The 57,671-nt window shown below is 42.4% G+C and carries 55 protein-coding genes and 2 pseudogenes (2 of these 57 running past the window's edge); 33 read left to right on the forward strand and 24 right to left on the reverse strand.

From position 1 onward, the window contains the following. Positions 1 to 544: the 3' portion of a phosphatase PAP2 family protein gene (locus ACZ41C_RS17505; RefSeq protein WP_464563312.1), read on the forward strand. It extends 185 nt beyond the left edge of the window; only the last 544 of its 729 coding nucleotides appear in the window; its start codon lies off the left edge, out of view; the stop codon is at positions 542 to 544. A gap of 44 nt (positions 545 to 588) precedes the next feature. Then, on the forward strand, positions 589 to 1,731 hold the full coding sequence (locus ACZ41C_RS17510) for an amidohydrolase (RefSeq protein ID WP_464563314.1): 1,143 nt from the start codon (positions 589 to 591) through the stop codon (positions 1,729 to 1,731). Positions 1,732 to 1,733: 2 nt separating this feature from the next. On the opposite strand, the gene ACZ41C_RS17515 is transcribed toward ACZ41C_RS17510, so the two are convergent. The 5 genes from ACZ41C_RS17515 to ACZ41C_RS17535 form a co-directional block, all read right to left on the reverse strand. Further along, entirely contained in the window at positions 1,734 to 2,972 is a 1,239-nt protein-coding gene (locus tag ACZ41C_RS17515) for a glycosyltransferase (RefSeq protein WP_464563316.1), read from the reverse strand. A 24-nt stretch (positions 2,973 to 2,996) separates the two neighbouring features. Further along, positions 2,997 to 5,198, reverse strand: coding sequence for a hypothetical protein (locus ACZ41C_RS17520; protein ID WP_464563318.1), 2,202 nt, complete (start codon positions 5,196 to 5,198; stop codon positions 2,997 to 2,999). A gap of 233 nt (positions 5,199 to 5,431) precedes the next feature. Further along, positions 5,432 to 6,943 carry a DEAD/DEAH box helicase gene (locus ACZ41C_RS17525; RefSeq protein WP_464563320.1) on the reverse strand — a complete coding sequence of 504 codons (1,512 nt, stop codon included), beginning with the start codon at positions 6,941 to 6,943 and terminating at the stop codon, positions 5,432 to 5,434. 125 nt (positions 6,944 to 7,068) lie between these two features. Then, entirely contained in the window at positions 7,069 to 7,998 is a 930-nt protein-coding gene (locus tag ACZ41C_RS17530) for a 2-hydroxyacid dehydrogenase (protein WP_464563322.1), read from the reverse strand. A gap of 11 nt (positions 7,999 to 8,009) precedes the next feature. Further along, a complete protein-coding gene (locus tag ACZ41C_RS17535; protein WP_464563324.1) occupies positions 8,010 to 8,519 on the reverse strand; it encodes a DUF6155 family protein in 510 nt (169 codons plus the stop codon). A 174-nt stretch (positions 8,520 to 8,693) separates the two neighbouring features. On the opposite strand from ACZ41C_RS17535, the gene ACZ41C_RS17540 reads away from it, so the two are divergent. Further along, entirely contained in the window at positions 8,694 to 9,557 is an 864-nt protein-coding gene (locus tag ACZ41C_RS17540) for a sigma-70 family RNA polymerase sigma factor (RefSeq protein WP_138258859.1), read from the forward strand. Between the two features lie 524 nt (positions 9,558 to 10,081). On the opposite strand, the gene ACZ41C_RS17545 is transcribed toward ACZ41C_RS17540, so the two are convergent. The 6 genes from ACZ41C_RS17545 to ACZ41C_RS17570 are packed head-to-tail and all read right to left on the reverse strand — an operon-like array spanning position 10,082 to position 19,809. Continuing rightward, the gene (locus ACZ41C_RS17545; protein WP_464563326.1) at positions 10,082 to 11,299 is read right to left on the reverse strand and encodes a YaiO family outer membrane beta-barrel protein; all 1,218 of its coding nucleotides are present in this window, start codon (positions 11,297 to 11,299) and stop codon (positions 10,082 to 10,084) included. Next, positions 11,296 to 13,680 carry a sulfatase-like hydrolase/transferase gene (locus ACZ41C_RS17550; protein WP_464563328.1) on the reverse strand — a complete coding sequence of 795 codons (2,385 nt, stop codon included), beginning with the start codon at positions 13,678 to 13,680 and terminating at the stop codon, positions 11,296 to 11,298. The genes ACZ41C_RS17545 and ACZ41C_RS17550 overlap by 4 nt, the downstream gene beginning before the upstream one ends. A 2-nt stretch (positions 13,681 to 13,682) precedes the next feature. Beyond that, positions 13,683 to 15,113 carry a glycosyltransferase family 2 protein gene (locus ACZ41C_RS17555; RefSeq protein ID WP_138258862.1) on the reverse strand — a complete coding sequence of 477 codons (1,431 nt, stop codon included), beginning with the start codon at positions 15,111 to 15,113 and terminating at the stop codon, positions 13,683 to 13,685. Then, positions 15,106 to 17,631, reverse strand: a complete 2,526-nt coding sequence (locus ACZ41C_RS17560; protein ID WP_464563331.1) for a HEAT repeat domain-containing protein — start codon at positions 17,629 to 17,631, stop codon at positions 15,106 to 15,108. The genes ACZ41C_RS17555 and ACZ41C_RS17560 overlap by 8 nt, the downstream gene beginning before the upstream one ends. Positions 17,632 to 17,671: 40 nt before the next feature. Then, positions 17,672 to 18,034 (reverse strand): response regulator transcription factor, encoded by a 363-nt coding sequence (locus ACZ41C_RS17565; RefSeq protein WP_138258864.1) that lies wholly within the window; start codon positions 18,032 to 18,034, stop codon positions 17,672 to 17,674. A 2-nt stretch (positions 18,035 to 18,036) separates the two neighbouring features. After that, a complete protein-coding gene (locus ACZ41C_RS17570) occupies positions 18,037 to 19,809 on the reverse strand; it encodes a hybrid sensor histidine kinase/response regulator (RefSeq protein WP_464563333.1) in 1,773 nt (590 codons plus the stop codon). A gap of 141 nt (positions 19,810 to 19,950) precedes the next feature. Here ACZ41C_RS17570 and ACZ41C_RS17575 point away from each other — a divergent pair, with 141 nt between their 5' ends. Then, positions 19,951 to 21,234, forward strand: a complete 1,284-nt coding sequence (locus ACZ41C_RS17575; RefSeq protein WP_464563335.1) for a dipeptidase — start codon at positions 19,951 to 19,953, stop codon at positions 21,232 to 21,234. A 6-nt stretch (positions 21,235 to 21,240) separates the two neighbouring features. On the opposite strand, the gene ACZ41C_RS17580 is transcribed toward ACZ41C_RS17575, so the two are convergent. Next, on the reverse strand, positions 21,241 to 21,642 hold the full coding sequence (locus ACZ41C_RS17580) for an acyl-CoA thioesterase (RefSeq protein ID WP_464563337.1): 402 nt from the start codon (positions 21,640 to 21,642) through the stop codon (positions 21,241 to 21,243). Between the two features lie 348 nt (positions 21,643 to 21,990). Here ACZ41C_RS17580 and ACZ41C_RS17585 point away from each other — a divergent pair, with 348 nt between their 5' ends. After that, positions 21,991 to 22,398: a glyoxalase gene (locus ACZ41C_RS17585; protein ID WP_464563339.1), complete on the forward strand. Its 408-nt coding sequence runs from the start codon at positions 21,991 to 21,993 to the stop codon at positions 22,396 to 22,398. Here ACZ41C_RS17585 and ACZ41C_RS17590 read toward each other — a convergent pair. After that, on the reverse strand, positions 22,390 to 23,070 hold the full coding sequence (locus tag ACZ41C_RS17590; RefSeq protein ID WP_464563341.1) for a DUF2461 domain-containing protein: 681 nt from the start codon (positions 23,068 to 23,070) through the stop codon (positions 22,390 to 22,392). The genes ACZ41C_RS17585 and ACZ41C_RS17590 overlap by 9 nt on opposite strands. 93 nt (positions 23,071 to 23,163) lie before the next feature. On the opposite strand from ACZ41C_RS17590, the gene epsC reads away from it, so the two are divergent. Both epsC and cysM read left to right on the forward strand, forming a co-directional pair. Beyond that, positions 23,164 to 23,955 (forward strand): serine O-acetyltransferase EpsC, encoded by a 792-nt coding sequence (gene epsC / locus ACZ41C_RS17595; RefSeq protein WP_138258870.1) that lies wholly within the window; start codon positions 23,164 to 23,166, stop codon positions 23,953 to 23,955. Further along, positions 23,948 to 24,832, forward strand: a complete 885-nt coding sequence (gene cysM / locus ACZ41C_RS17600; RefSeq protein WP_138258871.1) for a cysteine synthase CysM — start codon at positions 23,948 to 23,950, stop codon at positions 24,830 to 24,832. The genes epsC and cysM overlap by 8 nt, the downstream gene beginning before the upstream one ends. 12 nt (positions 24,833 to 24,844) lie before the next feature. Here the strand turns inward: cysM and corA are convergent, their stop codons facing one another. After that, on the reverse strand, positions 24,845 to 25,936 hold the full coding sequence (gene corA, locus ACZ41C_RS17605; RefSeq protein ID WP_138258872.1) for a magnesium/cobalt transporter CorA: 1,092 nt from the start codon (positions 25,934 to 25,936) through the stop codon (positions 24,845 to 24,847). A 42-nt stretch (positions 25,937 to 25,978) separates the two neighbouring features. Further along, positions 25,979 to 26,764 carry a tRNA pseudouridine synthase A gene (locus ACZ41C_RS17610; protein WP_138258873.1) on the reverse strand — a complete coding sequence of 262 codons (786 nt, stop codon included), beginning with the start codon at positions 26,762 to 26,764 and terminating at the stop codon, positions 25,979 to 25,981. A gap of 88 nt (positions 26,765 to 26,852) precedes the next feature. Between ACZ41C_RS17610 and ACZ41C_RS17615 the strand changes: the two genes are divergently transcribed. Further along, the gene (locus tag ACZ41C_RS17615) at positions 26,853 to 27,290 is read left to right on the forward strand and encodes a hypothetical protein (protein ID WP_138258874.1); all 438 of its coding nucleotides are present in this window, start codon (positions 26,853 to 26,855) and stop codon (positions 27,288 to 27,290) included. Positions 27,291 to 27,427: 137 nt separating this feature from the next. Beyond that, complete coding sequence (locus ACZ41C_RS17620; RefSeq protein WP_138258875.1) at positions 27,428 to 27,916, forward strand: hypothetical protein; 489 nt, start codon at positions 27,428 to 27,430, stop codon at positions 27,914 to 27,916. Positions 27,917 to 27,972: 56 nt separating this feature from the next. Here the strand turns inward: ACZ41C_RS17620 and ACZ41C_RS17625 are convergent, their stop codons facing one another. Then, positions 27,973 to 29,442: a MoxR family ATPase gene (locus ACZ41C_RS17625; RefSeq protein ID WP_138258876.1), complete on the reverse strand. Its 1,470-nt coding sequence runs from the start codon at positions 29,440 to 29,442 to the stop codon at positions 27,973 to 27,975. 341 nt (positions 29,443 to 29,783) lie between these two features. After that, positions 29,784 to 30,950, reverse strand: a complete 1,167-nt coding sequence (locus ACZ41C_RS17630) for a vWA domain-containing protein (RefSeq protein ID WP_464563345.1) — start codon at positions 30,948 to 30,950, stop codon at positions 29,784 to 29,786. Positions 30,951 to 31,252: 302 nt separating this feature from the next. Here ACZ41C_RS17630 and ACZ41C_RS17635 point away from each other — a divergent pair, with 302 nt between their 5' ends. The 4 genes from ACZ41C_RS17635 (at position 31,253) to ACZ41C_RS17650 (ending at position 33,297) form a co-directional block, all read left to right on the forward strand. Beyond that, positions 31,253 to 32,068, forward strand: a complete 816-nt coding sequence (locus ACZ41C_RS17635; protein ID WP_464563347.1) for a DUF1853 family protein — start codon at positions 31,253 to 31,255, stop codon at positions 32,066 to 32,068. 155 nt (positions 32,069 to 32,223) lie between these two features. Beyond that, a complete protein-coding gene (locus ACZ41C_RS17640) occupies positions 32,224 to 32,496 on the forward strand; it encodes a hypothetical protein (RefSeq protein WP_464563349.1) in 273 nt (90 codons plus the stop codon). A 17-nt stretch (positions 32,497 to 32,513) separates the two neighbouring features. Beyond that, entirely contained in the window at positions 32,514 to 32,660 is a 147-nt protein-coding gene (locus tag ACZ41C_RS17645) for a hypothetical protein (RefSeq protein WP_464563351.1), read from the forward strand. Between the two features lie 274 nt (positions 32,661 to 32,934). Continuing rightward, positions 32,935 to 33,297, forward strand: coding sequence for a hypothetical protein (locus tag ACZ41C_RS17650; protein ID WP_464563353.1), 363 nt, complete (start codon positions 32,935 to 32,937; stop codon positions 33,295 to 33,297). 52 nt (positions 33,298 to 33,349) lie between these two features. Here the strand turns inward: ACZ41C_RS17650 and ACZ41C_RS17655 are convergent. After that, positions 33,350 to 34,312 (reverse strand): annotated as a pseudogene (locus ACZ41C_RS17655) (IS110 family RNA-guided transposase). 448 nt (positions 34,313 to 34,760) lie between these two features. On the opposite strand from ACZ41C_RS17655, the gene ACZ41C_RS17660 reads away from it, so the two are divergent. From ACZ41C_RS17660 to ACZ41C_RS17670, 3 genes are all read left to right on the forward strand, one after another. Next, positions 34,761 to 34,919 carry a hypothetical protein gene (locus ACZ41C_RS17660; RefSeq protein ID WP_464563355.1) on the forward strand — a complete coding sequence of 53 codons (159 nt, stop codon included), beginning with the start codon at positions 34,761 to 34,763 and terminating at the stop codon, positions 34,917 to 34,919. A 222-nt stretch (positions 34,920 to 35,141) separates the two neighbouring features. Further along, a complete protein-coding gene (locus tag ACZ41C_RS17665; protein WP_464563357.1) occupies positions 35,142 to 37,358 on the forward strand; it encodes an Ig-like domain-containing protein in 2,217 nt (738 codons plus the stop codon). Between the two features lie 338 nt (positions 37,359 to 37,696). After that, a complete protein-coding gene (locus ACZ41C_RS17670) occupies positions 37,697 to 38,335 on the forward strand; it encodes a hypothetical protein (protein ID WP_464563359.1) in 639 nt (212 codons plus the stop codon). A gap of 378 nt (positions 38,336 to 38,713) precedes the next feature. Here the strand turns inward: ACZ41C_RS17670 and ACZ41C_RS17675 are convergent. Further along, positions 38,714 to 38,824, reverse strand: a pseudogene (locus ACZ41C_RS17675) (IS110 family transposase); the annotation flags it as partial. Positions 38,825 to 38,938: 114 nt separating this feature from the next. Here ACZ41C_RS17675 and ACZ41C_RS17680 point away from each other — a divergent pair. From ACZ41C_RS17680 to ACZ41C_RS17740, 13 genes are all read left to right on the forward strand, one after another. Further along, positions 38,939 to 39,391 carry a hypothetical protein gene (locus ACZ41C_RS17680; protein WP_138258881.1) on the forward strand — a complete coding sequence of 151 codons (453 nt, stop codon included), beginning with the start codon at positions 38,939 to 38,941 and terminating at the stop codon, positions 39,389 to 39,391. Between the two features lie 54 nt (positions 39,392 to 39,445). Then, positions 39,446 to 39,865, forward strand: coding sequence for a hypothetical protein (locus ACZ41C_RS17685; RefSeq protein ID WP_464563361.1), 420 nt, complete (start codon positions 39,446 to 39,448; stop codon positions 39,863 to 39,865). A 61-nt stretch (positions 39,866 to 39,926) separates the two neighbouring features. Next, the gene (locus tag ACZ41C_RS17690) at positions 39,927 to 40,874 is read left to right on the forward strand and encodes an alpha/beta fold hydrolase (RefSeq protein WP_464563363.1); all 948 of its coding nucleotides are present in this window, start codon (positions 39,927 to 39,929) and stop codon (positions 40,872 to 40,874) included. A 119-nt stretch (positions 40,875 to 40,993) separates the two neighbouring features. Beyond that, positions 40,994 to 41,569, forward strand: coding sequence for a Crp/Fnr family transcriptional regulator (locus ACZ41C_RS17695; protein WP_464563365.1), 576 nt, complete (start codon positions 40,994 to 40,996; stop codon positions 41,567 to 41,569). Between the two features lie 60 nt (positions 41,570 to 41,629). After that, positions 41,630 to 42,247, forward strand: a complete 618-nt coding sequence (locus tag ACZ41C_RS17700; protein ID WP_464563371.1) for a DUF998 domain-containing protein — start codon at positions 41,630 to 41,632, stop codon at positions 42,245 to 42,247. After that, positions 42,234 to 42,773, forward strand: a complete 540-nt coding sequence (locus tag ACZ41C_RS17705) for a GNAT family N-acetyltransferase (protein WP_464563373.1) — start codon at positions 42,234 to 42,236, stop codon at positions 42,771 to 42,773. Before ACZ41C_RS17700 ends, ACZ41C_RS17705 begins: the two co-directional genes overlap by 14 nt. 101 nt (positions 42,774 to 42,874) lie before the next feature. Next, entirely contained in the window at positions 42,875 to 43,453 is a 579-nt protein-coding gene (locus ACZ41C_RS17710) for a DUF7010 family protein (protein ID WP_464563375.1), read from the forward strand. A 116-nt stretch (positions 43,454 to 43,569) separates the two neighbouring features. Then, positions 43,570 to 44,112 carry a DUF7010 family protein gene (locus tag ACZ41C_RS17715; protein WP_464563377.1) on the forward strand — a complete coding sequence of 181 codons (543 nt, stop codon included), beginning with the start codon at positions 43,570 to 43,572 and terminating at the stop codon, positions 44,110 to 44,112. A gap of 222 nt (positions 44,113 to 44,334) precedes the next feature. Next, a complete protein-coding gene (locus ACZ41C_RS17720; protein WP_464563379.1) occupies positions 44,335 to 45,219 on the forward strand; it encodes a pirin family protein in 885 nt (294 codons plus the stop codon). Positions 45,220 to 45,406: 187 nt separating this feature from the next. Further along, entirely contained in the window at positions 45,407 to 46,738 is a 1,332-nt protein-coding gene (locus ACZ41C_RS17725; protein WP_464563381.1) for an ADP-ribosylglycohydrolase family protein, read from the forward strand. Further along, positions 46,731 to 48,044, forward strand: coding sequence for a hypothetical protein (locus ACZ41C_RS17730; RefSeq protein ID WP_464563383.1), 1,314 nt, complete (start codon positions 46,731 to 46,733; stop codon positions 48,042 to 48,044). The genes ACZ41C_RS17725 and ACZ41C_RS17730 overlap by 8 nt, the downstream gene beginning before the upstream one ends. Before the next feature lie 340 nt (positions 48,045 to 48,384). Next, positions 48,385 to 48,993 carry an SET domain-containing protein gene (locus ACZ41C_RS17735; protein ID WP_464563385.1) on the forward strand — a complete coding sequence of 203 codons (609 nt, stop codon included), beginning with the start codon at positions 48,385 to 48,387 and terminating at the stop codon, positions 48,991 to 48,993. Positions 48,994 to 49,079: 86 nt separating this feature from the next. After that, the gene (locus tag ACZ41C_RS17740) at positions 49,080 to 49,733 is read left to right on the forward strand and encodes a DinB family protein (RefSeq protein WP_138258890.1); all 654 of its coding nucleotides are present in this window, start codon (positions 49,080 to 49,082) and stop codon (positions 49,731 to 49,733) included. 29 nt (positions 49,734 to 49,762) lie between these two features. On the opposite strand, the gene ACZ41C_RS17745 is transcribed toward ACZ41C_RS17740, so the two are convergent. From ACZ41C_RS17745 to ACZ41C_RS17765, 5 genes are read right to left on the reverse strand one after another with little or no spacing between them, the layout of a single operon-like run. Further along, entirely contained in the window at positions 49,763 to 50,059 is a 297-nt protein-coding gene (locus tag ACZ41C_RS17745) for a hypothetical protein (protein ID WP_464563387.1), read from the reverse strand. Further along, positions 50,056 to 51,294, reverse strand: a complete 1,239-nt coding sequence (locus tag ACZ41C_RS17750; RefSeq protein WP_464563389.1) for a cation:proton antiporter — start codon at positions 51,292 to 51,294, stop codon at positions 50,056 to 50,058. Before ACZ41C_RS17750 ends, ACZ41C_RS17745 begins: the two co-directional genes overlap by 4 nt. Positions 51,295 to 51,303: 9 nt before the next feature. Continuing rightward, positions 51,304 to 53,298, reverse strand: coding sequence for an NAD-dependent DNA ligase LigA (gene ligA / locus ACZ41C_RS17755; RefSeq protein ID WP_464563391.1), 1,995 nt, complete (start codon positions 53,296 to 53,298; stop codon positions 51,304 to 51,306). Beyond that, positions 53,295 to 54,149, reverse strand: coding sequence for a peptide chain release factor N(5)-glutamine methyltransferase (gene prmC / locus ACZ41C_RS17760; RefSeq protein ID WP_464563393.1), 855 nt, complete (start codon positions 54,147 to 54,149; stop codon positions 53,295 to 53,297). Before prmC ends, ligA begins: the two co-directional genes overlap by 4 nt. 1 nt (position 54,150) lies before the next feature. Beyond that, entirely contained in the window at positions 54,151 to 54,636 is a 486-nt protein-coding gene (locus tag ACZ41C_RS17765; protein ID WP_464563395.1) for a GNAT family N-acetyltransferase, read from the reverse strand. A 104-nt stretch (positions 54,637 to 54,740) separates the two neighbouring features. On the opposite strand from ACZ41C_RS17765, the gene ribD reads away from it, so the two are divergent. The 4 genes in view from ribD to ACZ41C_RS17785 are tightly spaced (each overlapping or abutting the next) and all read left to right on the forward strand, a layout consistent with a single transcriptional unit that may run on beyond the window. Next, complete coding sequence (ribD, locus tag ACZ41C_RS17770; RefSeq protein WP_464563397.1) at positions 54,741 to 55,835, forward strand: bifunctional diaminohydroxyphosphoribosylaminopyrimidine deaminase/5-amino-6-(5-phosphoribosylamino)uracil reductase RibD; 1,095 nt, start codon at positions 54,741 to 54,743, stop codon at positions 55,833 to 55,835. After that, positions 55,813 to 56,415: an HAD family hydrolase gene (locus ACZ41C_RS17775; protein WP_464563399.1), complete on the forward strand. Its 603-nt coding sequence runs from the start codon at positions 55,813 to 55,815 to the stop codon at positions 56,413 to 56,415. Before ribD ends, ACZ41C_RS17775 begins: the two co-directional genes overlap by 23 nt. After that, on the forward strand, positions 56,415 to 57,314 hold the full coding sequence (locus tag ACZ41C_RS17780) for a DMT family transporter (protein ID WP_138258897.1): 900 nt from the start codon (positions 56,415 to 56,417) through the stop codon (positions 57,312 to 57,314). Before ACZ41C_RS17775 ends, ACZ41C_RS17780 begins: the two co-directional genes overlap by 1 nt. Further along, a protein-coding gene (locus ACZ41C_RS17785) for an IMPACT family protein (RefSeq protein WP_138258898.1) crosses the window boundary here: on the forward strand, positions 57,315 to 57,671 show its 5' portion. The gene runs 258 nt beyond the window's last position; only the first 357 of its 615 coding nucleotides appear in the window; the start codon lies at positions 57,315 to 57,317; its stop codon lies beyond the right edge, outside the window. It begins immediately after the preceding gene.

Raw genomic sequence — 57,671 nt, forward strand, 5'->3', positions numbered from 1 at the left:
TGACACCGCAGTAACTGACTATATCATTTCCTTTAGGAATCCCTCTTTGACCACCTTTTTTAAGTTCGTAACGGATATTGGGGATGTCACGGGCTACCTGATCGTTTTGATCCTTTTCGTGCTACTTTCCTGGCGTATCATTAAAAGTTGGAAGTATGTGCTACAGTCCGTGGTGGTACTGGTACTGGCAACCCTTTCCAATATGGCCCTTAAACGCTTCGTGGACCGAGCAAGACCGGGTATAGAACATCTGGTCACGGTTAAGACCTTGAGCTACCCAAGCGGCCATGCCATGGGGGCGATGGCCTTTTTTGGATTTTTAATCTACCTGATATCCAAATTAAGAATCAATAGGATTTTTAAATATTCCTTGATGGTGTTGGTTGCCTTGCTGATTTTGAGTATTGGTATTAGTAGGATCTATCTTGGGGTCCATTATCCCTCGGATGTGGCAGGAGGTTTTATCGCGGGATTTATATGGGTCGTATTTTGTATCCTTATTTTTGATGTGATACAGATTTTTAGAAGTGACCCCGAAGTTTAAACCCGATGCTTCCCAATTCAAAGTGACACACCATAGGAATATAAATGAACATGTTGGACAAGCTCAAATCTCTTAGAAAGGAACTACATCAATTTCCCGAAGTATCCGGAAATGAATCGCAAACCGCAGAAAGAATCAAGGCGTTTATTTCGCAAAACAGCCGACCCACACAAATTTTGGAGGGTTTAGGCGGAAACGGGCTTGCCGTTGTTTACGAAATCTCATCAGATGGGCCCGTTATTGCGATACGGTGCGAATTGGACGCACTGCCCATTCCGGAGAAAAACGAATTCGCCCATCGTTCTAAAAATCAAGGGATTTCCCATAAATGCGGACACGACGGCCACATGGCCATTGTAGCCGGATTGGCCCTATGGGTAGCGGAACCACACTTTAAAAAGGGAACAATTGTGTTGCTCTTCCAACCTGCCGAAGAGACAGGACAAGGCGCTGCCCAGATTTTGGCGGATACAAGGTTCCAAGCTTTAAATATTGAATATATTTTTGCCTTGCACAATATTCCCGGATATCCCTTACATTCAGTACTTGTTCCCAAAAAGGGATTTTCGGCTGAGGTCCTAAGTTTCGCCTTACACCTTAAAGGGAAAGAATCCCATGCCTCGGAACCTTCTAAAGGTATTAATCCCGCTCATTGCCTGGCAGAAGTGATTCAGAGGTTTGATGCGCTGAACATTAATGATCCTGAGAATCCCAATTATAAAATCCTAACGCCCATTTACATGCACATGGGCGAAAAATCCTATGGGATATCGCCTGCACTTGGGGAACTTCATTATACCGTTAGGACGTGGCGCCCAGAAACTATGGAAACCTTACGGAAAGAAATAGAAAACATTTGTTACCATATTAGTAAATCCAACTCCATTATGTATTCTTTGGACTGGTTCGAGCATTTTCCCGCAAGCTTGAATGACGCACAAGGCGTTGCTTTGGTAACCGAAGTAGCTCATAAAAACGGTTTTAATGTCATAGAAAAATCGGTGCCATTCTCATTTGGAGAGGATTTTGGGTGGTTCTCAAAAAATTATAGGGCTACGATGTTCGGGGTCGGTGCCGGGGAAAATGTCCCTGCTTTACATCATGCCGACTATGATTTTCCCGATGCCCTAATATCCAAGGGAATTGAAATGTTCAAGTCGGTAATCAAGGAAATTCTAAAGGAGTAGGCTTATTTGTTTTTATTCTTCTCCTCAATCCATTTGGATAAATACTTGGTGCTCTGCACCGTATGATGCTCCAAGATTCTGCCCATGATATTATGTTCGCGATGTGTTGCAAGTGATTCCGATACTTCCATAATCCTATTCATCAAGGATGTTTCCAAGGGTTGTTTTTGGTAAAGTGTATTGATGATTTGTATACCGTTGTCCTGTGCCTTTTGCCACACGGTTTTATCCGTATACAAATCAATAGCCTTATCTATAAAATCGTCTTGGGTCTCGGAAATAAAACCGTTCCAATCCAGCGCACCATGCATTCCTTCGGCACCTATTTTCGTGGTTACGCTGGGCGTCCCGTTCAATAGGGCCTCCACCAATTTGCCTTTTATACCGGCTCCAAATCGCAACGGGGCCAGACAAACGCGCGCCATTTTCATGACCTCGGATACGCTACGGGCACGTCCCCGCACATAAAACCCTTTTTTGGGATTGTGCAGCTTCGTGACGGCATCGGGCAGATATGCCCCATACACATAGCATTTGGCATCCGATAAACGCCCGTATATTTTAGGCCAGATATCCTGTTCCAAGTGTTTTATGGCATCCACATTGGGCGCATGCAATCCCCCGCCGATAAACAGAAAATCCCTGCGTGCCTCAAATTCCGGCCAATCATTTTGTTGTGAAATGGCATCGTACATAAACGGCAGGTGACATAAGAGCGAAGCATCAATTCTGACAGTCTGTTGCAGGAGTTCCATCTCATAGCTGGAAATGATAAGGGTAAGGTCGCTCCGCAACATACTGGCCAGCTCCCGTTTGGTCCTATCGTCTTGCAACCAATGCGCTTCGGTAAAGGGCATGCCCTTTTTAAAACAGTTTTCCCGTGAATGCCGCAAGGAATGTAAATCCTCTGAATCCAATATTCGCAGGGCATTAGGACATTGTTCTGCCACCCGCCAGCCGAATTGTTCCTCCGTAAGAAATCGGTCGAACAGAACAATATCGGGCTGGAGTTCTTTTATCAAGGCATCAAAGGAGGCATCGTTCAGTTTTATGAGATTGGTCGCAATTCCCATTGCTTCCAAATCTTGGGAATGTTCCGTTCTTGAAGCAGTGGATACAAATGTGGTCTCAAAATCATACTTTTTAAATATTTCGAGTAATTGCATCATCCGAACACCTGCCGCCGTAGCGGTAGGTTCCGGCCAGGTAAGTCCAATGACCAATAATTTTTTGGATTTCATCTCCATGCAATATTCAGGAAATATTTATTTCAAAGGATTGTACCCAATATCGTCCACAACCACCACTCCTTTGGGACTTTGGTCAAAAACAAACCGAATGTGTTTTATAGCCTTGGGGTCGAAATCCGATGCATTTTTTTCAAACTTGGAAATCGGAATGTGGAAGGTCTGCAATTGCACTTCCCAAGCGTCCCCGATCATGTCCTTATCCAGAAACTCAAATTTGGTAAACTTTGTCTTGAGCGGTGGCATGATGTTTTTGATGTCGCTTATTTTAACGGTGGCCGATTGTCCCAAGGTATCTGTCAAGACAAGACTGAAATCATAGTCCATTTTTTGGTCCGTGTCCTTATCCCCTTCCACATCGGTTTCTTTGGAGTCCGATTTCAACCATTTAGGGTCGCCGCTGCCAATGGATAGTTGAATACTTTCTACGGAATCCTTCCAAAATAGTTTTTCCGACGTTATTTCATAGTTCGGTTTTGTGTCGGTAGATATACTGTCCGAAATATGCCACCCCAACACCACTGCATTGTTGTCCTGCCGCCCGTTGTCGCGCGTCGTTAGGCCTTGCTCCTTCCAAAGATTCAGGTGATATCCCCTTATCGAAATGCTGTCCGATACGGTCGTTATATCGATGTCTTCCTCAAAATCCAAGAGCTTCACAAAATCCGATGCTTCAAAATGGGTCATTAGAAATTCGTCCGGCAACCAATCCTTGGCGTACCCCACATTTTTTAAAATGGGGATATACGCATCGTTATTTTTAAGAACCGATTCCCCAAAAGCACTGATGAAGACCTGGGCCACTTGCTGCTGTTCTTCACCTGAAAGTAGCGGTTCTAGGTTCAACAACCATTTCATGGGCGCACCAAAATCCGATTTTCCCCAGGTGGAATTGAACTGGCCGTGATTGGCATGATGGACATAAACACCCGCTTTAAAACGGGGTACGGAATCTGTAAACTGCAACCTTCGGTACGGCCGCAAGCCCCAAAAGCTGACTTCATCCGAATCATAGGAACCTTGCAAACTCAGATAGTTCACGTCTTTTAGAACGATTTTCCGATCATATCTGTAATCGGTTGGCGCAATGGACACAATACCTTTGATGTTGAAATTGAAATCGAACGGTACTTGGGCATTATCGGGGAAAAAAGGAAGTCGGTTATAACCACCGGCAATCGTTACGGCCTCCCCGCCCCTGGAATGGCCCATAAGCATGATATTTTCCATATCCACCTTGCCTGAAAGTTCGTGCGCCGAATCTCCGTTCCAAGCCTGCCATTGCTCCAAATGTTTCAGCAATAGCCAAGCCCTAACAGGCATTTCCTTGCCCCTAAAATCCCCGGACCAATGTCCATTGACAAAGTTCTCATCAACGGACACCGTTATGATGCCCCTACTGGCCAACAGGTTACCTAAATAGCCATAGCCATCGTCCGAATAATCGATCATGCTATGATTGCCATGAACGATGAGGGCAAGCGGAAAAGGCCCATCGCCCTGTGGCATGTAAACCCTCCCGTTCAACGGAAACTCGGTGACGCCAAAGCCCCAAAATTTTTCCCTCCATTTTTTCTTTTTCCCCTTCCATTCCGGCAACAGCAACGATGCGTCTACGGTTGGTGTCTTAAACCGAACTTCTTGTCCATATTCGGTTCGTTTTTTGTCCGAACCACTGCCATAGGTAAAGGCATCGACCTCAAAACTGCCAGGTTCTGACGGATTTTCAACACCGATCTCCTCCAAGCTACGTTCTCCATCGCCCACGCTAAATTTTGGGAAATCATTTTGATAGGGTTCAGACCCAGGATTCGCCAGTAAATAAATCCCATAACCCAAACCTATGCAAACAAAGGACAGCATCAGAAAAGAAAACAAGGATTTCGTCCGTAAAAACCACCACAGACAAACGATTACGAGCAATGCGGAACCTACCAAGGCATAATACAGGACATCTGGCCAACCAAACCCGAAGATTTTTAGGGCAACCAAGGTGGAAACTCCGCTCAAAACGGCCAAAATATAGATGGCATCAATTCCTTTGAAAACAAACTGGATCAATTTGAACAGTAAGTAAAAGAGTATCTGTACCAAGATTCCACTTAAAATGGCAAAAAGCATCATCAAAATTGGTGGAAGACCTGTTAAAAAATGATAGCCATAAATCCCCGTGAGAATGATGGTGGGGATAAAAGTGAGCAAGAGTTGTCGGTTTTTCATTGGAATTGGTTGAAGATGGTTGACACCCTTAAATTAACCAACTCCGGTCAAATAAGACAGGTTTCGGTCGATTTTTCGGAATACTTCAAAATACCCCTTGGTGTAAAACTTATCTTCTTGAACGAATGTGGTAAAATCGATAATATTTAAATCGTTAAAACGGTTTGTTTTAGGCAACGCTTCCCACAGCCTATGGTTTAAACCGTGGGCCGTGGGAACGAAATCAATAAAATCTACATTTTTGAGGCGAACATTTTGGATATTTTGGACCGAAGCTTACGCTCGTAATCCTCCTCCAACCATTCCTTGTAGTTTTTGGTGTTGTTCATAATGCAGTAGGAATACTGCCGCACCCGATACTGGATTTCCTCCTTCAGTTTTTTGGCAAGGATACGGGCATCAAAGACATCGTCCGCATTTTCCACGCATATCTGGGCATGTTGCTCAATGCTTTTTTCCAAAACCAATTTGGATTTTTCCCCATTGGCGAAACTTTTCTTGTATTCTTCCTTAATGTCAAATTCGATGTTTTCTGATTTTGAGAACTCATCCCTAAGTTCCTGCGGCATTTCATACACAAACTCCCGCTCGATTTCCTCATCGTTTTTGATATTCTCCAAAAAGAAATCCGGAAAATGGAAGATTTCCTGCCAGTCCACCTTGGCGTCCCACATGCCAAAACGGGCAATGTTGTTCCCCATGTCGATTACGTTGAACTCTTCCTTATGCGGCAGGTATCTGGACCCGCGTCCGATCATCTGAAAATACAGGGTAAGCGAGCGGGTGGCCCTGTTCAGAATAATGGTCTCTACGGATGGCTCATCAAAACCCGTTGTAAGAATGCTCACGGATGTCAATATGGCATCGGGGGTTTCCTTGAACCATTTCAGGATTTCCCTTCGCTCCGAAGCACTATTCTTATTGTCCAAATGCCGGATGTTGTATCCTGCCTTCCTAAATAGGTCGTACACATATCGGGAGGTATTGATACCGTTGTTGAAAATCAAGGTTTTGCTTCCCTTGGCAATCTCCTCGTAGGCGTTCATCAATTTGCCCAACATGCTGTGATTGCTGTAGAGCTCGTCAGAAGACTTTACGGTATAATCGCCATTAATGCCCAGCTTTAAGCTTTGCAGGCTTACATCGTAATTGAACATGTTGGCACGAGCCAGGAACTTCTTCTGGATCAGGGATTCAATGGACTCCCCAATGATCAACTTTTTGTAGTTGTCCTTCATGGGAAGCTTTATATTGGAACTCAAAGGCGTTGCCGTAACACCCAGAATAACCGACTTGTCAAAGTATTTAAAGAGTTTCCTGAAGGAATTGTAATGGGCCTCATCGATGATGACCAGGCCAATATTGTTGATTTCCACCTTGTCCTCCTGCAGACGGTTGTTCAAGGTCTCCACCATGGCCACAAAGCAGTTGAAATCGTCCTGGTCCTTTAGTTCCTTAACATCACTGTTGATAATTTTGTTGCGAACCCCAAAACCGGTCAGCATCTTAGAAGTTTGAAGACTAAGTTCAATGCGATGCGTAAGCACTACGACCTTCTTTCCCGTTCTTTCAATGTACCTTCGTGCGATTTCGGAAAAAATAACGGTCTTCCCTCCACCTGTGGGCAGCTGGTACAAAAGGTTGGAATTATCAGGATTGTCCTCAAGATATTCAAAGATTCTTTTGAGGTCTTCCTCCTGATATCCGTATAATGTCTTCTCCGTGGTGTCCTTTGTGGCTTTCAAAAAGGCAAGAAATTTAAGTCCGGTAAAAAATTACGAAACCTTAAAATTAGAGGATTTTTATCGGTAATTAAAATATAAATCCCGCTATGGCCCCTATTCCGTAGAGAATTTATGAACGATGATTGTTAATAGCCTTTCTTTCTGTTCACCTTATTTAGTAGTTCCTTACCCATTCTGAGTCGGTCATAATTTTCCAGTATCTGGGGCACAACGGAATCTGTATCAGAGACGCTGGCGTAGTGCGGTGTCATGAAGATTTTGGGATGTTGCCAAAAAGGATGGTCCTTTGGCAATGGCTCCTGATGGTAGACATCCAAACAGGCACCGGACAGATGATCAGCGTCCAAGGCTTCGAGCAGGTCCCTATCGACCAAATGGCCTCCCCGGGCCACATTGATGACATAGGCGCCCTTTGGTAATCTTTCAAACAGTTCCTTGCTGAGAATCCCCTCCGTATCCGGCGTCAGGGGAAGAAGACAGACCAAAATTTCGGTCGCTTGTAGAAAAGCATCCAGTGTATCTGATCCTGCGAAGGTTTTTACATTTTTCAATTCTTTTTGGCTTCTGGACCACCCCTGAACGGTAAAACCGAATTTCATCAAATCGGTCGCCGTCAAGGCTCCCAATTCCCCTAACCCCATGATTCCGACGGTAACGTCCTTGATTCGTCTGTAAATTTTGGGTTTCCAATCACTAGCTACCTGTTGCAGTTTATAGCTATTGAAATTCTTCAATTCCGCAAGGATTACCGCCAGTACGTGTTCGGACATATCACTGGCCAAGTAGGGATCTACGACCCTGGTAATGGGTATATCGATGGGTGCCGATGCATCCTCGAAAATATAATCAACACCCGCCCCAGAAGAGGCGATGCACTTTAAATTGGGATAAACCGATAGGCTTCCTTGGGGATGTTTCCATATCAGGGCCATGGTAATGTCCTGTTTTGGATGGTCTTCCAAATAACTATATACCGCTATGGAAGGGTTTCTTTCCTTCAAGGCTTTCTTCCAAGCCTCGATTTTTCCGTCCTGTCTGATGATAACTATCGCCATAATTTTCTGATTTATTCCAAAATGTCCAAGGCCTTGGAAAACCCCTCTTTATAAAGCCAATCCCCGGTCTGTGTATGATTGTAAATGCTTACGATTCGCCCTTTGAATTCCTCCAAAATCCCATGTTGGGAAATAAAGGTAGTCATCTCCGAAAAGGAATTGAGCATGCTCTTGTAAAATGCATCGGGTACATTGCGTTCCAAGGCAAATGTTTGGGCTATTTCAAGGTTGAAACACATGAGGTCCGCCACCAGGGCACTATCCACTCCAAGTTTGACAAAGTGTTTGATATACTTTTGGGCGACCGACCTTCTCGCCTTGGGCCGCTTTCTTTTTACAGGAAAATATTCGTTGGTGATTTTGGTCTTAGCTTCCTGTAATAATTTGTCCTCCTTGGGATTAAAGACAAAATCATAATAGGTTTTTACGGGGGGAAACTTTTCATAGAGTTCCATAATCTGGGCTTCCAACTCTTTTTTTCTTAATTCCGATAAATAGGTCTTTAAGGCTCTTTTGCTCATAATAGGTCCGTTATACCAAAAATACACTTTGTGGCAAGATCCACCTAAAACCTTGATAATTTATGGGATAGCTTATAAATTTTGGAAAACATTAAGGGTTTCCCTTTGGAAAAGAGCTAATAAAAATGTATAATGAGAACTTGGACATACACTAAATAATAAATACACACATACATGAGGCAACTAAAGATTATCAAGCAGGTAACCAATCGCGAATCGAAATCATTGGACAAATACTTGCAGGATATCAGTAAGATTGATTTAATAACAGCAAACGAAGAAGTAGAACTGGCCCAAAGGATACGCGAAGGTGACCAAGTGGCCTTGGAAAAATTGACCACCGCTAATCTCCGATTTGTGGTATCCGTAGCAAAACAATATCAGAATCAGGGTTTAAAACTACCCGATCTCATCAACGAAGGAAACTTAGGCCTAGTAAAAGCGGCCAAACGCTTTGATGAAACCCGAGGGTTCAAATTTATATCCTACGCCGTTTGGTGGATACGTCAATCGATTTTACAGGCCTTGGCAGAACAATCAAGGGTCGTTAGGCTTCCCTTAAATAAAATCGGTTCGATCAATAAAATTAAAAAGACCTTTTCCTATTTAGAGCAAACGCACGAGCGTCCACCATCCGCAGAGGAAATTGCCAAGGAATTGGAAATGACGGTAACGGAGGTCAAGCAATCTTTGAAGAATTCCGGTAGGCACGTTTCCATGGACGCACCGTTACGCGAAGGGGAGGATTCCAATCTATATGACGTTTTGAGATCCGGGGAGTCCCCAAAACCGGACAACCATTTATTGCAACAATCCCTGAATACGGAGATCAACAGGGCCTTGGAAACCTTATCCCCCCGTGAGGCCGATGTCGTGAAACTCTATTACGGTATTGGCGACCAACAAGCCATGACATTGGCGGAAATTGGCCATACGTTCGATTTGACAAGGGAACGTGTACGGCAAATTCGGGAAAAGGCGATCAGAAAACTACGCCACAATTCAAGAAGTAAACTTTTAAAGACATATCTAGGATAATAACCATATTAGCCTCAAATAAAAAAGCGCCTTTAAAAACTAAAGGCGCTTTTTTCGTAGTACACACTAGACACTAAGAATACGTTAGCTTGCTGATGTTTGAGTCCACAAGAATATTGTTCAAATTTTCAATAAAATTATGATAAGACGCGTTATCGTTCCCTTGATTTGCCATAATATTATATTATAAGGTTAAGAGCTATTCAATTACATGTAATCCAGCTCCGCTAATTCGTTAAGGCTTAGGATTTCGTTTAGTTCCTGAAGAAAAACCAAATATTCTTCACCGTAGGTATCGTAAAGCATGGTTAGGGGTTTTTTAGGTTTATAATTTCGATTTGGTTACTCAATTAGTACATGCTAAAAGTAGGTGCTACTTCCCTTTAGGACAATTAAATGTGGTAAACCCTTTCATTTATGTTGTAAAAAATACGGTTGCTATAGGTTTACTTTTGCAATTCCTCCATAACCCCCTAATTTACTTGGCTGCACACCTATTCCGTTCGTCGATAATTTAGATTCGTTCAACGGAATTTCACCTGATAGGCAATGCCCGCGGTAACGGACAAGAAAAAATTTCCCGAGCTAAACGCCAATTCCTGTCGGTTTACCCCCAGATTGGCCTTGTATTGATTGTTGCCCTTTTTGTTGGTAAACTGATATTCCAATCGGATTCTTTGGGCTTCCAGGTACAATAGCGTTTCGGACAACAACTGTCCGTTGATAATGAATTGGTTCAGTTCTGTATCAAACCCGTAAACCAGGTTCATGCCCAAAAAATTGTTTCCATCCTTGAGATACTTTCGGACCAGGAGATTTCCTGAAATACCCAGGCCCTTTTTTGCATCGGGCACGAAATAAGGTCTGAGCACCGCATAATAATTCCCTTTGTACAGCCCAAAAGTTCCCGTTAGTATGGTTGCCGCATCCTGCTCAAAAATCAGGTGCCTGAAACCTAAGGAAGCTTCCATGGCCTTGGGCAGCTCCTTTACCAGCTCCCCTCCCATCCGGTGCCTGGGAAAGATGACATCACCGGAATAGCCATAATTTACATAGCCGCTCAGGGATTTGGAAAATCTGGGATAGGCATCCACCTCAGCCTGTATCCCGTTGATGTTAAACCTGCGGTTATAGTTGAGCCTGGGGATAAACACTCCCCATTTCGTCCTTTTTTGATATTCCACGGCGCCGAAATACATGGGGTCCAATTCCCTATCGAACACCTCAGCCTCTGTGTATAAGGTCAGGGATTGATTGCGTTCCTCCGCAATCTTAGTTGTTTTTAACCGGTTCTGTAAAAGTTGTTGGTCTTCGATCTGTTGGACGATTTCCTGTTTTAGACGCAGCAGTTCCTCGTCCTGTGGCAAATAGTTCAAGGCCTTATTGGCTAGTCCCAAAGCGATGTTGTAGTTTTTGGCGTATTGTTCGTTCTTGATGGCACCTACCCAAGCTTCGGAATTTTTTCGTTCGGTACTCGTAACCCGATTGAATTCCAACCGAGCAGCATCGTATTCTTGGTCCCAACTGTAGGTCTTTGCCAACAAACTTCGTACATCCGCGTAATCCGGATACTTTGTTAGGATACTTTTTAAGGTATCCCTGGCCGATGCCCTATTACCAGCAAAGGCCAAATCCCTTGCTGTGAAAAAGGAAGCGTCCGGATCCCCGGAGTACCCCGTTTCCTGCCCCAAGGCATTGAGGGATACTAGCATCACGAGTAACAAATAAATCCTTTGTCTCATTTTTTTTGTGACCCTATTTCAACCGTTTCTTGCTCTATGGCACTTTTTCCTTCCACTTCTTTTCCTTGGCGGATCAAAGTGAGGGACCTTTCGAATTTTTCGTTCAAGATTTTATCCTGAATCCCGTTCTTGCGGGCCAATCGTTGAATCTCATACATATTTTCATTCTTCCCGGACCAGAAATAGGCATCCATCAAGGCGCAATAGCCATCCTCGTACTTGGGGTATTTCCGGATTACATTGCTCAAAATCTGAATGGACCTTTCAAAATCGCCTTGCCATGCCCGTACCCTACCCATGAGTATTTCCGTATCCGCATGCCTTGGAATTTCACTCAGGATATATTCGCTCAGCAATAAGGCCCTGCCATAATCCTTGTCAAAAGCCAATTGCTTGGCATGTCCGTAGGCGTTGTCAAAATCCTTTCCGTTAAAGACACTCTCGATCCAGATCAATTCTTCCTTGGTAAATTTGGGTTTTCGGTCCTCGATCAAGGAAACCGATTTTGGTATGATGCTATTATTTTCCGTGACGTACCTATTGACGGTCTTGAAGTTTTGGAAACGTTCTTCAAGTAAGGACACCCGGGTCTCTTCATCATCCTCTAATTCCCGTAGGTTCAAATCCTTGTCCAGTTTGTAAATCTCCCCATCGGAATAAAACAAATCGTCCAGTATAAAATCCTGTATTCTGTAGGCACTCCGCAACAAGGGAACCTCCCTATGGCCCTTTGGGTCGGATTGCCCGAGCAGATCCCCTCCCAGAAAACCTACTTGGTCCGGGACCTTACTATTTTGTTTTTCTGATAATAAAGCGAGCAGACTTGGCGCTATATCCGCGTGGGAAGCAAGGTTTGCTATCTCCGTGGCGGATTTCAACAACGGACTAAAGATCAACAAAGGAACCCGATACTTGGACAGGGCGTTGTCCTGCGAAAGTTCTGAGAGCTGATGGCTTCCGGTTATCACGTAGATCGTACTTGAAAAATCAGGGGAAAGTTGCTCCCGGGTCATGAACTGGGCCAACGCTTCATCGGCATAGACAAAACTGGCGAAAAGTTCCTCGTTACGTCGCACAAATCGTTGTTCTGACGCTTTCATACCAGAGGTCTCCACGATGCTTGCCACTTTATGGGTATAGGTATCGATTTCTGGGATGTGATAAGGTGCCTTCGTACTCAAGGTCAGGAACACATCCAGTTTTGGCCCTACGCTAGGCTTGGCATTCTTATGGAAATTGGAAAACAGGGCACAGTCCGGATAGCCAAGGGTAATTCCCGCAGCATCCTCCTCTTGCAGGCTAAACTCCCTTCCAAAGTTGTTACGGTCAAAAATCTGGTCGACTTTCTCTTCCTCTAAAAATCGGTCTATATTGAACAGGGCCGTATTGCCCCCATGGTTAAAACTTGTTTTGTACCCGTTTTCCCGTAAAATACTATACAGGGTATTTCTATAGGTAAAATCCGGTAGGGTTGTAAATCCGGATTCCCCAAAAGGCAAGGATCCAACAATCATTGGAAAGGCGGCATGACTTTCACCTGTATTGCTCAGAAAGTTTTTCCAGCTCAGGGATTTTCGCTTCAGTTCCTGCAAATTGGGCATAAAGTCCGTAAAGCGTCCGTTAACGAACTCATTTCCAAGACCATCCAGGATGATAATTTTGATATGAGGTAAGGTATCCATCGGTTTAAAATATCCGGCCAGACCTGTTTCCTTTTGAAAAGGCCTTACCAGCGGATATTCCTCGGTACCCTCATAACTATAGGATTGCAAGAGGCGCTTCGTCACGTGATGTGCCAAATACTGGGTCTTGTTTTCGTTGACGGGTTTTTTATCCGAATACAGCGTAGCCAGAAAAATACTGAAAAATACGATGGTCAGCGGGTACATGCGGCTTATCACGGTGTAAAACGATGCGATGTATTTGTAACAGATAAAACAGACGGTCAAGGTAATGGAGGTTGCCACCGATGCCTGTAGCAAGGAGAACCGTATTTCCTTATTCTTGAACAACCCGAAAAAATCCGAACCCAAGGGCTCAAAATTCTGTACGTAGTAGGTAATCAATACCGCTTCCAAAAGCAACAGGATAATCAACACAATTTGAACGACCCGAAGCCCAAGCCCCGGTTTTTCATTTTCCAACAGATTGAAAATAAAGGCCAAAAACAGGGAAATGACGGATGCAAATCCCAAATGGTGCAATAGATAAAGTAAGAAGCTACTGTTGAAAACACTGTCCAGCACACCAATCGCGTACAGCATGGCATTCTGATATATGGACAGGACGACCAATCCAACAAAAAAGGTAATGACCACGGGGATAAAATCCCGCAGTTTACGCTCCTTGCTTTCGATATGTTCTTCCCTGTATTCCAGCATGTTTACGTAGCTTTTGCAAATCCTTTACGGACCTGGGAACCCCAACCCGACTTGATCTTGAACAGTTTTTTGTAATTGCCACGAACCGCGGACCATACCACCAAAGGATGGAACGTTAGTGGCTCTATAATGGCACAGAACATCAAAATCAAGATATCCTTTGTTTTCTTGTATTCGTTATAGGAATAGACATCCCAAAGAATGGCGTAAAAGGAGAACATGATGGAATAGATGTAAACGGCCGCCGTTATGGCCAAAAAGAACTCCCAATTCAAAATTCCCAACCAATAAAAAAGGATGATGGTAAAAAAGCCGAAAAACTCCAACAAGGGAGCCAACCATTCATAAAAGAACCAATAGGGATAACTGAGCATGCCCAACCTTCCAAACTTGGGGTTGAAGAACATGTCCTTATGCTTAAACAGGGTCTCCAGGTTGCCTCTCGCCCACCGGTCCCTTTGGTTCACAAGGATTTTTGGGTCTTCTGGAACTTCTGTCCAGCAAAGCGGATCCGGAATATATTCCACGGTATACGGCAATTTACGTTCGTGCATGTAACGCCGCATCTTAAATACGATTTCCATATCCTCGCCCACCGTATTGGTATCATACCCCCCAACTTCCAAGGCTATTTGACGATCAAAAAAACCAAAGGCCCCGGAGATGATCAATAAACTATCGATGCGGCCCCAGGCCATTCTTCCCAAAATAAAGGACCGGGTGTATTCCAACAACTGAAAACGGGCCAACCAATTGGTGGGCAAACGTATTTCCTCCAATTGTCCGCCCTGTATGATGCAGGAGTTTGCCACACGGATCACACCGCCTACCGCGATTACCTGCTTTTCGGAACGCTGGTAGAAGGACTTAACCACATGCAAAAGTGCATCGGGCAATAGTAGGCAATCCACATCGATACAGCCCACATATTGATTGGTAGAAAGGGCCATTCCCGTGTTCAGGGCATCGGACTTACCACCGTTTTCCTTATCGATTACGGTTAATTTTGAAAAGGCCTTATGGGGCGATTTATAGATGCCCCGTATGGGTTTGTTCTTCCAATCCGGGTCTATTTCCTGCTCAATTTTAAACAGATCGTAGGCCTCGATCATTTTCTGTAAGGTATCGTCCTTACTCCCATCGTTGACCACCATGACCTCGTAATTCACGTACCGCAAGGACATGAGCGAACGTATATTCTCCACAATGGTAAGCCCTTCGTTATAGGCAGGCGCAATGATGGTGATGCTGGGGGCCAAGGGAGAAGCCATCAGCTTGGACATGTCCCCAAAACTATTTTTGTTCCTGTAGTGGATGGAATTCCTTGTGGACAAATAGCCCATTATGGTAAACATGGAAAAGAGCACTACCGTAAACACGAAAAAAACGATGTTTATATACTCCATCAATATGTCCAAAAACCCACTAGCCATTCTTTTTGTTGTAAAATTTGGTGGACATATTGCACAAATGGTCAAAAAGGGTATTGCGGTCCCCTGTATTGGAGGATCTCGTATACTTCCTTTCGGTGGAACCTTCCCCAGTTCCGGCAGGTTCAAAGTTCAATTCGAAGAAATCCGAATTGTCCTGATTTAACAGTTGTTCAATGGACAGGGGCGCATCTTCCTTTCGAATCACAGGATCTACAGAAGCCTCCTGGAGTCGGCTCTGTAACCTATACAGTACTTTTAAAGCAGTTTCCCGGATACCCTTATTCGCATGGGAAACCAAAGTATGGAGTAAGGGCAATTCCTTGGCATCGCCAACTTCTGCGATTTCGTTCAATAAAAACAGTTTGGTCTCCAAATCGCCTTTGGAAATCAATTCCTCAAAAACACTATATTCCTTTAGGGGTTCCGTGTTCTCGAAATCTGTTTGTGTAGAGTACGTGGCAATAAAGTGGTCCAAAATAGTACCGACCCGTTCCAAAACAGCGGGGGAAGTCTCGCTCTCCAATAGAGATTTTAAAAACGGGATTTCCCGTTCATCCCCCAGTTCATCAATATTTTCCAAAAGGGCCATGGTTTCCATGTCCTCGTAGAATTTTGGTTTGGGAATTAGGTGCTCCAAGGAGAAAACCGTTTCCAAAATCTCTTCCTCCGGCGTTATTTCAGCGTCTTGCGACTCGTTTTCTTGGGATTCCCATTCAAAATCCAAGGGCCATTCCATAGAATTTTCCTCGGCATCGGGGAACGCAACGGAGTTTTTACCTACCGTATCTTCTGACGAATTCATATCCGAAAAATCCAATAAATCCAGTTGAAATTCATCGATGTGAGCATCTGCTCGTGAAGCACGTATCTCCTCATAGGCGACATCCATGGATTCCGGACGAACAGGTTCCGCTTTTGGTTTTACCAAAACCTCTTCATAGTCCACGTTCAGGGATGAAACGCTTACAGGTTCTGATTTTTGGACGCCCAGGACTTCCTCAAAATCGACCCGTATTTGTAAGGGATCCTCTAATGCCTGTTCCCGGCGTTCAACCACCAGAGGCAAAAAGCTGCAATCAAATGCTATGGGCCTTGCTTTGGTTTTCAATTCCTCAAAAATCACGGGAAGATCATTAAGGGAAATTTCCTTTTCTTCGGATACATTAGCAAACCCTTCCCTATCCGAATCGATAACCAAGGGCAAAAACGCTATTTCATCCTCGGTCAATTCCAGGGAACCTGTTAAATCCAAGGTTTGCGTCTCCTCCTCCTCAAATTCTTCGAAGCTAGGCTCCCAGGTTCGCGTGTCCAAGGATACTTCATCGGAATCCAAGGTTCCGCCATCCATGAATTCTGGTTGGGATGTAGGAAGCTCCAGATTTTGGGCTTTGGATGCTACAGCCTCTGACTGACACTCGTGCTCCGTTTCATCTGCTTCCATCTGATCAACCTCATTTTCGGGCACCTCAGGCTCGGTAACTTTTTCTATATCCTTTGTTGGCAGAATAGCTTCGGGCTTGATTGTGTTGATGGCCCTTACCGCCTTGTTCTTTACCATAAAACTGTAGTTCTGACCCTCAATATCTTCCAAAAATGGAAGATCCGCCTCACTGCCAATTTCTGCTACGGTATCCAATATGTGCATGCGGATATCGGTACTGTTCCTGTCAAAAACCGACTTCAGCACTGGCAGTGCTTCCGTGATATTGAATTCCTTGATACAGTGAATGGCCTCCCGCTTAATGTGGTCACTTTTATGGTGCACCAAGGTAATCAAGGAGCTACTGGCGTCATTCTGGTTGTAATGTTTTATGAGCCTAAGGGCAAAAAGCACCACATAGTTGTTCTTGGAGGTCAACCATAGCCTAAATGGCGGCGCGAGATAGTCCTCCTTGTTCCGTACCACATCCAAAAGTTTCAATTGCTGCCATTCCGATATCTTATACTTCGTATGGTCCAAAAAGAAAGTGACCCCTTCCTGCTTAAGGGTCACCACGGCAATTTCAGCCTGTTTTCTCACCGTGGGCCGCCTATCGTTTATAAATCGGGTAATGGGCATATAGGCTTCTTCCACGTGCATTTGTGTAAGTTCGAATATGCCTTTGGCAATGTCCTCCCAACGCCAACTTCTTAGCTTTTTATACGCATCTTCATGCAGTCCCAGGTCCTGATAAATATGGAACAGCTCCGCCCTGGTCGATCCGGAAACATCCTTGCGAAGGTCCATAAGGATTTCCGTAAGTACTTTACGGTCGAACGGACTCTTGATCAATTCCCTGACCTCTATTTTGAGCCCTATATAGTTAATTTTTTCAATCTTGTCCCCGTTTTCGTCATAGAACAAAAACTCGCTCACAATAGGTGAAAGCTCCTTTTTCTTTTTCCTTATTTTTTGGGCTTCCCTTGTAATCCTGTTTCTGAAGTAGAAAACGGAGATTAGGTATACCACGGCCAGCCCTATAAAAAAAGAGGACAAACCCCATAGCAAATCCGTCGGGATTTTGGGGCTTGTGATCAAGGTCGTTATTTTATAGGTCTGGGGGACTATGACTATAGGTTTAGGTTTTTTTCAGTTCGCGTGTCAACCGGACCATTAATTCCGATGGACTAAAGGGCTTTGATATAAAATCGTTCGCACCTAATTCAAAGGCGCTCAGTACATTCTCTTCATTTCCTGCCGATGAAATAATAATAATGGGCGTGTCCAAGGATAGCTCCTTTCGCACATAGGTGATCAATTCGATTCCGGAGAAATAGGGCATCATGATATCACAAACGATGATATCCGGCCTATGGGTCTCCATATACTCCTTCATCTCCTTGCCATTGGAGGTAAAATGCACCTTAAAGCCACTCTTTTTGAGTCGAAAACTCAAAAGGGACGCCAAAAGCTCATCATCATCTGCCAATAGTACCTCCATACTTAGCTATTGGATTGTTTTTTGATTTGGGCGAAGGCCAAATCGATTTGTTTTTCATACTCCGGATATTGCTGAAGGAATGTCTCGAACAATGCCCTGAGCTTTATTTCGTCCAGTGCTTCAGTGGATGCCTGCATCTGAATCATGATATCCACAAGTTTTTCCAATTGCAGCATTTTGAGACCCGCCTTCAGCTTATGGGCGGCAAAGCCTATTTCCTTTAGGTTGTTCTGTTTGAGGTCGATTTTTACCGAACCTATGAACTCATATACATTTTGCTTGAACAAGCGAATAAGTTCTTCCAATACGACGATTTCCCCACAACAATCTGCCAATACGCCTTGTAGATTCACAGTGGTAGCAGGGTTTCCCGTAATGACGCCTGTCTTTAGGAGTGCCTTACTTTCTTTGGGAAGACCTTGTTTCTTGGCCTTTAAAAGCTTTTTCAACAACTCGTCCAGCGTGTAGGGCTTCAGCAAAAAGTCGTTGATACCGGTCGCAATGCAGTTTTCTTCGTCCTTGGCAGTAAAATCTGCACTTACGGCAATGATGGGAACCTTCTCAAGATACTTGTCGCCCCTAATTAGTTCAGTTATTTGAAAACCGTTAAGGCCGGGCATCTTCAAATCCATCAGAACTATATCAATTTGCTGTGTTCGCAGTATACCCAAACCTTTATCCGCATTGGAAGTAACGTATACCCTACAGCCCCATTTGTCCAATTGCTCCTTTATAAGGTGCTGGTTCATGGTATTGTCCTCGAACACCAAGATTTTGGTACCATTCAACAATTCCTTGCCTTTTAAGCCCGTAACCGTGCTAAGGGTCTGTTTGCGAATGTTCTGTGAACTGCCTTTTTTTAGTGGCATGGTAAACTTGAAGGTCGAACCCTCTCCCATTATACTTTCCGCCGATATTTCGCCTCCCTGCCTTTCCACCAATTCCCTGACGATACAAAGTCCAAGGCCCGTCCCCCCGTATTTGGGGTAAATATGCCTATCTGCCTGTTTGAAGCATTTGAAGATATCGCCAAGCTGTTCCTTGGACATACCGATACCGGTATCCGCTACGCTAAACTCCAATATATATTCTTCCTCATCCTGTTTTAAAAGGGAAACCTCTAACCGAATGTATCCCTTCTCCACAAATTTGATGGCATTTCCCAATAAATTGAGAAGTATCTGGGACAACTTGGAGGGATCTCCAATCAAAGTCCCGGGAATCCCGGAGTCGATTTTTAGCTGTAGGTCTATATTTTTATCGACCAATAAAGTCTGGCTTAGAAAAATAACGTCGTTGATCAATCCGTGGAAATTAAAATCAACGGACATAAAGTCCTCCATACCAGAGGATAGCTTGGAGTACTCCAACACTTCATTGATGATTTCCATCAAGTTCTGGGAGGCCATATGTATGGCATCGACCTTTTTGGATTGGGTTTCACTAAGGTTGTCTTCGCGCAAAAGATTGGTAAAACCGATGATTCCGTTCAACGGAGTACGGATTTCATGGCTAATATGTGCAATGAACTTGGTTTCCTTGCGCTGTCCCTCCGCCGATGAATTTTTGTCATTGAATTCATTTCCTACAGAAGCTATTGGTAAGGGGCTGTTGGGATTTTGGATCTTTCCCTCCAAAAGCTCCGAAAAGGCCCTAAAAGAGTTTTTTAACGAAGCGGCCTCCGCTGCATTAAGCGATTCAAATGAAAAGCTGGATAAGCTTGATTCCAAATGTTTTAACTGACTCAGTAAGTTTTCTGTTTGTACACCGTCCATGAATGGGTAGTAGTTTTGGGGTCCTTCTTAGTTTTCAGGAAATAAAATTGACCCTTTCATGGTCTACCCACAATTAAATGTTCCCTAGGCTTCCTTTTTTGTTGTGAATAGTCTTTATTTGTAGGTATAAAATGGTACAAAATGAAGCGGTACATCTATATTTTAGGCGTTTTGGCAGTATTTGCCTGTAAAGAGGAAAAACCACAGGTGGCGGAATCCCTTGAGGAAAAGGCCAGGCGCATCCATAACAACGTAATCACATTGGACACCCATGATGACATCAATGTGGCCAATTTCACGGATAGTATCAACTATACCCAGCGCCTGAATACCCAGATAAATCTTCCTAAAATGGAGGAAGGAGGTCTGGACGTGGCATGGTTGATCGTCTATACGGGACAGGATACCCTAACGGCCGAAGGTTATGCCAAAGGGAAGGAAAACGCCATGGCGAAGTTCGATGCCATCCACAGGCTTTGTGAAGAGATTGCCCCGGACAAAATCAATCTAGCACTTACCTCCGAAGATGTACGCCGCATCCACGATGAAGGCAAAAAAGTGGCCATGATCGGGGTGGAAAATGCCTACCCTATGGGCGAGGATTTGTCGGAGTTTGAACGCTACCATGAACTTGGGGCGCGCTACATTTCGCTGGCCCACAACGGTCATAGCCAATTCAGCGATTCAAACACGGGCGAAGCGGATTCCGTATGGTTACACAATGGTTTAAGTGAATTAGGAAAAGAAGCTGTAAAAGAGATGAATAGATTAGGAATTATGGTGGATGTTTCCCATCCATCGAAAGAAGCCATGAAACAGATGATCGCGTTGTCCAAGGCTCCGATAATTGCATCCCATTCCTCGGCCAGGGCACTGTGCGACCATAGCAGGAATCTGGACGACGAGCAGTTGATGCTGATGAAGGAAAACGGGGGCGTTGTCCAAACGGTCGCTTTTAGTTCCTATCTTAATACGGAAAAGCACGAAGCCCGTGCAGCCTATATGAAAGAGGTATATCAGCAGATAGCGGACTCGCTAGGTATCGAATGGTACGAGCGTTCACAGTTTAGAAGCCTTACGGACGAGCAAAGGGCCTCATTTATGGAAAACTATCCCAAGGTCACCCAGATGGGCCAGGAATTGGTAAAAAGCAGAAAAGATGCCCCTGAACCCGTGAACGTTTCGGATTTTGTGTACCATATCGACTACATGGTCAAATTGATAGGTATTGACCACGTAGGTATTAGCTCCGATTTTGATGGAGGCGGAGGCATCGACGGATGGTCCGATGCATCAGAAACCTTCAATGTTACCCTGGAGCTTGTAAAAAGAGGCTATACCGAAGAAGAAATCGCCAAGCTTTGGAGCGGTAATTTACTCCGGGTATTGGACGAAGTACAGGCCCTCGCCAAAACCATGTCCTAGAATTTTTTAGGTGGTTTCGGCCGCTGCCAGTCGGTCTTTCACGAACTCAACCTTGGTCTTACCATGTGGGGCAGGCTTGCCATCCTCACCAAGGTTTACCATGATAATGTTGTCCACGGTAACAATGGTCTCGTGGTTCATTTTGTTTCGAACCTCACAGTTCAAGGTAAGCGAGGTTTTCCCGAATTTAACGACCTGAACCCCAATTTCAACGATGTCGCCCTGTTTGGCGGCGCTCATGAAATTGATTTCGGACATGTATTTGGTGACAATCTTGCTGTTTTCAAGCTGTATGATACTATATAGGGCGGCTTCTTCATCGATCCAGGCCAATACTTTCCCACCAAACAAGGTTCCGTTGGAATTCAGGTCTTCCGGCTTTACTAATTTTCTAGTATGGAATCTCATAGCGTACTGTTTTACAAGTCAAAATTATAACGAAAAAAGTAAGGAAATAGGGCTCTTCACCATATTTAACAGACGGATTTATGAAGATGTAAAATGTTGTGCCAGCGTACTATGGAATCAGCAAAAATATAGGTCGGATTTTAGGATAATCGCCGATTTATAGGCCACGTCAACAGATCCTTTAACATTTCATTGTCCTTTGTTAAACCCAAAATATGCAATAGAAAATCTATCAAACTAATTTTAAATGTGTGAAAGAAGGGCATTGTTTATAACCCCGTTAAAAACTAATATCCCAACGCAAATCCAAGCGGACTTTAATGGCTACCTTTATAAAAACCGCACAAAATGAACGACAGGTCCCAAAAGTTGCTTCAGATTCGCCCCGAAATTCCTTCCGCAAAAATTCTCCCGAACATGAGCGAGGAGGAACGATTCCAGAACGAAACGCTGCGCCCGGTAATCAAACTTCAGAACGGTTTGTTGCTGGCTTCTTTTCAAAATTATATCGTGAAGGGCAAGAACTCCTTTTATACCTTAAGCTTGGAGAACAGGTTGAACTATATACTCAATGCCATCCAAAAGGATATCAAATTTCGGAATTCACTAAAGGGAATGATCATTGGTCAGTTTACCTTGGAGGAATACGAAGCCTATATTAAAAACTCATCGGCCTTGAACAAAAGGATGATGAACATGGTCATCAAAAGACTTCAGGACCAGATCCAGTATTTTGAGGACGGTGTCCTAGTCTAAAAGGGACTCCCCGTTAAGGTCCGTGGTCAAAATGTTGCTCATCAGATCAAAAAAAGGCCGAATAGCCATAAAGGATTCGTTAATTTTCTCGGCAAAATCCGGTGCCATCACTTCCTGATCCGTGAACTTTCTCATAAAAATGTATTGTTTCCTGCGGATGAGGTCGATGTTGGGGTCATCCTTATCGAAACCCTTAGGGGCGGTCTTTAGCTCCTCCCCTTCCAAACTTCCCCAAATTTTTTGGAAGTCATGGTTTTCCATAATACACCTAAACTCGATGGCGTCCACCTCGAACTCCTTTCGAATCCTGTGCAAATCGTCCTTTTCTGGATTCCAAAATCCAGTGGCGATAAAACTACCTTCGGGCTGTATATGCACGTAATAGCCGCCCCTACGCTCGGCGCCCATTCTGGTGTATGAAGCCGAAAAATTGAACTTATAAGGCGTTTTGTCCTTTGAAAACCGGACATCCCTGTAAATACGGAATATCTTCATCTTCTCTATTTTGTCATGCACATTCAGTGCATCCATAACTTCTTGGAAAAACTTCTTCATCTCGGCCTGCTGGCCCTTGAACCGTTTTTTATGCTCCTCAAACCAGTCCCTATTGTTGTTCTTCTTTAAATCGTTCAATAAATCAAGGGTATTTTTAGTAATTACGGTTTGTGACATACGACTACGGTATTGTGATTTTAAGCTAAAGTTAACCATTTACGAGGAAGACCTTTTGAATTAATGGTTAATTTTGAAAGATAAACCAAGCCAATGAGCCACCCATCCATCGTTGAAAAAATAAAACTTCACAAGAAGCAGCCAAACCTGCGGTTTCGGTTGAAGAAAGATACCGAAGCCTTTACGGACCTCCTTTTCCATACCTTGTTCGATATTGAGATCCCCGTGGCGGATAATTTGGAAAAACTAGAAGCGCAATTCGACAATCTTGTAGATTTGGCTTGTTGGGATTGTCAAAAACCCTGCAAGAAAATTTGGGGCAATTATGTGCAAAAGCTACCCGGCATTCTTGAAAAATTGAACATGGATGCGGAAGCCACGGTTAACTGCGACCCTGCATCCCTTTCCATTGAGGAGGTTTATATGGCCTATCCCGGTTTTTATGCCATTGCCATTTACAGGCTTGCCCATGAGCTCTATACCATAGGTTTTCCCTTGGTACCCCGATTAATGACAGAATATGCCCACCGACAAACGGGTGTGGACATCAACCCTGGCGCCCAAATTGGCGATTCCTTCCATATCGACCATGGAACTGGTGTCGTCATCGGCGAGACGGCCATCATTAAAAACCATGTGAAAATCTATCAGGGAGTGACCCTGGGCGGACTGTATGTAGCCAAACATTTGCAGCAGACGAAAAGGCATCCCACTATTGAGGACAACGTTACCATCTATGCCAATGCTACGATTTTAGGAGGGAATACGGTCATTGGTGCCAACAGTATTATTGGGGGAAATGCTTGGCTGACGTCCTCGGTTCCAGCAAATAGCACCGTTTACCACTCCCCAGAAATAAAAATCAAAACCCAGACCGATGTCTAATTCGATTCTTGACCTTATTGGAAACACCCCGTTGGTGGAATCCAAAGTATTGAACACCAATCCCAACGTTAAACTACTGTTTAAAATGGAGGGCCATAACCCAGGAGGCAGTGTAAAGGATAGGGCCGCCTATAATATGATCAAAAGCGGACTTGAACGTGGAAGTTTAAAACCGACGGACAAACTCATTGAGGCTACCAGCGGAAATACGGGCATTGCTTTGGCGATGATAGCAGGAATATTCGGATTGGACATTGAACTCGTAATGCCCGAAAATTCAACCAAGGAACGGGTACAAACTATGCGCGCTTATGGTGCAAAAGTGACCCTTACACCATCCGATATAGGTATCGAGGGTGCCCGTGATTATGCCGAAAACAAGGTCGAAAAAGAAGGATTTGTCATGGTCAACCAATTTGCCAACGATGACAACTGGAAGGCACATTACATGACCACTGGACCCGAGATCTGGAGGGATACCCAAGGTACCGTTACCCATTTTGTATCGGCCATGGGGACAACGGGCACCATTATGGGAACATCAACGTTCCTAAAGGAGAAAAATAAGGATATTCAGATTGTTGGGGTACAACCCACGGACAACTCTAAAATACCCGGCATACGTAAATGGCCAAAAGAATACCTACCCAAAATATTCGATGCCTCCAAAGTGGATACGGTGATGGAAGTCAGTGAGGCAGAAGCGGTGGAAATGGCAAAACGATTGGCCAAGGAAGAAGGCATTTTTTCCGGTATGAGTTCTGGAGGGGCCGCTACAGTGGCACTTCGTTTGGCCGAGCAATTGGAAAGTGGTGTCATTGTGTCCATCGTGTGCGATAGGGGTGACCGTTATCTTTCTTCAGATCTATTCGATTGATCGGACAATTTTCTACAGCCAGTCCTTTCTTTTAAAATAGACCATCATTCCTATGAAAAGCAGGACCATTACGGCCCAAACTGCATAATACCCATATTTATAATGTAGTTCCGGCATGTGTTCGAAATTCATACCATAGATACCCGCAATAAAGGTCAGTGGAATGAAAATGGACGCCATAATGGTCAATACCTTCATCACCTCGTTCATTTTATTGCTCATGTTGCTCATGTACATTTCCATAAGGCTCATACTCATTTCCCTGTAAATCTGAAGTGTTTCGTTTATTTCCAGGGAGTGGTCCAAAGCGTCCCGTAGAAATAACTTGGTATCGTGTTTGATCAGGGGGCTTTCAGAATCGATGAGCCTGCTCACCAACTCCTTTACGGGGAAGACCCAACGTCGTATTTTCAATACCTCTTTCTTTAACAGTTGTATTTGGTGGGCCACCTCAGGTTTTGGGTCGGCATAGACTTCATCCTCCAAGAGTTCAATACGGTGATTAATTTGCTCCAGAACCAAAAAATAATTGTCGATGATGGCATCCAAGAGTGCGAAGAACAAATAATCTGCCCCTCGACTCCGTATTCGTCCGGATTTTGAGTTTATTCTATTCCGCACCCCGTTGAAAACATCATCCTTGACTTCCTGAAAAACCAGCACGGAATTCGTCATGAGTACCATAGCGATATGTTCAGGAACAATTTCATCGTTTTCGTTCAAATAGAGCATTTTAAAAACCCCAAAAATATAACCATCATATTCGTCGATTTTTGGACGTTGGTCCGTATCCACGGCATCCTCCAAAAGGAGGTTGTTCAGGGCGAAACCCTGCCCCAATTCCTCTATAAAACGTACATCCGTAATGCCAATAACATTGATCCAAGATGTTCGTGGGTCCTTTTGATATTGGAGGATATCTTCCAATCGTTTATGTTCCTGGGTCTCCACCTCTTCTGAATCGTAGGTGGTAATGAATACGAGACTTTCCGACTTCTCCTTAGTACCCAAATAACTGACCGTTCCCGGGGCGGCACCTACTTTTTCCCGAACACGCGATACCTTTTTCTTTCTTTTTGGCAATCCAATTTTTCTTTTCACCATACCGGAAATTTATTTAAATATAGTCAAAAGCCCCAAGTCGTATCAATCGAATTTTACCTCGTTCAATATGAGTCCTGAGCCAGGGGCTACGGTAGTCAATCTTAATTTTATATCGGGATTTAGGGAATCCAGAATTTCCTGCTTCCCTAGTTCGCCTTTGCCCAATTGGATCAAGGCGCCCATGATCATTCTAATTTGGTAGCGCATAAACCCTTGTCCCCTAACCACAAGTTTATAGCTATTATTGGGTAAAAAGGAACCGTATATTAGGTCGTTTTCCAAAATTTCACAATAGTCTACGGTCCGTATAACCTGCGTATTGGGTTTTAATCGGGCTGTATATGTAGAAAAGTCATGCGTACCCACAAAATGGGGTGCGACCTCTTTCATCAGTGAAATGTTAAGGTTTTCAATGACATTGTAAAGAAAAGGCGCACAAAAGGGATGGTTCTTTTCCCCGTAGGAAAATAGGTATACATATTCCTTAGATTTGCTGTTTTTGATGATATTGAAATCCTTGGAAACGGATTTTATGTCCAACGCACGAATATCCGGTGGAAGGTTCCTATTAAAGATAGGTAAAAAGGTTTCAAAATCGGGCAAGGGCGTATCATCCAAAAACAGTTCAAAAACGCCATCCAAGGCGGAAACCTTGGAATCGGTACGTCCGGAACCCAAAATTTTGAACTTTGCATCAGGTAGTACGTGTCTGAACGTTTTGTCCAACATGCCTTCAACAGTCTTTCGGCCAGGCTGTTTTTGCCATCCGCTGTATCTAAATCCTAAATATTGGATACGAATCAGATAATAGTAACGGGTTCTTTTCATTTTTGGAGTATGGATCTAAAATAAGAAGGATCGTTCATTGCTTACAACTTTTTTGTAATTTAAACACAACTAATCAAAACCAATAATTATGACAACTGAAACTAAAATAAAACCACCTGCGTGGTTTTGGATCGTAAGTGTTTTGGCATTACTTTGGAATTTGGCCGGAGCCATGGCCTATATTGGTCAAGCCTATATGTCCGATGAAGTGCTCGCCGCGATGACGGAGGCGGAACGAAATCTATATGAAACACAACCTGCCTGGGTTACTGCAGCCTTCGCGATCGCCGTTTGGGGTGGTACCATTGCATGTATTTTTCTACTTCTACGGAAAAAATGGGCCAAGCCGTTATTCATTATTTCCTTGCTTGGGCTTTTGGGACAAATGAGCTATAACTTTTTTATGAGCGATACTTTTGAAGTCTATGGGCCAAATGCGATGATTATGCCCATTATGATCTTGGTCATCGCCATAGCCCTAATTGTATTCTCCAACAAGGCCATAGCTAAAAAATGGATTTCATAAAGTATTGAAAATTAGAATATTAAAGTTATAATTTTCCTTTTAAAAGAAGAACGTACCGTTCATCGAGTTTTTAGAATAAACCAAAGTTGTTTCCGTTTTATAAGGAATCAATCATATTCAATACCGAAAGATCAAATATGCTCAGTACCATAAAAAGGGTTTTTTCTTGGAAGCTTACGCTGCTTTTATCCTTGATCAGTATCGTTCTACTCAATGTGTTGAGTTTTTACGGACTTTACACCAACAAGTTCTACTTTTTTAAGGTGGACAATTATATTTTCCCAATCCTTTCCTTGGTACATCTCGTTTTTTTATACGTGATGTGGTTTAAAATTAGGGAAAGGGAGTTGAGCGATGTTCCCATGCGAAATTTGGAATACGGACTTTACATCGTCAGCCTGGTCTACCTATTTAAAATTATTGAGACTTTAATTACGCTGTTATCCTATAGCGATTATGAAAACCATTTGATTCCGGTGACCTTTCTTCCCATTGGAATCTTAATGTTTGTACTGTATACAATGCTGTTCGGCCTTACGTTTCTTACGTATAGCTATCGCAAGCAATTTGTAGGCACCTATGTTTTTGATGATAGGAACCAGCACATAGATACCTGGAACTCTTAGGAAATAACCATAACCAATCAAACTAAAAATCCCTTCCAATATTGGAAGGGATTTTTTTATATATCCTTTAAAAAACTGCTATATAAATCCTTAAACTGATAGCCTTCTGAAAACCGATGTTTATTGAGCTTTTTATGCGATACCAAACCCCAAAGCAACAGTTCCTTTAGAAAATAGACATCTCTCTTTGGGTACTCCGGCTGATAAGTCTTTATTAACTCATTCAGTGGCGGTATGCCGTCCAATGCCCTTTTGTATTCCTCGTCCGTAAAATCATCTAGAAGTTCAAAACCTTCTCCCTGAAAAAACCAATGCAATAGCTCATCATACGGCGTCTCTTCATCCTTGCGCTGTAATTTGTTGATCTGGGGGAAAAATTCCGGGAAAAGCGATTTGACGGCTTCGTCTATAAGGATTTCGGCAACGACGTCCGCCCCTTCTTGCTCGCCTTCATAAACCAATTCAATTTTACCGGTTATTGCTGGAATCACCCCTAAAAAATCGCTCAACCGCACTGCGGTATTCTCCGCCCCGGTCAACAAGGCCCTGCGTTCAGCGGTGCTTAAAAGGTTTTCAAAGGCCGTGATGCTGGTACGGGCACTTACCCCACTCTTCGCGTCCACATATTCACTGTTCCGGGCCTCAAAACTAATCTGTTCCAAAAGGTCCTTGGCCAGGTCTGGCACGTAAACGGCATCGGTTTGTCTGGAATCCAAATGTGCCTCTTGTTCCGTAATTTTTCGGGCTGTTTCAATATCATCGGGATAGTGGGTAAGGATTTGGGAACCGATCCGGTCCTTCAAGGGCGTCACGATACTTCCCCGATTGGTATAATCCTCAGGATTTGCAGTGAATACAAACTGAATATCCAAAGGCAATCGGAGTTTAAACCCGCGAATCTGTATATCGCCCTCCTCCAAAATATTGAACAAGGAAACCTGGATACGCGCCTGTAGATCTGGCAGCTCATTGATTACGAAGATGCAGCGATTGGCCCTAGGTATCATTCCAAAATGGATTACTCGATCATCCGCATAGGACAATTTTAAGTTTGCTGCCTTTATGGGGTCTACGTCCCCTATCAAATCGGCCACGGTCACATCCGGAGTGGCCAGTTTCTCGTAAAATCGCTCACTTTTTGGCAACCATGCAATGGGTGTTTCATCCCCTTTTTGGGCAATCAGTTCCCTTGCGTAGCGGGACATGGGCGCCATGGGATCGTCGTTGATTTCGGAACCTTCTACCACGGGGATATATTCGTCCAACAGGTTGACCATCAAGCGTGCTAATCGGGTTTTCGCTTGTCCGCGTAGTCCCAAAAGGTTAATATTATGTCGGGATAAAATGGCCCTTTCCAATTCTGGAATTACAGAATCCTCATAGCCCCAAACCCCGGTGAAGGTCTCCGCACCCGATTTAATTAGTTCACGCAAGTTGTCCCTAAGTTCGTCCTTTATACTTTTGGATTGATATCCTGCCTTTTTTAAGGCTCCCAATGTTTTTATTTCTTTATAATTCAAGCTCATATATTTTTTTGTTATTCGTTGATGGTAGTTGGCTATTGGCTTTTGGCTGTTGGCTGCTAGCTTTAAAATTTAGGATTTTAGATTATTCTCAATTATCTACCGTTCATTTATAATTTTTCACTTTTCATTTTTAGTTTTTCACCCTTAACCAGCTACGCGCTGCAAGCTCTACGCCCTTCGCCATATTGATAATTGTCCACTATTAACTGTCCACTGAAAACTCACTTTGCGTTACACGCTCTACGCCATACGCTTAATTGTTAATTGTTTATTGATAATTGTTGAGTGTTTACTTAGTAATGTGAATCCCCAACTTTTCATTTTTCACTTTTAACTCTTAACTACCTCAGCTTCTTCCTTCGGTTCGACTCATAATCCTCAAAAATCATTTCGCCCAGACCTTTTAGGCCCGTAAAGAAGGCCTTACCCTTGTTCGCTTCCGTAAAGTGCCGGATAAACTGCATTAAATACGGGTCTTGGGCAATCATGAACGTGGTGATGGGAATATGAAGTTTTCGGGCCTGCCGGGCCATATTATAGCATTTCTCCACAATATAATCGTCCAGTCCCACACTGTTCTTATAATAGGTACCGTCCGGCAAACGAAGGCAACTCGGCTTTCCGTCGGTAATCATAAAAATCTGTTTGTTCGTATTTCGTTTGCGGCGCAGCATATCCATTGCCAATTGTAATCCAGCCACTGTATTGGTATGGTAAGGGCCAACCTTCAAATAGGGTAAATCCTTTATGGGAATGGGCCAAGCATCGTTCCCAAATACCAAAACTTCCAAGGTATCCTTGGGATAACGGGTGGTAATCAGTTCCGATAGGGCCATCGCAACTTTTTTCGCCGGGGTTATCCTGTCCTCCCCATACAGAATCATACTATGGCTGATGTCGATCATCAAGATGGTACTCATCTGGGCCTTGAATTGGGTATCCTCAACGACCAGGTCCTCCTCGCTCAGGTTAAAACTGCCTATGCCGTGGTTCACCTGAGCGTTTTTAAGGCTTTCCGTCATGGAAATATGCTCGAGACCGTCACCGTAGCGGTATTCCCTAAAATCGCCCGTATGTTCATCGCCCTGTCCGGATTTGCCCGTTTTATGGTTTCCGGCACCCTGACGTTTGAGCTTGCCGAATATTTGGTCCAGGGCACGCTGACGAATGATACGTTCCATTTTAGCAGTGATGGAGATGCTTCCTTTTCCAGAACCTTTCTCACCGTCTTCGCCCATTTCGCCATTCTCCGCATCGGGGTCTAAGTCGAATTCCTCCTGGATGTAGCCCTTATCCTTGAGGTCCTCTATAAAATCCTCAATGGTGTAGTTCTCGTCCGTAAGTTCGTATTCCTTGTCCAGTTCACGAAGCCAATCGATGGCCTCGTCAAAATCGCCCGAAGTATGGGTTATGAGTTCCTGGAAAATATCAAAAAGTTTTTCAAAAGGGGTTTGTTCCGGCGCCTCGTAAGGCACAAAACGGAATCCTTTTCTTGTATTCATAGCCATACCCTAAAATTAACATATTTGAGTATTATGGGAATGCTTTTTAGGAAATGTTAACGTTGATTGGATGTTGGCAGTTGGCTATTGGCTTTTAGCTTTTGGGATTTTAGCTATTGGCTGTAGGCTTTAAACTACAAGCCGTTCGCCAAACGCTGTCATCAATTACGGGTAGTTGATGGTTGATGGTTGATGGTTGATGGTTGATGGTTGATGGTAAAATCTACATTTTTCACTTGTCATTTTTTCACTTTTCATTTTTAAATTTTCACATATAACTAGTAACTTAAAACTTTTAACCAACCTCCGTGTACTCAAACTTAGCCCAACAATTCACCGGATTTGTAAACACTCCGCCGCTGTGGACCAAGACCCAGTTTGGGATAACGCAGTTCGAATTTCCTCACGTAGAATTTACCCACTTCACCCCTGCCCCCATTCCCAAAAAGATTCGGTTGGGACACCAAATGGAACATGTCTGCAAACAATTGTTGGACGCCTCCCCTGCCTATGAGGTCCTGTTATACAACGAGCCGGTGCGGCAAGGAAAACAGACTTTGGGGGAAATTGATTATATCCTGCGGGAAACCGCTACGGAACAGATTATCCATTTGGAGCTGACCTGTAAATTCTACATCATAGACCCCCAAATTTCAGAGTCCATCCACCAGCTGATGGGCCCCAACCGACGGGACATGTTCTTTACCAAAATGGAAAAGATCAAGAACGAGCAGTTTGGACTGCTGCATTCACCTGCGGGACAAAATACATTGGCCGAAAAAGGTGTTCCAACCAAAAACATCCAGCACCAAACCTGCTACAAGGCCCAACTATTTGAGCCCTACCAAAGTAAGCCCATCAATATCCGCCCCTTAAATCCCCAATGTATCGTTGGCTATTGGCTGCGTTTGGAAGATTTACGGAGCGCCGACTTCCAACCTTATGAATTTTACATTCCCTATAAAACGGAATGGGTGGTAGCGCCTCACGAAGACGTGGCCTGGATGTCCCAGTATGAAACTATTTTGGAAGTAAACATGCGGCTACTCCAACAGAACGCCCCTATGCTTTGGGTCAAAAAAGGTCCTACTACCTTTGAAAAGTGTTTTGTAGTCTGGTGGTAGGGTTTTTCTGATGGTATTGTTGATAATTCTAAATAATTCAGGTATTCGTTGTATTCTTCAATGGTAGGAAAGAAGTATCTTGTTATTTAAAAACGGAACTTATCGCTATCTACACTATTAGATATGAAGAACTCGAATATTTATAGTTGGCTCAAATGGAAAAAAAGGAACTTCATAAATTAACGGACGAAGAATTATTGCTCGAAAAAAAGAAACATTATAAATCTAAAATTTTCAACGCAATAGCAATAGGTTTTCTTGCTGGCATACTAATTTATGGCGTTTTTTCTTGGGTCCAAACACCGGACAAAAAACTTGGATTCCTAATCCCCATGTTAATACCTCTATTTTTTATCTATCGGATGCTTAAAAATCCAAATAAGCATAATGATTTGGAAAAAGTATTAAAGGAACGTGGGTTAAAGTAAGAGGTCAAAAATGGATAGTGTCTACTCAAGAAGACGTGGCCCGAATGTCCCAGTATGAAACTTTTTTGGAGGTAAATATGCGACTCCTCAAAGAGAACGCCCCCATGCTTTGGGTCAAAAAAGGGACTGACACTTTTGAAAAGTTCTTTGTGGTCTGGTGGTAGGGTTTTTCTGATTTTAGTGTTGATAACTCGGAATAAACCACTTGTTTACAATGTTTTTGAATATAAGGAAAGAAGTATCTTGTTACCCATAAAATAGAAATAAACGTACCTAGTTACGTTTATACAATTGTTGTGCTTTATTTATGCAGAGAACAGAAATCATCAATAAGGACAATCTTTGGAAACTCGTAGAAATATGTTTTTCAAACGGAGAAGTTAAATTTTTGAATCATATTCTGAACCAGAATCCGAAATCGTAGAAATTAAGGATTTGTTGGAATTTAAAGACTATTACAATAAAAGCTGCGGTAAATACAAGCATTACGGATTTGGCATTTATTACCCAGAAACAAGAGGATTTTTCTCAATTGAAAAGATTGAACTAGATCCAAAATATTGTGACGGAAATACTTTTCGATTCAGAACCTCAGGATGGGGGGTAATTTATCTTCAACTTACCCTTCTGAATCCAGAGACTGAAATCAAATGTATGATAAATGTCAATTCACAAAAAAGAGCTGAGGCCTGGAGCGACACAAATCATAAGATGGGCAATCCTGAATTATGGGAATGGAAAAAAGTAGAAAGTAAAGCGCGTAGGTTGATTTACAATTTGAAAAAGCTGGCTTCCGAATAGGACAAAATAAAAACAAAGCACAACAAAGAACTGAGGTAAAAAACAAGCTTTTTTAGCTCAATATTGATACAAAGTTCTCATCATAGGGCAGTCCGTTTTTCACTACACCAAAAGCTTGTTTGAGCAATTTATTACAAACTGCAATCAGAGCCAATTTTTTGCTTTTGCCTTTTGCAACCAATCGGTCATAAAGTGCCTTACAGGCCCTGTTGTATTTACAGGCATTAAAGCTACACATGAACAATAGTTTTCTAAGTTTTGGGTTCCCCATTTTGCTTATTCTCGGCCTTCCCTTGATACTTGAACCGGATTCCCTGGTCGTTGGTGTAAGACCGGCATAACTGCACAGTTCACTTGCTGTATCGAAACGCCTGAAACCATCTGTGAAGACCAAGAGCAACAAAGCCGATTTATTTCCTATTCCAGGAATTGACCTAAGCAAGGTAAGTTCCTTTGCATTGGCCTGTCTTACCTTTTCTTCCAATACACCTTCCAGTTTTTCAATCTCCTTTTCGGTATGGCGCAATTGCCGCCTTAAAGAGTTGACGACCAATTTTGAAGGGTTTCCCAAAACCGCTTCACCATGGAGCTTGTTCTTTAATTGGGTGGTCTATTTTGTGTAAGTGGCCAGTAAACGGACTATTTGCAGACATTCCTGCTGCGATCTGCTCTCTCCCTTCCATAAAGCTGGATTCTGGCTCGATCCGTATTCAAAAAGTTGTTTGGCGTCACTCTTATCGGTCTTTACCTTACTGAGCTGCATCTGGATAAAACGTTTTACCTTCAACGGATTCTCCACGAAAACCGCCCTACCGTTTTCCAAAAGAAAATAGGCCAGCTTATAATGATAATATCCCGTGGCCTCCATGACGAATTGCGACCGCTCTCCACTTAACTTCAGCAGCTTTTTAAATCCTGCGTAACCGTTTTTAATTTGATAAAAAGTGCTTCCATCATAAACATCCAAGGTATCCTTGCTAACATCGATACCAACAAAATCTTTATTTTTAATCATAGATAAATGAATTGGAAAGAAAAAGCTACTGCGTATTCCACAACTTGAAAGCGAGATCTAGGTCTCATAAAACTGAACGAATTCCAAGTAGTAAAGCGTAGGGATTATCAATGTTGACGAAATCTAGGTTTCTCGGTGTATATTAACCTTATTCTACGCTTTTTTCTTTCTGGTTTATTTCGTTAAAATAACTAGAATCAAACTTAAGCGGTGTATAATTAATTGCGGGCTGATTTCCCACAGGGAAATCATTACAATCAAATATCTTTAGTCTCCGGCGGACATTTTCCGTTGGAAAAGTTCGCAACTAATCATACACGAACCGATGATGTCGAATACGCCTGCGGCGTACTTTTGTCGCATTGCTGGCGCAATTGCCGCACCAAAAGCCAGTCGACATATCAGGACGCTATATGTAATCTGGTCGACAAATTTTATTCCCAATACCGTGAAAACCACGATAGACGGCCACTACGTAGCCTTATCGATGAACGATGATTCGGTTCACAATACCCAAAACCTGACAGATAACCGAACCATCGTTACAGGTTTTCACTATATTTCCATAAAACTCGCCGGACTGCACATAGCGCGGCGTTTTACTTAATGCTGAAAAGAAAATATAATTTACATAATGTTTTTGTGAATAATCATAAGAATTCCAAGTGCTATTTCCAAAAGCATATACTTTATTGAAAAAGGGTATTGAGTTGCCTATTTTCTTTTTTAAAATAAAAAGGCCTGTATCTCGTTTTTAAAGCAATAGTTTGAAATCAAATCAACTTACGAACCAATTACAACAGCTGAAAACCAAACCTATTATTTCTTCATGAAAAAATCAATTCTAGCACTTTTAACGATTACTTTTATCTTTACATATTCGTGTTCAAAAGAATCGTCAAACCCTACTGCTGAACCAGATGTAACGGCGCCAACCTTCAATTTTTCAATTGCCGGTTTCAACAATAATTCATCTGCTATTCCAATTGTTGTAAGCAATCAAATAGAAATCAATATTAACGCCCAAGATGCAGGCGGTATTTCCAAAGTAGAAGCTTTTATAGACGACGAAAAAGTGGGTGAAGACACTAGTGCGCCATATTCCATAATCGTAGATGTTTCTTCTTTAGCTTCTAAAACAGGTAAAACAAATACATTTAAAGATTATATTTTGAAGGTAGTTGTTACGGATAAATCCGGTAATTCAGAATCAAAGAACACAATTATCAATGTAGACAACGAGAAACCAACGATAACTGGGGTTAACCTATCGGCTGGAGCAGTAATTAATGGAGACAACAATACTGTAACTTTTGATGTAATGGATAATCAAGAATTGACTTCGGTAAAGGCTTTTTTAAACAATGAGCTGTTGATTGACCTACCACTTGATAATTTATCGATTAACATTAATACCAATAACCTTACTGATGGCGAAAACGTTTTAAAAATAGAGGCTTTAGACTCCGGCGAAAATCTCGGGTCATTCGAAGTAGCCTTTATTTCTGATAACACTGGACCTGAAATAACAATTGAATCATTGGTTGAAAATCAAATAATAGATAGCCTTATAACAATTAGCCCAAATGTAAATGATTTATATTCTGAGGTAGATTCTTTGAAAGTGTTTTTAGGAGATTCTATCATAGTTTCTTTAGCAAATCAGACAGACTATAGCTTTGACTTCGACCCTAACTTATTCGGAACAGGTGCCAATTCAATAAAGATTATAGCTACAGATAGTTTAGATAATATGTCCGAATTAATTATTCCAATCGAAATATATCGAAGGTTAATTACTTTGAATTTCCCTTCTAATTTTTACGACCCACAATTGGCAAGAATTTACGTTTTTGCTTCCGATGTAGAAGGCAATCTACTTGACAGTAAAAGAGTTATGCAAGATACCGATAAGATAACACTGCGAACTATAGAAGAGATTAGCCCTAATTCGGAATTTATGCTCACCATAGGTGAATATAGCACAGGTGCATTTGGTAATTCAAGTGAATTTACAACACTTCAAAATTTAACCCCATCCACTTTAGGAGAAATCAATTTTAAAACTTATCCGCGATTTGACTACAGCCCTACGAATCCGATAAAGTTTCCAGCTCAAGGTTTCGATTCTCAAGATATTATTTCATTGAATTCTGAAGGTTTTGGATATGGGGGTAGTTTCTATAGCGAAACAGAAGAGTTTAGCATAGATAGAAGGAGAAGAACGACAAGCGCCGTAAATTCTGAGTTCATTTATGTTCCTCAAGTTAATTTGACTTTGAATGAATATAGTTATTATGTTGCTGATTGGGATATACCGTCGGATTTTGTTTTCACGCCACAGCTATTTACAAATCAGAATGTAGAAAAAAGATTCTATCAACCCATTCTAAGCAATGGAGATACGTTTGAATCATCATCTTACTGGATTGCAGGTTATTTTAGCAATGATGATTTTCAAAACAATATTTACCACCGTATTGACGGACATGGATATGGTTATCAGGGATTAGAGGGGATACCTTATTATTTCAATTCTATTTTTACTAATTATAAGTACAATGTTAGAATTAATGACTATTACACAGAACGAACTGGGGAGCTTGCACCGTCATTTCATACTCTAGATTGGTCTATAGATTATTCTTATTCAAATAACGAAATTGAAGTAATTAAAAATGGATTGGACCATACTGTTGGGAAGGTTTTTATTAATAGTGACCCATATGTGGTTATAGGAGGACTAAATATAAGTTATCGTTGGAGCCTGGTTTTTGATAGTCAAAAGACAGATAACATCAAACTTCCAAAAATTCCTGAAGAAATAAAAACATGGGGGTTTTATGAATTGTATGAACAGGGGAATATGGAGGTACAACAGGTTGAGATAAAACGCTATGAAAATATAAACTCATATGACGAATACCTATATAAGGTTATCAAAGATAATCGTCACTCATATTTAGTGTCACCAGTAATGGAATCTAAATTCAAATCAACTGTACCGGGATATTACCAAAAAGCACCACATTTTTTATTGGATTAATTAGGTAATAAATTCATACCGGAGAGGATTATTAAAAGGAATTGCCAACTAAATTTGATATCTGGAGAATTCTGTTCGTACTTGTTTTACTAGGAGACCAACTGTCCAGAAAGCACTAAGTACAACAAAACCTAAACGTAATTCGGACTTTAGGGCAAAACTGAAAGGTGTGTGTATATTAATGATGTCTCTAAATCTTATGGATTTAGCTTTAGAGCAGAAAAATAAATCAAAACAATAAGCTTTAGCTTCGTGCTCGGACGGAAACGAAAAGTTTCCTTGCCTCCGCACTACGCTTAGCTCAGACGTTGCCATTAATTTAAATAAACCTAACCTGAATGAAATTTTTTATTATTGAAAAAAAAGAGAAACACAAAAAGTTTACAGATTCCCAATTACTAACAGAGATAGATAAGGAGTATAAATTCGACGAAAAAAAATCCAATAATAACAAATCAATATTCTCTAAAACAGAATTGAAAAAAAATGTTAGTTATACATATTTAGTCTTAATTATTAGCCTAGTATTACACATTATTGGATTAACGATAATTTTTAATATCGAGAATGATTCTGATGGACTTGTTACTATCGGTTCAATCGTATTATTGAGCGCAATTGTACATGGGTTAGTGATGATCACTCTTCCTTTTTGGTTCAAAAAAGAATTAATTTTCAATAAAGAAAAGGGATTAATTCAAACCATAACCTTGGTAGGCCTAAAAACTACTAGAATAAATATCAACAACATTTACCGGATTGTTCAAAATGTTGACAAGCAATATTCATACTATACATTTAGGGAACGTAAAAATGATTTAGTTTCCGAAAAATCGCCAATTTTAGTTGTGAAAGCAGAAGATGTAGAAACAATAGAAGCTTTAAACACATTTTTTGACAATAATTTTCCTAAAATAAGTTTGGAGAAAATAACGAATAATGAGATTTCTAGTTTAGAAAAGTGCCTTTTACGTTAAACTTTCATAAACCCACGAAATAATGACATTATATAGGGAAAGACGGCATCAAAAATGTTGCCACCGTAATCAACAATGCTGGCAATAGAATTTTAGGGACAAATTATTATGCTCTAAAATATGACTTTAAATCAAACGAAGGTTATATTGCTCTAAAAAAACCTAATTATTGGAGACTTTACACCCTAAATTGGACTAAAAGTAGGTCAAGACAGTTACTACAAGGAATCGACATTTGAAAAGTGTATAGAAAGACTCAAGGATTTTAAAGGTGAGGACCTGATTACAGTTTGTGATTCAGCTGAAGTGGAGATTCTTTATAGTAAAAAACTAATGACAACAAAGAACTGAGTTAAAAAATAAGTCTTTTTAGTTCAATTATGATACATAATTCTCATCGTAGGGCAGCCGGGATTTGGCAATCGTAAATGCCTGTTTCAACAACTTGTTCGACACAGCAATCAATGCAAGTTTCTTGCTTTTCCCCTTCCCTGCCGCGAGCATCTTGCCCGGGCCTTTAAAAGGAAGGGGCAACTAACGTGCTGCTCGAGGTAAAACCGTTGTTTAACGAAGTCCTTTCTGGCAACAAGTACAAAAATGAATATGAGAAAGCTATATTTTTTCAGTGGTCTATTTTTGACTTTGAGTGTAATCATCCTTTTGGTTACCGGTTCCCCGTTACTTACAATCGCTCTGGATAAAAACAATGAAATTCCTTTGGGAACCTTCATAACTTGGATTGGTATGATTTCATTACCCTTTACTATCTATTGGGGCTTCAAAGACCTCAGAGAGCCTTCGAGCAAATTCAATGGAATTCTATCAAGATTCTTGAAAATAATACTACTGTTGGGCATTCTTTGGGTTCCAATATCCTATGTACTTTCTGGCAATCTTTCATTCACTTTTTCCGAAAAAACAACCTTTCAGGGTGGTCAACTTGCCATGCGGTTGTTTTGGTGGTTAAGCTATGGGATTGGAATTGGAACAATACTTACATTAATCATATCTGGGATTTCATTGTTGTTTAAAAAGAAGAAAACCGTTAACCATTAGTAGCGCGTGCGAAATGCTCGAGCTGTTAATTGTTAATTAGATATCAAGAGTAAAATGAAAAAATCAATTTTAGCAACCTGTTTACTGTTCTTACTTTATTTTGAAGTTTCGGCCCAGACAGAATTCGTATTGGAACCTTCCCAAAGTATGATCATGACCGGGAAAGGTACCGGTCAGGACGCAACGATAAATCCCTTTTACGGCGAAGACAGCTATGGCATCGTCAAAAATATTGGGGAGCGCCCATTTTCCATAAGGGTACAAACATCTGGAAACATCTTGGAGGAAATACCCATTCAAAAGGGCGAGACCAAAAAAGTGAAACTTTTAAAGGGGTATGAATTGTATTTGGACCCCAATCCGGACGGCTTGGCGAAGGCCCGTGTCGATTATGGGAAAATAATAGATCAGGAAACTTTTAGGCAAACATTGTCTATTATACCCAGCATGCAACGCCTAATTACTATCCGGTAATAGGTACCTGTATTTCAAAAGGTTTTTTACACTATATTTTCTCCTTATTTTAAACGATGCTATGAGACTGTTATGCTTGCTTTCCGTTTTACTTTTATTCACAAATTGTGCTGACAAATATGCCGAGTACAAAAAAGTGCCGAAGTACATCACCGATCCGTCGCCTTCCAAGGAGGCCTACTATAAAGCCTATGACCAAACCCTAAGCTTGTGGGATGTGTCCTATGAAGAGTTATACATCACCACTACGAATGGAATTGCCCATGTTATCGTAAGCGGTCCGAAAAATGCGGAACCCTTGGTATTACTGCATGGAATGAATGCCAGTTCTACCATGTGGTATCCAAATATTGGGTCACTTAGCAAGAACCATAGGGTATTCGCCATTGACTTCATTCTGGAGCCTGGAAAATCCTATTTGTATAATGATATTGAAAGTGTAGAAAAAGTAACGGATTGGTATGAAGAGGTTTTATATGTTTTGGATTTGGACCAATATCATTTAATTGGTGCTTCCCGTGGGGGTTGGTTGGCCGTTACTTTGGCATTAAATAATCAAAGCAAAGTCAAAAGCCTAATTTTATTGAGTCCGGCCCAAACCTTTACTTGGATTAGACCCAGTATGGATTTATTGAAAAACATTGTAACCTTACTGGCCTCCAAAGAAAAACAAATAGAACAAAGCCTGGAAAGTATGTCCGAAAATGTGGATAAAATTAACGACGCCTATTTAAAACAGTACACATTAGGATTGGATTTAGAATCAGAAAATAAGTTCATCACGAACATGCAGCCTTTTTCAAATGACGAATTGAAATCCTTGCAAATGCCCATATTGGTGCTGATTGGTGATGACGATATGATCAATACCGAAAAAACAGTTGAAATCGCCAATTCCCTTCCAAACGGTAAGGGTGAAATTGTTCAAAACGCCGGGCATTTTTTATCCATCGACCAAGCGGAAGTGGTAAATGAAAAAATGAAAATCTTTTTAAAAAAGAAATATTAAAATACAATAACCAATTAATAATTTTTTAATAATTAGAGTAGATTCAAGTGGTTGTATTCTAAAATCCACCTTGGTAATCCTTGAACCATGCCAACGCATTTAAGACTTAGTTTTAAAAAATGTCCCATTCCCTAATAACACATATTCAGAAATTTATTCCCATATCCAATGCGTTGCAAGACAGATTAAAGGAAATCTCAATACCAAAAACACTTAAAAAAGGTGGGTTTCTTCACAGACCGGGTCGGGTTTGCGAGCACACCTACTTTATCGAAAGTGGGCTATTGCGAATATTCTACAAGAAAGGCGATAAGGAAATAACGGACAATTTTTGTGCGGAAGACGAGTGGATTACCTCTATTTATAGCTTTATGAAAAATGTTCCGGACAATTGCCATATAGAGGCCTTGGAAACATCGGTACTGATCGGTATCCATATTCAAGACCTTGAAAAATGTTTTGAGGATTTTCCAGAAATGGAACGTTTTGGCAGGATGCTTATTTCCAACTACTTCGTCAAGCAATCGGAGCGTATCATATCCATGCAGTTTCACAAGGCCAAAGAAAGATATGGTTTCTTCCAAAAAACCTCGAAACACAAACTTTATAGGGTACCCTTGGGCATGCTGGCCTCATATCTGGGTATGAGCCAAGAAACATTGAGCAGGGTACGTGCGGCAAAGGACTCTTTTTGATATAGGTCAAATGGGCGAAACCCTTACATGGGTAACTTAGCGATGTTAAAAGTTTAAATTATGACAAACAAAAAGTATGCGCTCATAGGTTTTCTTGCACCGACCATTTTCTGGACGACCTATTTTATAATGGCCAATCAAAGGATAGAATATAGTTTCCTTACCAAGGCCATTAGCGAGCTAGGCTCCATGGATGCCCCCAACAAATGGATTTGGAATTTTTTGGGATATATCATACCCGGTCTTCTTATTACTGTTTTTTCTGTGGGTTTATACAGAAGCATTGCTCGTGACAATGGAAGCAAACTACCCTTGTACGGTATATTTTTAAGTGGGATTTTTATGGCAGTTTCGGGACTATTCCCGGGCGATTTTGAAAATAGGCAGTCCACCACCATGTTGTTCCATACCGTTGGCAGTATAGGAAGCTACCTATTTTTTCTAGTAGGCGCTTTTAGCTATCCCAAACCCATGAAAAAGACCGACCACTGGAAAAGTGTGCTACCATGGCTATTGCTACTAACGTGGCTGAGCATTTTATTTGGAATATGGCCATTTGTATTTACCAAATATCCGGCGGTTGGCCAACGGATTATCTTTTTACTCTATTTTTCATGGATGACCATAGCAGCATATAGCTTATACAGAAAACCTGATACCAAATATGAAGCCGTTTAAACTTCGCTTATGGAAATCTACCGATGTGGATAACTTGTTACGTTTTGCCAATAATGAGAACATTGCCAAATATTTGACCGATAAGTTTCCTTTTCCCTATACCAAAGCCGATGCTAAATCCTTTATTGCGTATGCCAATAGGAGCGGGAATGATTTCATTTACGCCATTGAAGTCCAAAATTTGGCCGTAGGTTCCATTGGGCTTCATTTACAACAGGATATTTATAGGAAAAATGCCGAAATTGGCTATTGGCTGGCCGAACCTTTTTGGGGACAGGGAATCATGACCAAAGTCATTCTGGAAATGTCATCCATTGGATTTGAAAGATTTGAAATTGAAAGAATATATGCCAGGCCGTTTGAAAATAATCTTGCCTCGCAAAAATGTCTTGTAAAAGCGGGTTTTACGATGGAAGCGAATTTACCTGGAACAGTCTTTAAGAACGGGGAATATCTTGGTGAATTGATTTACGGAATAAGGCGGGAAGATTTTAAAGTGAAACGACCTAAAGTACTGGATATTTAAATTTCCACACCCCATCCCTAAAATTGCACAGTTGGGTAGCACAAATTATTAGTTTTCTCTGAACCAATTTACTTTTGTTGGGTAATCAATTTAAAAGCTTTATGGACAAAAGGGATTTAAAAAAGTTAAAGTTAGAACTGGCAATCAACACCAAAAGCGGTATCGATTTTATCATTTCCGCGGCAATTGTCTGGTCCATAATCGCCTACATCTGGACCTGGCCACAAGAACCCTTTACTCAAAGTATTTGGACATTCTATATAGGTATGATTATGTTACCATTAGCATATGGATTATCCATAATTCTTAAAACCAAATGGACGACCAAAACGAATCCCTTACAGCCTTTGGCCATATGGCTCAATTTTGCGCAGCTCTTCTATTTTCCCTTTTTGTTCTTTATACTTAAGGACAATCCAGATTATTTCGTGATGACCTATGTCATCATCACAGGCGCCCATTTCTTCCCCTATGCATGGTTCTACGATGAAATGGGTTATGCCATCGCCGCGGGCATTATCGCCGTTGGCGCCCTGCTGGTAGCGATAAATACACCTACACAACAAATGTACTATGTACCGCTTTTAATGGTAGGGTGTTTGACATTATTGTCCTTTTGGTTGTTGATTGTTAATCGAAGAAAAAGGCTAGATGTGAAACCAAATATTGCCCAAATTTAAATTACTCCTGTAAATCGAATAGATTTTAATTAAATTTCGATAAAACCATAGTTTTTGGGTATCACGGGGAAATCGGAAGAAATAAAAGACTGAGTACAAATAATAAGAGATAGGTCATGAACAGAACACTCGAAGAACAACGCATAGAATTTGCCAACCAAAAATTTCTTGCAACGCCCTTGGCAGGATTGATTGTTTGGACCATCATTGGTTTCATTGGAATTTTTTTCTCTGAGTTTGTGTCGGTTTGGTCCACATTTATTGGTACCGGCAGTATCGTCTACCTAGGATTGTTCCTATCGAAATTCACGGGCGAAAACTTCCTGGACAAAACAAAGCCCAAAAATGAATTCGACACCCTATTCCTTTACACGGCAGGCCAGGCAATTCTCGTATATTCCATAGCCATCCCCTTTTTTCTTTTGGATTACACCTCCCTGCCCATGACCGTTGGCATTTTGACGGGATTGATGTGGTTGCCCTTTTCTTGGATCATCAAACATTGGAGCGGTATCTTTCACACGTTGACCAGAACCATTTTGGTGCTTGTGCTATGGTATCTTTTTCCGGAGTATCGGTTTATAGTAATTCCGTTTGGCATCGTTTTGATCTATATTATCACGTTGGTTATTTTGAGGTATAGAAAGCAGGTTGAATGATATGGTCCTATACTAAGGATGCATTTGTATTGCTATCTTTTTTCTAAGGTTACAGGCAAATCCATTTGTCCCAGAGGTCTATCTTAAAAAGGTCCGGTAACTCTTTATTCGTGAATAAGGTTTGCACTTAAGAAAAAAATAATACGAGTTTGTGCTGTTTTTTTAAGTAACTTCCTTAATAAGGATACTATAGCACTCTTTAAACAAAAAATCCCAAAAAACATGACAAACAATCAAATACTGGTGGATGAAAAACCGGCGGATATTGGCCAATTTACTGTAGGGCGACTCCTACCCATCCGTAAAAAACGACAAGTAGGTCCCTTTACCTTCATAGATCATATGGGGCCCGCTACCTTGGGAAGAGGTATTTATATGGACGTAGACCAACATCCGCATACGGGACTCAGTACGCTGACGTACCTCTTCGAGGGTGAGATCGCCCATAAGGATAGTACGGGCGCCAACCAAATCATTACCCCCGGGGATGTAGGTTTTATGACGTCCGGAAAAGCCGTGACACATACAGAACGCACCCCGAAACATTTGCGCACAGAGACCGAATTTACCATGCACGGTTATCAGGTGTGGGTAGCTTTACCCAAGGAATTGGAGGAAATCGAACCTAATTTTCAGTTCATTCCCAAAGAGGACTTACCCATTTGGGAAGAGGGGAACACCAAATATACCCTGGTGGCCGGAGAAGGATATGGCCGTAAATCGCCCCTAAATGTTTTTTCACCCTTATTTATGCTTAAAATTGAAAGTCCGGAGGAAAAGACCATTAAAATCAATGGGGAACTGGAAGGAGAAATCGCCATTGTGGTGGTCACGGGCAGTGTCTTGGAAAGGGACCAAGAAATCAAGGCCGGCCAAATGCTTATATCCAAAACGGAGAATCATTGCGACATTCACGTGAAGGCGAATACCCAGCTATTGTTGTTCGGGGGCAAACCCTTGGGGCGGGAACACTATTTGCTATGGAACTTTGTATCATCGGACCGGGAAAAACTAAAACAGCAAAAACAGGACTGGATGGACAAGAAATTCCCCAAAGTTCCCGGCGATGATACCTATATCCCGTTTCCTGAAATGCGGTTGAAGTAAGGTGCTTTGCGCCTCTTTCTATGTATGTATTGTCATTTCGAACCTGTCAGACGGAGCGACCTGCCCTGAGCAAAGTGGTATAGGAATCGAAGTCGACTGCAGGGAGCGTTAGAAACCCAAAGTTGCCAAATCAACAGCTATCCCCTATTTTTAAGGAATAATCAACCTATTTAGTAAATCCTCCTCCATGAAGCCAAAACTAGTATACGTTCCTGTACTCATCCTAAGCATGTTGGCATGTAAAAACGAAACAAAGGGAAAAGCAGAGGCAGTAAAAACGGAAACCATTACCATATCCCGGGACGCGTACAAAGACCAACTCTACGGATTTTGGCTGGCACAGTGCATTGCCAATTGGACGGGGCTGGTAACGGAAATGGATAAAATAGGGAACATTGGAGAAATACAAACAGGCGAGTTTTATACCCGTGAAGATTGGGGCCAACTGGACCAACCGAGTATTTTTTCCAATGGTGAACCCAGCGACCTCTCCCCTACTATTGATTTTGTATTTCGGGACACTACTGAAATATGGGGCGCGGACGATGATACGGACATCGAATATATGTACCAGCATCTGCTAGATGTGAACAATACCAGTCTATTGAGTCCGGAACAGATCAGGGACGGGTGGTTAAAACACATCAGGCCCGAGGAAGAAAACTATCTATGGGTATCCAATCAAAAGGCCTTTGACCTCATGCAGGAAGGCGTGTTGCCCCCGGAGACGGGCAGTCCGGAACGGAACGAACATTTTGAAATGATAGATGCCCAATTGACCACGGAGATTTTCGGTCTTTTCGCCCCTACCCGATCAGATATAGCGAACAAACTCGCGGACCTTCCAATACGCACCGTGGCCCGTGAAGAAGCCGAGGATATTTCACAGTTTTATGTAACCATGTATTCCCTCGCCGCAATTCCCTCCGAGGAAAATAGGCCCCAACGCATAAAAAATATGGCCCAAAAGGCCCGGGTAGGGTTGCCAAATAAGGAATATCCCGCCAAAATGTACGACTATGTCCTTGACTTATACAACTCCGGGATTCCTTGGGAACAAACCCGGGATTCCATTTATGAACGATATCAGGTACAACAATTGGACGGGTATGACATCACCTCCCAAAATTTATATTGCAATGGCTGTTTTGCCGCGGGCATCAATTTTGCGGCCAGTTTGGTGAGTTTGTTCTATGGTGAGGGCGATTTGAAGGAGACCCTAAAAATTGGGGTGCTCACAGGCTGGGATTCGGACAATCCTACGGCCACTTGGGGAGGTATGCTCGGTTTTATGTTGGGCAAGGAAGGTGTGGAGAGAGCCTTTGGAAGAAAATTTTCCAATCGGTTTCACATCCACAGAACCCGACAAAATTTTCCCAACGATGGCATGGATACCTTTGAAGAAATGGCCGAAAAAGGACTTCGCATCACGGAGAAGGTCGTTCAGGAACATATGGGCGGTAGCATCGACCTTGAAAAAAATGTTTGGATAATCCCTTTAAAAAATGAAAATGAATAGAATATTATTTTTAGTGGCACTTTGCGCCATCGGACTTACTTCCTGTAAACAATCGGAAAAAATACCTCCCCAGGAAGTGGCAAAGGAATACTTTGAAATGTTGGATACCTCAGACTATGCCCAAATCCCTAATTTATTGGCGGATAGTCTTGTAACCGAGGAAGGGGATTATACCGTTACCTATTCCCATCAAGGATATGAGGAACTATTAAAATGGGACGCCGTTTTTGACCCCAGTTACGAAGTCCTGGAAACTTTACTAGAGGAAGACGGCACGGTAAAGATACGAGCCTCCAAATTGGATACGCGTATTCAATTTCTATACGAAAAACCATTTATTACGGATAATTACATTTCCCTAAACAATGGAAAAATTACTAGGGTCCGAACCGAATACGTGGATTTTGATGCTGAAACGTTTGGAAACAATAGGACCCGACTGCTCACTTATATAAATGAAGCGCATCCGGAACTCAATGGCTTCCTGACCGACCAGACCGAAGCCGGTGCCCAAAAGTATCTACAGGTGCTGGAACTTTACAAAAACCGACCCCGATTCGATTTAGGGAAGGATTTATTGCTGATGCATTTTGATTGTAAGACCGATGTGGACGACCTTCAAGCAGCAGCCGGACTTTTAACGCTCATGTCCCACCCCAACTTTATGCATGTGAACTACCATACTGTTGCTGGAACCTACGGTATGCAGGAGGGCCTCTACGTACCGCCCAATGCGTTGTTTCAAAAAGCCTTTGGTAAAAACTGGACCGATGCCCACAATCGTATGGGAGCCGCTGTAGAGGAAGTGGCAAAAAAGGCCATAACAACGCTTGAGGCCCAAGGTGATATCTGGATTGCGGAGGCGGGTCAGTCCGACTTCTCCGCCAAACTCGTAAAGGCTCTACAGTCAAAACTGCCGGATTTGGAAACCACCAAACGAATCCACATTGTGCAGCACAGCGATTGGAACGAGGAAGTGACCACATCGGAGCTATTGGAATTTGCCAAACAGCAGACGGATTATCACAAAATCCCTGATGGCAATGCGGTGGGCAATGGTACCCCAGGTTTCCGCACACCGGGCTATACGCAATGGAAGGAGCAAGTAATGGATCCTCAATTGAAATCGGTTTGGGAATTGGCGGTGGACCTCTCCAACAAGTACAATGGCAAGGAAGGTCGGTATTTGAACGAGGCCGTGCAGCAAAACGGGGTCGATTTTTCGGACCTCTCAGAAGTATGCTGGATGTTAAGATTGGAGGAAATCAAGGATACCGAAGAATTCTTTGAGCGTTATGCCAGATAACAGTTTTAAATAAGGAGTTTTCAGGTCGAATCGCTTTTATCAAGTGTCATTTCGAACCTGTCAGACTGAGCGGAGTCGAAGTCGACTGAATGAAGTGTGAGAAATCTACATTAAAATTAGCTTCCTCGTCGCTTCCATAGGTATCGAAGCGCTGTCGGACTGCAAAAAATACAACGAAAGACGTTACAAAAAAGTCGAAAAATTCCGTATCGAAATAGCGTTGATCCCCGCATTTGTATTGAGAAATAATCTAATTTTAGTTTTTAATCCGAATGGGGTTTGGGAGTAGAATGTTTCTTATAACCAACTCATAAAGAGACACTTAAAACCATTAAAAAAAATGATTCACCCGCATACCGAATTACGATTTATAAGCAACGAAGTAGGCTACGGCGTCGTCGCCACCAAATTTATTCCCGCAGGGACCATCACCTGGGTTTTGGACAAATTGGACCGGGAGTTCACTCCCTTGGATTTTCAGAAAATGGAACCTCTGTATCAGGAAATATTGGACACCTACACCTATAGAAACAACAACGGAAACTTGGTGCTTTGCTGGGACCATGGGCGTTATGTAAACCATAGTTTCAATTCCAATTGTCTTACCACTGCCTACGATTTTGAAATTGCCATTCGCGATATCCAGCCAGGCGAGCAATTGACGGACGATTATGGGTACCTGAATATTTCCAGCCCTTTCCGAGGCATCAACGAAGGCACCAAACGAAAAACAGTCTACCCGGACGATCTTTTAAAATACCACAAGGTATGGGACAATAAAATCAAAAAAGTATTTCATAAAATAAAAAAAGTGGACCAACCCTTGGTGTCCATCCTCAACCCAAATACTTGGGACAAAATAGAACGAATCCTAAACGGTGAGGAAGCACTCACCTCCATTCTTTCCAACTATTTTGATACCGAAAAGTCCAACGTGCCCTCCAATTGATAGAGGGCCAATGCTTCACCCACTAATTTAAAATGGGTATATTGAGGATTTATAAATTATGAAACTATAAATTTTTCAGCATTGGTATGAATTTAAAACCTAATTTAAAAAGAAGACTTTTGATGGGATGGCTCGGATTAAGTCCGCTGACACTCCTTGCCAGCAAAATGCCAAAATTGGAAAAAGAGGATTCCAGTATTGCGGATATTTTGATAAACCGATGGGAAAAATCAAGGAGCTATACCATGGCCGTTTTGGACGCCATGCCCGTAGAGGACTTCGAATTCAGGCCCAGTCCGGAGCAAATGAGCTTTGCCCAGCACTTTTTGCATATCGGGTATACTAATAACATGTTCCTTGGGGTGTTGAAGGATGAAAAGACCTATGCCGATTTTAACGCTTTAAAGGATGCACCTTTCTTTTTTGACCTTCCAGACCCCGTAAGTGTCTTTAATGCAGATAGTCTCCAAAAACGCAGTCCGGAAGTTAACAAGGCCTTGATTGTAGCGTATCTCAATGAAACCCACGATTATGTATTGGCAAATTTGAAGGGATTAAAAGATGAATTCTTAAAAGAGGGACGAGAAAAGGTAAAACCTTGGTATTTGGAGGGCCATACCCATCTTGACCTCATACTCCGAGCCGAAAACCATACGGTACATCACAGGGCACAGGCAGTTAGCTATTTGCGGATGAAGGGGATTCAACCTCCGGGGTATTCCAAACACAATACGTTGTAATCATAGATTTTCATCCAAAGAAATCCCAGTTACCCTATTACAAATTCCACAATTTCCCGAAGCTCCTCTTCCAAGGACAATTTTGAAAAAGGCCTATTTGCCTGTCGGTACCAATAGCCGGCATTGAATCGGTCGCCCTCCTTTCGGTGGAGGTAGGCATGGATCCAACTCCCTAATGAATTATGCATTTCCTGGGCAATGTCGTGGGATGCTTCCCAGTCGCCTTTGGCATCGAACCAAAGGGCTTTTAGTCCCTCTGGCCAATCGGATGGTGGATGGGATGCTAAAAGTGTCGCTTCAAATTCGGTATAATCCTTTGGTTTCATTTTGTAACGCGTTCTACTAATTTACCAACAGTGAGACCTTGGGCAATAATGGAAAAGACCACCACTACATAAGTTATAACCAAAAACAAATCCCGATTCATATCCTGCGTCAGACCCAAAGCCAAGGCGATGGATATCCCGCCCCGCAGTCCGCCCCAGGTCATGACCAAATTGGTTCCGGGTACAAAATCCAACCGTTTCTCAAAAAACTTTATGGGCATCAGCAAACTTAAAAAACGACATCCCAACACGATGGGAATGGCAATCAATCCGGCTACGATATAACTGGTTTCAAAACTGATGACCAACATCTCCATACCGATGAGTACGAACAACAAGGTGTTCAGGAGAATATCCAGCAATTCCCAAAACTTGTCCACATAAGTTTCCGTGGTTTTGGACATGGCCGAATTCCGCACCGTATCGTTCCCAACGACCAGACCCGCCGTTACCATGGCCAAAGGTGCGGAAAGATGCAACTTTTGGGCCACCACCGTTCCCATCATTACCGCGGCAAGCGTAATAATGACCTCGATATCGTAATCATCTATACTGCGCATCATTCGGTACGTAACCCAACCAATCAATAATCCCCAAAGTATACCACCAATGACCTCTACCCCAAAAAGCTCCAAGATTTCAATGGGATCCACTGGGGTCCCACCAGAGGAGGCCATTTTAAAAATCGTCAAAAACACAACTACGCCTACCCCATCGTTGAACAGGGATTCGCCCACAATTTTGGTTTCCAGCTTTTTGGGAGCTCCCGCTTGTTTCAAGATTCCCAAAACGGCGATGGGATCCGTTGGGGAAATAAGCGCCCCAAAAAGCAAACAATGGATGTAGCTTACGTCCATGGGCGTCATTTTCAACAGATAAAACATGATGGTACCTACCAAAAAGGTAGAGACCAAAACGCCCAAGGTGGAGAAGACCAAAATGGGCCATCGCTGCACCTTCAATTGCTCAAAGTTGGTATGCAGAGCCCCGGCAAAAAGCAGGAAACTCAGCATGATATCCAAGAGCACGGTCTTAAAGTCGATTTTGGAAATAATATACTTTTCGGCATTCAAAAGGGTGTCATCCACATAACCTATAACAAAAACGGCTAGGGTAAACACAATGGTGATCAACATCAGGCCAATGGTATTGGGCAACTTTAAAAATCGGACATTGATATATCCAAAAATTGCAGAAATAAAAACCAGTATTGCACTGATAATGAAGTAATCCATATCTTTTATTTAAATCATTGCTAGAAATTCTTGTTCCGTGATAATCGGGACACCCAAAGACTCCGCCTTGGTCCTTTTACTAGGTCCCATTTTGTCCCCGGCGACCAAATATCCTGTTTTGGAAGAAATGGAGGAACCCACCTTGCCGCCGTTGTCCTCGATCAATTTTTTAAGCTCATCCCGACTCACCGTTTCGAATACGCCCGATACTACAAAGGTAGCACCTTTCAATATTTCGGTTTGGTTTTCCAGTTTTTCTGCCGACAGTTCCAACTGTACCCCCTTTTGTCGCAATCGGTTTATAGCATCCAAGTTCTTTGGGTTTTGGAAAAAATCCACCACGCTCTCCGCAATCCGGTCGCCAATCTCGTCCACCGAAACCAGCTCCTCCTTGGAAGCCACCATCAGCGCATCGACGGATTTATAGGCTTTCGCCAATTTCTTGGCAACAGTCTCGCCCACATAGCGAATGCCCAAGGCGAACAAAACCCGCTCAAAAGGCACCTTGACGGAATCCGCAACCCCCTGGACCAAATTTTCTGCCGACTTCTCCGCCATCCGTTCCAAGGGCAACAATTGCTCTTTGGTAAGATCGTACAAATCCGCATAATCATTGATCAGGCCCTCCTTAAAAAGCAGTTCCACCGTTTCACCGCCCAAACCTTCGATATCCATGGCCTTTCTCGAAATATAATGCTGGATCCTACCCGTAATTTGTGGCGGACAACCGTATTCGTTTGGGCAATAATGCTTGGCGTCGCCTGGAGTTCGAATCAATTCAGTGTGGCATTCCGGGCACTTAGAAATATACTGCGTCGGTTTGGAATCTGCTGGCCGTTTGGATACATCCACCCCAATGATCTTGGGAATGATTTCCCCGCCTTTTTCCACAAAAACGGTATCCCCTTCGCGGATATCCAGTTTTTCGATTTGATCGGCATTGTGTAGGGAAGCCCGTTTTACGGTCGTTCCTGCCAACAAAACGGGCTGTAGGTTGGCCACGGGGGTTATCGCTCCAGTACGGCCCACCTGATAGGTAATTTCGTTCAATACGGTGTATACCTGCTCCGCCTTGAATTTATAGGCCATGGCCCATCTTGGGGACTTGGCGGTATACCCAAGTTCCTCCTGGTGCTGGATACTATTCACCTTCACCACCACCCCATCAGTTTCGTACGGCAAACTGTGTCGGTTTACGTCCCAATATTCCACAAAATCCATTACCTCTTGGGTACTATGGCATAATTTCGCCACTGTGGGCACCTTAAAACCCCATTCTCGCGCCTTTTCCAACATTTCAAACTGGGTGCTTATCCCGGTGTTCCTACCAACGATACTATATAAAAGACACTCCAAAGGCCGTTGGGCCACTAAAGAACTATCCTGTAATTTCAAACTTCCCGAAGCCGTGTTTCTGGGATTCATATAGGGTTCTTCCCCGTTGGCGATACGCTCCTCGTTCATCTTGGCAAAACCATCAAACGGCAGTATGATTTCCCCCCGTATATCGAACTTGTCCGGATAATCCCCTTTCAATTGCAAGGGAACCGACTTGATCGTTTTGATATTTGTGGTGACATCATCGCCCTGAAATCCGTCGCCACGGGTCACCGCGCGCACCAATTTTCCGTGTTCATAGGTAATACTGATAGATGCACCGTCATATTTAAGCTCACACGTGTAGGATACAGGTGCATCGCCCAAGTTCCGTTGAATTCGCTTTTCCCAATCTTCCAGATCCTCCTTGGAATAGGAATTGTCCAAGGAATACATGCGATGCTCGTGCACAACGGTTTCAAAATGCTTCGTAACCATACCACCCACGCGGATGGTGGGCGAACTTTCATCATAAAACTCGGGATGTTGTGCTTCCAAAGCTTGAAGCTCCTTGAGTTTCATATCAAACTCATAATCGGAAATCGTTGGCTTGTCCAACACATAATAATTATAATTATGGTCCCTAAGCTCCTCCCGTAAGGCCTTGATGGTTTCTTCAATGTTCATAGTTGGCTATTCTTTGTGGCTTTTATCATTCGGTCGTTCCCGTACATATCCTTGCGCAATTCAATGGTATTGAAATCGAAAGTATTCAATAAGGCGCATGTTTCAGGGCCAAAGTATTGATTGATTTCCAGGTACAACATACCGTTTGGTTTTAGATGTTTGGATGCAAAATATGCCACTCCCCTATAAAAAATCAATGGGTCCTCATTGGAGACAAAGAGTGCGGACTCAGGTTCGTACAATAGCACATTTTTATTCATTTTATTTTTTTCCAACTCCCTGACGTAAGGAGGGTTGGATATAATTATATCAAATGAAAGTTCACTATAAAAATCCAACATATCGGCCTTAAAAAAATGAACTTCGACCTCGTTTTTAAGGGCATTCCCTCGGGCGATTTCAAGCGCCCCTTCCGAAATATCCAGTGCCTGAACATTTGCATTTTTCAAGGATTTGGCAAGGCCGATGGCGATACAACCGCTCCCCGTTCCCATGTCCAAAATATCCAGATTGGCCTGTTTATTCACATCGGCCAACACCCATCGAACCAATTCCTCCGTTTCAGGTCTTGGTATCAAGACCTTCGGCCCCACCTTGAATTCCATATCCATAAATTGCGCTGACCCTATTATATGTTGTATGGGCCGATGCTCCTTCAATTCTGACAATGCCGCGAACATCTTTGGTTCCTCATTCTTTTGGACTCTCAAGTTGGGCTGAATGGCAAGGACAAATCGCTCCAGACCCAAATAATCCTCTATCAGCAAATAAAAAAAACTGGAAACCTCCTCCTTGCCGTACAGAGCATCCAATTCTTTATGAAAAATCCTTTTTAGTTCACTGAGCAACATATTACAAGGTCTTCAGCATCCAAACGGGACAGGAATAGTGCCCCGTATTTCCCATGGGCGCATCGATATATTCGAAACCCGACTTTTTATACAGTTTTTGGGCGTCTTCCATGTAAGGCATGGTTTCCAAATAACATTTCTCAAAACCGAATTCCCGTGCGCGTTCCAAACAGGTCTCCATCATTTTTGCACCCAAACCACGCCCACGGGCAGCCTTTAAAAAGTACATTTTTTGAAGCTCACAAACGTTGCCATCATAGTTTTCCAACTGGGCAACACCGGCACAACCAATGATTTTGCCACCGTCATCGATAACGAAATAGGTGGCCCTGGGCACATCATAGGTCTCGTACATGCGGTCCAAGGCGGCATCCGCGTAGGCGGTACCTACTTTGGGAACGCCCATTTCTACCAAAACCTCACGCACTACGCGTGCCACTTCCTCATTATCGGTGGGTCTTATCTCCCGTATTACAACCTCTTGCATTGCTTTTAAATAATAGGCTTTAAAGTACTATTTTTGATTGGTGAAGATACACGAATTGGGCAAAAAGCTAAAAAACAGTTTTCAACAAGCCGTACCTTTTGGGTATGGACTCCATCAACCCGAACCACCCTATGTCCGCGAATGAAAAATACATGCGACGTTGCCTTGAAATCGCCAAAAATGGAATAGGCTCTACGGCTCCCAATCCATCAGTAGGTGCCGTTATCGTCCATAACGACCGTATTATTGGGGAAGGCTATACCAGCCCCTATGGCGGTCCGCATGCCGAAGTAAACGCCATTCGTTCCGTAAAGGATAAAACCCTGCTTTCAAATTCAACGCTATACGTCACCCTGGAGCCGTGCTCCCATTACGGAAAAACTCCGCCCTGTGCCAATTTAATTGTTGAAAACAAGATACCCAAGGTCATCATAGGTCTAAAAGATCCACACGAAAAAGTTGCCGGAAAAGGCATGGAAATCCTTGAAAAGGCTGGATGCTCAGTCACCCTGGGGGTTTTGGAAAAAGAATGCAGGGAACATCACAGGCGATTTCTGACTTTTCATGAACAAAAACGACCCCACATAGTATTAAAGTGGGCGGAAACGGCCGATGGTTTTATGGCGCCCATCAAGGAACATCGAAATTCCAAAGCCGAACCTTATTGGATTACCAACACCTATTCAAGGCAATTGGTCCATAAATGGCGGAGCGAGGAACAGGCCATTTTGGTGGGCACCAATACCGTATTGGACGACAATCCAAAATTGGACACAAGACTATGGAAAGGAAGTGCACCAATCCGACTCGTCATCGATAAAAATCGTAAAATACCAAAAGGTTTTCATGTTTTGGACGGGAAACAGTCCACCATCGTAATTAGTTCTATTACTAATTCAGATAATAATACGCAAAATTATGATTTACAGTTTATTGAATTTAATGATGAATTTATTTTAGAGCTGTCTAAAAATCTGTTTAAAAGGAATATACTGAGTGTTTTTGTGGAAGGTGGAGCCAAAACCCTGCAAGCTTTTATCGATGCAAATCTTTGGGACGAAGCCCGAATCTTTATCGGCAAAAACACGTTTGAAAAAGGAATTAAAGCCCCAACATTGCAGGGGCAACTCACTACAGAAAGATCAATAGTAAACGACCAATTAAAAATAATAAGGAATGATAAAAAACATCATATTTGATTTTGGGGACATCTTCATCAATTTGGACAAACCGGCGGTGTTCAAAAAAATAGCCGCTTTTGGATACACGGAATATACCGATGCTTTGGATTTGCTCTGCAAGGAATATGAAATGGGCCTTATGTCCTCCGAGGATTTTTTGGCAGGTTTAAAGGAAATGTATCCAGAAGCAACGGAAACGGATTTAGTGGATGCCTGGAATTCCATTTTACTTGATTTCCCGGAACACCGATTGGCATTCATTGAGAATTTGAAAGCACAAGAATCTCACCGTTTGTTTTTATTGAGCAACACCAATGACCTACACATTGAATATGTAAAAAAGACGATGGGCCAAGATCGTTTTGACCGGTTCAAGAATTGTTTTGAAGGCTTCTATCTGTCACAACAAATCAAGATGCGAAAACCGAACAACGACATTTACGAGCATGTATTAAACGAAAACTCCTTGATTCCCGAAGAAACACTGTTTATTGACGACACCAAGGCAAATACGGATAGTGCGGAAAAATTGGGAATACGTTGCTGGAACCTCCAAGTTGGCAAGGAAGATATTACGGAGTTAAACAAAGAGCTGTAATGGAGTACTTGGCGTTAAGCATTCTTGCATCCAGCTTGATCTTCGTAATTTTTAAATTATATGCCAGATACGGAATCCAGACACTCTATGCCATAATCGTCAATTACTTTATCGCATGTTCCGTAGGCCTCTATTTCTACCAAGGAAAGGTTACGTTTTCAACAACCACGCAAAGGCCATGGTTTATGGGAACGTTGGCTTTGGGAATTTTATTCATCATCGTTTTCAACCTAATGGCGGCAACATCACAAAAAATAGGTGTTTCCGCAGCATCGGTAGCGACAAAAATGTCCTTGGCCATCCCTGTCGTATTTGGCGTCTGGATGTACGGGGAAAGGCTTGGCCTTTTTGAAATCCTAGGCATCCTTTTGGCCTTGGTGGCGGTGTATCTCGCCACCATGCGTAAAAAAACCGTAGTAGACCATACGTATTTGCTGTTATTGCCGATAGCCGTCTTTATAGGATCCGGGATAATCGATACGAGCATTAAATATGCCCAACAAATATCCGTCCCAGAAGAAGAATTTCCGCTGTTTTCTGCCATGGTATTTGGCTCTGCCGCCACCTGTGGTACCCTCTTTGTTTTAGTAAAGGCCGTTAAGAACGGTATCCTTGTAAATCTAAAGAATGTGCTAGGCGGTATATGTTTGGGTGTTCCCAATTATTTTTCTATCTATTTTCTAATGAAGGCATTGGATAGTGATACTTTAAATAGCGCTTCAATATTTACGATAAACAACGTAGCCATTGTTATGTGTTCTACCTTTTTGGGAATTCTATTGTTCAAGGAACGGATAAGTAGTAAAAATTGGTTTGGTATAGGCCTGGCCATTCTAAGCATTATACTTGTGGCTTTGGGAACCAGAATCGAGAGTATGCTATTAGGTCAAACTCCATAGATGGAACAGGAAGCAACCAAATACAAGTCGGTCGACACACCTGGCGAAGAGGTACTTTTTAAGGAGCGAAAAAGTAAATTCTATGGCTATACTTTTCCCATAGAGTCCGAAGAAGCCGTAAAACCGATTCTAGAGGAACTCCGTAAGCGGCACTCAATGGTGAACCATATTTGCTATGCGTGGCAATTGGGGGTAAAGGACATCCGGTACAGGGCCAACGACGATGGAGAGCCCAACAATTCCGCAGGAATGCCCATTTACGGACAAATACAATCCTTTGGGGTGACCAATATTCTGGTCGCCGTAGTACGAATTTTTGGAGGCACCAAACTAGGGGTTGGCGGTTTGATCAGTGCT

The sequence above is a fragment of the Maribacter sp. C-4077 genome, assembly GCF_055378385.1.

Coding starts and splice junctions, on each gene's coding strand:
- ACZ41C_RS17510 (WP_464563314.1), top strand. CDS start 589: ATGAACATGTTGGACAAGCTCAAATCTCTTAGAAAGGAACTACATCAA.
- ACZ41C_RS17515 (WP_464563316.1), bottom strand. CDS start 2,972: ATGAAATCCAAAAAATTATTGGTCATTGGACTTACCTGGCCGGAACCT.
- ACZ41C_RS17520 (WP_464563318.1), bottom strand. CDS start 5,198: ATGAAAAACCGACAACTCTTGCTCACTTTTATCCCCACCATCATTCTC.
- ACZ41C_RS17530 (WP_464563322.1), bottom strand. CDS start 7,998: ATGGCGATAGTTATCATCAGACAGGACGGAAAAATCGAGGCTTGGAAG.
- ACZ41C_RS17535 (WP_464563324.1), bottom strand. CDS start 8,519: ATGAGCAAAAGAGCCTTAAAGACCTATTTATCGGAATTAAGAAAAAAA.
- ACZ41C_RS17540 (WP_138258859.1), top strand. CDS start 8,694: ATGAGGCAACTAAAGATTATCAAGCAGGTAACCAATCGCGAATCGAAA.
- ACZ41C_RS17545 (WP_464563326.1), bottom strand. CDS start 11,299: ATGAGACAAAGGATTTATTTGTTACTCGTGATGCTAGTATCCCTCAAT.
- ACZ41C_RS17550 (WP_464563328.1), bottom strand. CDS start 13,680: ATGCTGGAATACAGGGAAGAACATATCGAAAGCAAGGAGCGTAAACTG.
- ACZ41C_RS17555 (WP_138258862.1), bottom strand. CDS start 15,113: ATGGCTAGTGGGTTTTTGGACATATTGATGGAGTATATAAACATCGTT.
- ACZ41C_RS17565 (WP_138258864.1), bottom strand. CDS start 18,034: ATGGAGGTACTATTGGCAGATGATGATGAGCTTTTGGCGTCCCTTTTG.
- ACZ41C_RS17570 (WP_464563333.1), bottom strand. CDS start 19,809: ATGGACGGTGTACAAACAGAAAACTTACTGAGTCAGTTAAAACATTTG.
- ACZ41C_RS17575 (WP_464563335.1), top strand. CDS start 19,951: ATGAAGCGGTACATCTATATTTTAGGCGTTTTGGCAGTATTTGCCTGT.
- ACZ41C_RS17580 (WP_464563337.1), bottom strand. CDS start 21,642: ATGAGATTCCATACTAGAAAATTAGTAAAGCCGGAAGACCTGAATTCC.
- ACZ41C_RS17585 (WP_464563339.1), top strand. CDS start 21,991: ATGAACGACAGGTCCCAAAAGTTGCTTCAGATTCGCCCCGAAATTCCT.
- ACZ41C_RS17590 (WP_464563341.1), bottom strand. CDS start 23,070: ATGTCACAAACCGTAATTACTAAAAATACCCTTGATTTATTGAACGAT.
- epsC (WP_138258870.1), top strand. CDS start 23,164: ATGAGCCACCCATCCATCGTTGAAAAAATAAAACTTCACAAGAAGCAG.
- cysM (WP_138258871.1), top strand. CDS start 23,948: ATGTCTAATTCGATTCTTGACCTTATTGGAAACACCCCGTTGGTGGAA.
- corA (WP_138258872.1), bottom strand. CDS start 25,936: ATGGTGAAAAGAAAAATTGGATTGCCAAAAAGAAAGAAAAAGGTATCG.
- ACZ41C_RS17610 (WP_138258873.1), bottom strand. CDS start 26,764: ATGAAAAGAACCCGTTACTATTATCTGATTCGTATCCAATATTTAGGA.
- ACZ41C_RS17615 (WP_138258874.1), top strand. CDS start 26,853: ATGACAACTGAAACTAAAATAAAACCACCTGCGTGGTTTTGGATCGTA.
- ACZ41C_RS17620 (WP_138258875.1), top strand. CDS start 27,428: ATGCTCAGTACCATAAAAAGGGTTTTTTCTTGGAAGCTTACGCTGCTT.
- ACZ41C_RS17625 (WP_138258876.1), bottom strand. CDS start 29,442: ATGAGCTTGAATTATAAAGAAATAAAAACATTGGGAGCCTTAAAAAAG.
- ACZ41C_RS17630 (WP_464563345.1), bottom strand. CDS start 30,950: ATGGCTATGAATACAAGAAAAGGATTCCGTTTTGTGCCTTACGAGGCG.
- ACZ41C_RS17640 (WP_464563349.1), top strand. CDS start 32,224: ATGGAAAAAAAGGAACTTCATAAATTAACGGACGAAGAATTATTGCTC.
- ACZ41C_RS17665 (WP_464563357.1), top strand. CDS start 35,142: ATGAAAAAATCAATTCTAGCACTTTTAACGATTACTTTTATCTTTACA.
- ACZ41C_RS17670 (WP_464563359.1), top strand. CDS start 37,697: ATGAAATTTTTTATTATTGAAAAAAAAGAGAAACACAAAAAGTTTACA.
- ACZ41C_RS17680 (WP_138258881.1), top strand. CDS start 38,939: ATGAGAAAGCTATATTTTTTCAGTGGTCTATTTTTGACTTTGAGTGTA.
- ACZ41C_RS17685 (WP_464563361.1), top strand. CDS start 39,446: ATGAAAAAATCAATTTTAGCAACCTGTTTACTGTTCTTACTTTATTTT.
- ACZ41C_RS17690 (WP_464563363.1), top strand. CDS start 39,927: ATGAGACTGTTATGCTTGCTTTCCGTTTTACTTTTATTCACAAATTGT.
- ACZ41C_RS17695 (WP_464563365.1), top strand. CDS start 40,994: ATGTCCCATTCCCTAATAACACATATTCAGAAATTTATTCCCATATCC.
- ACZ41C_RS17700 (WP_464563371.1), top strand. CDS start 41,630: ATGACAAACAAAAAGTATGCGCTCATAGGTTTTCTTGCACCGACCATT.
- ACZ41C_RS17705 (WP_464563373.1), top strand. CDS start 42,234: ATGAAGCCGTTTAAACTTCGCTTATGGAAATCTACCGATGTGGATAAC.
- ACZ41C_RS17710 (WP_464563375.1), top strand. CDS start 42,875: ATGGACAAAAGGGATTTAAAAAAGTTAAAGTTAGAACTGGCAATCAAC.
- ACZ41C_RS17715 (WP_464563377.1), top strand. CDS start 43,570: ATGAACAGAACACTCGAAGAACAACGCATAGAATTTGCCAACCAAAAA.
- ACZ41C_RS17720 (WP_464563379.1), top strand. CDS start 44,335: ATGACAAACAATCAAATACTGGTGGATGAAAAACCGGCGGATATTGGC.
- ACZ41C_RS17725 (WP_464563381.1), top strand. CDS start 45,407: ATGAAGCCAAAACTAGTATACGTTCCTGTACTCATCCTAAGCATGTTG.
- ACZ41C_RS17730 (WP_464563383.1), top strand. CDS start 46,731: ATGAATAGAATATTATTTTTAGTGGCACTTTGCGCCATCGGACTTACT.
- ACZ41C_RS17735 (WP_464563385.1), top strand. CDS start 48,385: ATGATTCACCCGCATACCGAATTACGATTTATAAGCAACGAAGTAGGC.
- ACZ41C_RS17740 (WP_138258890.1), top strand. CDS start 49,080: ATGAATTTAAAACCTAATTTAAAAAGAAGACTTTTGATGGGATGGCTC.
- ACZ41C_RS17745 (WP_464563387.1), bottom strand. CDS start 50,059: ATGAAACCAAAGGATTATACCGAATTTGAAGCGACACTTTTAGCATCC.
- ACZ41C_RS17750 (WP_464563389.1), bottom strand. CDS start 51,294: ATGGATTACTTCATTATCAGTGCAATACTGGTTTTTATTTCTGCAATT.
- ligA (WP_464563391.1), bottom strand. CDS start 53,298: ATGAACATTGAAGAAACCATCAAGGCCTTACGGGAGGAGCTTAGGGAC.
- prmC (WP_464563393.1), bottom strand. CDS start 54,149: ATGTTGCTCAGTGAACTAAAAAGGATTTTTCATAAAGAATTGGATGCT.
- ACZ41C_RS17765 (WP_464563395.1), bottom strand. CDS start 54,636: ATGCAAGAGGTTGTAATACGGGAGATAAGACCCACCGATAATGAGGAA.
- ribD (WP_464563397.1), top strand. CDS start 54,741: ATGGACTCCATCAACCCGAACCACCCTATGTCCGCGAATGAAAAATAC.
- ACZ41C_RS17775 (WP_464563399.1), top strand. CDS start 55,813: ATGATAAAAAACATCATATTTGATTTTGGGGACATCTTCATCAATTTG.
- ACZ41C_RS17780 (WP_138258897.1), top strand. CDS start 56,415: ATGGAGTACTTGGCGTTAAGCATTCTTGCATCCAGCTTGATCTTCGTA.